This is a genomic window from Pseudooceanicola pacificus, assembly GCF_009789075.1.
Lineage (GTDB): Bacteria > Pseudomonadota > Alphaproteobacteria > Rhodobacterales > Rhodobacteraceae > Pseudooceanicola > Pseudooceanicola pacificus.
The window spans coordinates 391766-447584 of sequence record NZ_WNXQ01000003.1 but is presented as its reverse complement, the minus strand read 5'-3'; the positions used below and the strand labels follow the sequence as shown (position 1 = coordinate 447584).

Genomic DNA, 55819 nt, shown 5'->3' with positions numbered 1-55819 from the left:
GCGCTTGGCCAGGCCACCGATGGCAAGAGCAGCGACGAGATCCTCGCCGCCACGGCAAAGGCCGGCTACGACCTGGGCCAGCTGCGCCCGCGCCTGGATGCGCTTGGCGGCTGAGCCCGCACCGGTGACGGATTTGGACAAGGGCCGCAGCGCTGCGGCCCTTTCTTGTTGAGCACCGGGGCACGGGGCGTCATGGCCCGGGATGCCGCCCGTCCGGCTGGCGGAGAGGCCCGTCGCACCCGGACAGCTCGCACCGCGCCGGGAGCGCGGTTCCGGCACGTGGTCGCAGGCCCTGCCGCCGATGAGCCGCGCCCGGGCATCGCGGGCCGATTGCCCGGGAGCAGGCCCATCAGCCTTCGAGGTCGGGGAGGTCCGACAGGTCGGGCAGCGGCGGCAGGTCCTCCATCCCCTCTTCCTCCGACAGGTCGAACCCGCCCAGCCCGGGCAGATCGTCCAGATCGGGCAGGTCGTCCATCGGGTCGTCCTCAACCGCATCGGCCATGCGGGGCATCGGATCGGGCAGCGGGTAGGCGGGCGGGTCGGGCGGCAGGCCCGGTGGCACAGGCCCGGCCTCCTCTGCCCCAGCCCTGGCGGCGGGATCGACCGGGCCGCCGCGTGAGCCGCCCTCCGTCAGCCGCACCGCGCGGAAGCCGTTGATCTGGCCCAGCCGTCCCTCGGCCACCCGTCCCTTCTGCCCCGAGACAAGCGCCGTATCCGCCAGCGCGCTGCGCGGAATTTCCAGCAGGTCGCCCGGTTGCAGGCGCCCGGCCTCGGCCAGCGGCATGCGGATGCGCCAGAGCACGGCGTCAAGGCGCGCCTCGGCCTCCATCACCACGGCGCCCAGGCCGCGAATATCCCCTTCCTCGGCCGCCCCTTCGGCCCTGTCGGGGGCCGGGTCGCAGATCGGCAGGCAGAGCACCATCGCCCCCTGCCGCTGGCCGGCCAGGTCGACCTGCATCGCGTAGCGCCGGAAATCGGCGCCCTCCAGCGCCATGGTCAGCATGCGCAGGTTGTCGAGCATCACGCCGAACCGGTAGCCCCGGAAATGCGCCGCCCCCTCCTGCCCCTGCATGGTTTCTTCCAGACGCTCCAGCATCGCGTCCACCAGAGGGGCGGCGATGGCGGAATCGGTGCGGGTCGCGGGGCGAGGCTCGGCCGGGCGCGGGCCGACACGGCCCATGGTCTGCATCTCGACCACGCCGGACATCACCGGAAAGGCCATGCTCAGCGCGCCTGTCGCCCCGTCGGGGCCATCCAGCAGGATCAGCAGGTCGCCATCCGTCATCGCCTGGACAAGGTCGTCGCGGGCGACCTCCTCCTCCGCGACCGATGCGACGGCCAGCGGCAGGTCCAGCACATCGTCCGCGGCGCGGGCCAGGGCCAGCTTCAATGCCTTGGCAGGCGACATCGCGCGGGCCTGCCAGACCTCACGCGCGACGCTCGCCTTGCGTCGCAGAACTGCATTGGCGCGTCTTGTATCCATCCCCTCCGCCATCGCCTGTCGCGGGCCTTGGGGCACAGTAAGCGACCGATGGTTACCAATCGCTTAGCCGCGGCGATGCAAGTTACTGCGCCGCCATCAGCGCCCGGGCCGGCAGCGTGACGCGGAACGCCGCCCCGCCCTGCCCCGGCAGATAGGCCACGGTGCCGTAAAGCCGGGTCATGATCTCGCGGCAGATCGCCAGACCCAGCCCGGCCCCGCCCGCCTTGCCCTCGCCAATGCGCGAGAATTTCTCGAAGATCACTTCTTGCGCGTCAGAGGCGATGCCGCTGCCATTGTCGATGAAATCCACGGTGACCACCCGGTCGCGCTGGCGCACCGCAATGGTCAGGCTGGGCTGTGCGGCGTCGCAGTATTTCCGGGCATTGGCGATCAGGTTGATGAAAACCTGGCTCAACCGGTCGATATCGGTCTCCAGCAGGATCGCCTCGGCCGCGCGGTCGCGCCTGAGCGCGATGCCGCCACCCTGCAGAACCGCCGCAACGGCCCGGTCCAGCACTTCGTCCAGCCGGCCCTGACGGATGTTCAGGCTGACCTGTCCGTTTTCCAGCACCGAGAGGTCCAGCAGATCGTCCAGCAGGCGGGTCAGGCGGATCGCCTCGTCATGAATGATCGAGGAATAGCGCCCGCGCTCCTCGACAGTCAGCCCGTCGGTATCGCGCAGGATCTCGGAAAAGGCCCGGATCGAGGTCATCGGCGTGCGCAGCTCGTGGCTGATCTGGGACAGGAAGGCATCCTTTTGCACCGACAGCTGGGTCAGCTTCTCGTTCGCGGCGCGCAGCTGGCGGGCGGTGCGGATCAGCTCGTCCGACTTGGCCTCCAGCTGGCTGGAATATTCCATCATCTGCGCCGTCTCGTCGGCCACCGCCATCAGATCCTCGACCGAGACACTGGCCCCGCCGACGATCTGGCTGACCATCGCATGGGCCGTCGCCGCACCGACCGAGCCCGACATCTCGCGCTCCAGCAGCTGCAGGAATTCCGCCGTGGGCTCCGGCAGATAGCCCGGCAGCCCCTGCTGCTGCGCCGCGTTGCGGAACAGCGCCTGCGCCTGCCCGGCGCCGAGGATGCGCTGCGACATGATCATCAGGTCCTCGCTCTGCGCCACGCCGCCCTGCCAGCCGCGCGGGGTGTTGGAATGGGCAAAGACATTGACGAACTGCGCGCCCTGCAGCCGCTCCATCGGCGAGGGGAAGGTGAAGGTCGACACGGCAAAGAAGGTGCAGGCGTTGAACAGCATGGACCACAGCACCCCGTGGACCAGCGGGTCGATCCCCTCGATCCCGAACAGCGCCTGCGGGCGCAGCCCGGCCAGGCCGAATGGCCCCTCGGCCAGGACCCGGGCCGGCACGATCACATCGGCGCCGAAACTGGGCAGGAACAGGCACCACAGCCACAGCGCAAAGCCCACGGCCAGCCCGCAGAGCGCGCCCAGCCGGGTCGCCCCGCGCCAGAAGAGCCCGCCCAGCAGGGCCGGCAGGATCTGCGCCACCCCCGAGAACGAGATCAGCCCGATCGCCGCCAGCGCCGTGCCCCCGCCCGAAACGCGGTAATAGAGGTAGCCGAGCAGCAGCACCCCGACGATGGACAGCCGCCGCGCCAGCATCACCACGTGCCGCACGTCACCCGACACCATCGCCCCGGTGCCGTTGATCCGCAGCCAGATCGGCATGACCACATGGTTGGACACCATCGTCGACAGCGCGATGGAGGCGACGATGACCATCGAGGTGGCCGAGGAAAACCCGCCGAGGAAGGAGAGCATCGCCAGACCTGTCCGCCCCTCGGCCAGCGGCACGGTCAGCACGAAGAGGTCGGGATTGGACCCCTCCGGCAGCATCGCCAGCCCGGTGACCGCAATCGGCATCACGAACAGCGACATCAGCATCAGATAGCCCGGAAAGGCCCAGACCGCCGTGCGCAGGTGGCTTTCGTCGTCGTTCTCGACCACCAGGACCTGGAACATGCGGGGCAGGCAGAGGAAGGCCGCCGCCGACAGGAAGATCAGGCCGGACCAGCGGCCGCTGGCCATTTCCCAGTGCCCCAGGGACGAGGCGTCGATGCGGGCCATTGTCTCGGCCACGCCGCCGCCGACGCCCCAGACGACAAAGATGCCCACGGCCAGCAGGGCCACCAGCTTGACCACCGCCTCCAGCGCGATGGCGGTGACGACGCCGTGGTGACGTTCGTTGGCATCCAGGTTGCGGGTGCCGAAGAGAACGGTGAAGAACGCCAGCCCCGCAGCGACCCAGAGCGCGGTCAGATTGCTGTCGTCGGGCATCGCCACACTGGGATCGGTGGCGGCAAAGGCGGCAAAGGACAGGGTGACGGACTGCAGCTGCAGCGCGATATAGGGCGTGGTTCCGATCACCGCCAGCACGGTGACGAAGATGGCCAGCAGGTTCGACTTGCCATAGCGCGAGGACAGCAGGTCGGCGATCGAGGTGATGCGCTGGCTGCGCCCGATCCGCACCATCTTGCGCACGCCCCAGAGCCAGCCGACCATGACCAGCGAGGGGCCGATGTAGATCGTCAGATACTCCAGCCCCGAGCGCGCCGCATAGCCGACCGCGCCGTAAAAGGTCCAGGCGGTGCAGTAGATCGACAGCGACAGGGTGTAGATGAGGGGCGAGCCCAGCCAGTGGCTGTTGCCCCGCACCGCCAGCCGTTCGGCGGCAAAGGCCACGGCAAAGAGCACGGCCACATAAACCAGGCAGACGCCGATCAGCAGGTTGAGAGAGGCCATCACGGCCCCGGACGGCCCGGCGGCCCTCCCGACTCGCGCCGCGTCGGCTGGGGGCCGGCGGCCTCGTCCCGCTCGGCGCCGCGCGCCAGCAGGCCCGAGGCACAGACCAGCACCGCCCAGACGCCGAAGATCCAGTAGATCGCGCGCGAGGTCCGGGTGCCGTCCTCGGCCCCCTGGGTCCAGAGCAGCGGGATCAGCATCAGCAGAAGGCCAACCACCGGCAGGGCGCGCGCCAGATCCGCCAGTCGGCGCTGCCGGTAGCTGCGGCGTTCCAGAAAGACGGTGCCCTTGGTCTCGGCCACTGCGCTATTCCCTCACGAGGTCCCGCACCGCCTCCAGCACTTCGGCATTGGAAAACGGCTTGGTCATGAAGCGGCTGGCCCCGGCGGTGGCCGCCATCTCGCGGTCCTTGGCCTGCCCGCGCGCGGTCAGCATCAGCACCGGCAGATCGGCCGTACCGGCATCGGCGCGCAGCTCCTTGAGGATATCGTAGCCCGAGCGCCCGGGCAGCATGACATCCAGGATCACCAGGTCCGGGCGGCGGCTGCGCACCGCATCGGCGGCATCGACACCATTGGCATGGGTCGCGACCCGCCAGCCGTCGCGGGACAGGATGAAGCCGATGGCCTCGCTGATGTTCGGCTCATCCTCGATCACGAGAATATTCCTGCCCATCCGGTCCTCCCCTCCCAGCCGAGCCAATATCCCTTTTTTCTTATGGGTCCGCAGGCCGACCATGCAAGCGGCGAAAGCATCGCGGCGCAGATTATTATCCGCATCGCAGAAAATTTCCCGGCGATCCGCACGCCGGATCAGGCGTTTTCGGCCATGATAGAGGGCTCTCGCCGGGCGCGGCAGTCGTCGCGTGGGCAGATCCGGCAGGTCACGCCGACGCGCCGGCCCTCGCCCGCGGCCTCGCCCGGATCGGTCAGGATCAGCATATGCGCCTCGAACACGGGTTCGCGATCCGACGTGAGCGGGCCGACCGGCTGCGCCACGGCATGGGTGACAAACCGCCCCTCGCTGCGGCTGGCCAGGCGCAGGGTCTGACGCAGCGGGATCATCGGGCGCGACAGCGACTGGAACAGCGGCCAGAGCGGACAGGCGGTGCCGAACCGCGGCAGCGGAAAGCCCGGCAGCGGGCGGCGGAAGGTCAGCGTGCCGCTGGCATCGCAGATCACCAGCCCCACCGGCCCGCCAAGCGCCGCCGCCGCGGCGGGCGACAGGGTGGCGATCCGGCGCATCATCCGCCCGGGATCGACCCCGAACCGCGCAGCCAGCCGGGCCGGATCGCTGGCGGGGCCGGCCTGCTCCAGCGCGTCCAGCACCGGGTCATGCGGCAGGATCGCGGCATCCTCGCCATAGCGCGCAAGGATCGCCCGGGCCATCACCCGCGCGGTCTGCGAGGTCAGCGCCCCCGCCCCGGCGGCCAGCACCGACTCGGCCGTGCCCTCGCCCCCGCGTTCCAGTTCGGGGAAATGGAAATCGCGCGCGGCCAGGAAGCTTTCGACCTCGTCCTGGGGCGAATTCAGCGTGCTGTCGGCCTGCCGCCCGGCATCCAGATCGCCCACCAGCCGTTGCGCGCCCTCGGCCAGGCGCTTGGCATCCTCGTTGATGTTGCGGTGAAAGCGTTCGCGCCATTCCGGCTCCAGTTGCCTGGTCTCGACCAGGATCGAGGCGGTGGAATGGATCGCGGTCACGGTCGAAAGCACCTCGTGCAGCGAGGCCGCCAGGTGCGGGTCGTGCTCCAGCCGGTCGGTCAGGGCCTCGACAGTCTGTTCCAGCCCCGCGACACGGCGATAGCTGGCGGCCAGCAGCGCCGCCCAGCCCGGGAACCGTCCGGCAAAATCCTCGACCCGGCCGACCTCGGCGCCCGCATCGGGCAGGTCGGCGGCGGCCTCGCGCAGGGTGGCGATCAGGGCGGCCTCGGCCCCCTCGCTCAGCAATGCGGGTTCGACCTCCAGCGCGGCGGCGATGTCCAGCAGCAATTTGCCGCCGATTCTGCGGCGGTTGTGTTCGATCAGATTCAGATAGCTGGCGGAAATTCCCGCGCGCCGCGCCAGTTCCGCCTGACGCATCCCCAGGATGGTCCGCCTTTCGCGGATCCGGCTGCCGGTTAGCGGCGATCTGGCCATTGAGTTTTTCCTGACTTTCCAACGGGTTTCTGCGCCACGCAGAGAATAAGTTTACAACTTCTACCCCTTCGCAGTGGATTTGTTTACAAAAAAATCATTTCGAATAAGCGAGTTGTTGCGCATTTTTCATCAACTCTGCGATAACATCTTTGCACGAATGTGCGTCCCGTGCGGCGAGAGGAGATGCCGCCACGGTACACTCAACGGGAGGATTACATGTCCAACAGCAAATTCACACGCCGCGGCGTGATCAAGACAGGTGCGGGCGTCGGCGCGGGCCTCGCACTGCCGACGATCTTTGCCAGCCGCGCCAGCGCATTCACCAACGAACCGACCGGCTCCTCGGTCACGCTGGGCTTCAACGTGCCCCAGACCGGCCCCTATGCGGACGAAGGCGCGGATGAACTGCGCGCCTTTGAACTGGCGGTCGAGCATCTGAACGGCGGCGGCGACGGCGGGATGATGAACACCTTCTCGTCCAAGGCGCTGAAGGGCAACGGCATCATGGGCAAGAAGGTGGAATATGTCACCGGCGACACCCAGACCAAATCCGACGCCGCACGCGCATCCGCCAAGTCGATGATCGAAAAAGACGGCGCGGTGATGATCTCGGGCGGCTCCTCCTCGGGCGTGGCCGTGGCCGTCCAGGGCCTGTGCCAGGAAGCCGGCGTCATCTTCATGGCCGGCCTGACCCATTCCAACGACACCACCGGCAAGGACAAGAAGGCCAACGGGTTCCGCCACTTCTTCAACGCCTACATGTCGGCCGCCGCGCTGGCGCCGGTGCTGGAAAAGCTCTACGGCAAGGACCGCCGCGCCTATCACCTGACGGCGGATTACACCTGGGGCTGGACGCAGCAGGAATCGATCGCCGCCGCGACCGAAGCCGTGGGCTGGGAAACCGTCCGCAACGTTCTGACCCCGCTGGCGCAGACCGACTTCAGCTCGTATATCGCGCCGGTCCTGAACTCGGGCGCCGACGTGCTGGTGCTGAACCACTACGGCGGAAACATGGTCAACTCGCTGACCAACGCCGTGCAGTTCGGCCTGCGTGACAAGCAGGTGAACGGCAAGAACTTCGAAATCGTCGTGCCGCTCTACTCCGAGCTGATGGCGAAAGGTGCCGGCAAGAACATCGCGGGCATCGTCGGGTCGCAGAACTGGGACTGGAAGCTTGAGGACGACGGCACCAAGGCCTTCGTCAAGGCCTTCGGCGAAAAGTACGGCTTCCCGCCGAGCCAGGCCGCGCAGACCTGCTATGCCCAGACCCTGCTCTATGCCGATGCTGTGGAGCGTGCCGGTTCGTTCAACCCCTGCGACGTCGGCGCGGCCCTGGAAGGGTTCGAATTCGACGGGCTGGGCAACGGCCCGACCAGCTACCGTGCCGCAGATCACCAGTGCTTCAAGGACGTGCTGGTGGTGCGTGGCGCCGAAAACCCGCAGGACGAATTCCACCTGGTGGAAATCGTCGAAGTCACGCCGGTCGGCCAGGTCACCTATGCACCTGACCACCCGATGTTCGCCGGCGGCAACCTGGGCTCCTGCAACCCGGGCGCATAAGCGACAGAACCGGGATGCGCCGACCCGCGCATCCCACCCTTTCCGCCTCCGGGGCGGGACCGGCTTCGCCGCGGGGGTGCGTATCCACACGCACCCCAACGGCTTATCCATGCGAGAGGGACCATGGACGCGATCATCCTCCAATTCCTGAACGGCCTCGACAAGGGTTCGGCCTATGCGCTGATCGCCCTGGGCCTGACGCTCATCTTCGGCACGCTTGGCGTGGTGAATTTCGCCCACGGGGCGCTGTTCATGATCGGCTCGTTCTGCGCCGTGACCCTCAGCAAGCTGTTCACCCTCAGCTTCGAGACGCTGGACCCGACCCGCAAGGACTTCCTGGGCAACCCGCTGAAGATCAAGACGCCCTATGTCGAACAATGGTTCGGCCCGGACACCGGGGCCGTGCTGATCGACTGGGCCGTTCCGCTCGCCATCCTCTTTGCCATCCCGATCATGATCGCCGTGGGCTTCATCATGGAGCGGGGGCTGATCAAGCATTTCTACAAGCGCCCCCATGCCGACCAGATCCTCGTGACCTTCGGCCTGGCCATCGTGCTGCAGGAGCTGGTCAAGCATTACTACGGCGCCAACCCGATCCAGACCCCGGCACCCGAGGTGTTCCGCGGCTCCTTCGATTTCGGCACGCTGCTGGGGTTCGATCCCAACGTGATCATCTACCCCTACTGGCGCCTGGTCTATTTCGCCTTTGCCGCCGTGATCATCGGCGGGGTCTTCGCCTTCCTGCAGTTCACCACCTTCGGCATGGTCGTGCGCGCCGGCATGGCGGACCGTGAGACGGTGGGCCTGCTGGGCATCAACATCGACAAGCGTTTCACCATCATGTTCGGGCTGGCCGCCGCCGTGGCGGGGCTGGCGGGCGTGATGTACGCGCCGATCAACTCGCCCAACTACCACATGGGAATGGACTTCCTGGTGCTGTCCTTCGTGGTTGTCGTGGTGGGCGGCATGGGCTCGCTGCCCGGCGCCGTCGCCGCGGGCTTCCTGCTCGGCATCCTGGAAAGCTTTGCCTCGATGAACGAGATCAAGGGGCTGATCCCCGGCATCGACCAGATCATCATCTACGTCGTCGCCATCGTCATTCTGCTGACCCGTCCGCGGGGCCTGATGGGCCGCCGGGGCGTGATGGAGGAATAATCCATGCTCGGTCTCGACAAGAAAGATATGACCACGCTGCTGGTGGTCGCCGCCCTGGTGCTGCTGGCACCGTTCATCCTGAACCCCTTCCCCGCCAACAGCGCCATGGCGCAGTTCAACGCGGGCTATCCCGACCTGATGCAGCGGTTCGTGATCTTCGGGATCTTCGCCATCGGCTTCAACATCCTGTTCGGGCTGACCGGCTACCTCTCCTTCGGTCACGCGGCCTTTCTGGGGGTGGGATCCTACTCGGCCGTCTGGATGTTCAAGCTGCTGAGCATGAACGTGATCCCGGCGATCCTGCTTTCGGTCATCGTCGCGGGGCTGTTCGCGCTGGTCATCGGCTTCATCTCGCTGCGGCGCACGGGCATCTACTTCTCGATCCTGACGCTGGCCTTTGCGCAGATGTCGTTCAACCTGGCCTATTCCGTCCTCACCCCGATCACCAACGGCGAGACCGGGCTGCAGCTGACGCTGGAGGATCCCCGCATCCTGGGCCAGACCGCCACCGAAAGCGGCGGCATCCCGGTCACCAACCTCTTCGGGATCGAAATGCGCGGCTCGGAAACGCTCTACTTCGGCGACTGGTCGTTCCAGTTCTCGGCCGGGTACTACCTCTGCGCCATCATCATGCTGATCTCGTTCTACATCTCGGTGCGCATCTTCCGCTCGCCCTTCGGGCTGATGCTGCGCGCGATCAAGTCGAACAAGACGCGGATGAACTACACCGGGCTGAACACCAAGCCCTATGCCCTGGCGGCCTTTGTCATCTCGGGCATGTATGCCGGGCTGGCGGGCGGGCTGCTGGCCTCGATGGACCCGCTGGCCGGGGCCGAGCGGATGCAGTGGACCGCCTCGGGCGAGGTGGTTCTGATGACCATCCTCGGCGGCGCGGGCACCCTGATCGGGCCGGTGCTGGGCGCGGGCTTCATCAAGTACTTCGAGAACATCTTTTCCAAGATCAACGAGAGCGTGCTGCACAGCTGGTTCAGCTTCCTGCCCGAAAGCGTCGAGAACGGGGCCGTCTGGGTGGCCGAACATTTTGTCGGCGGCGGCTGGAGCCTGACCCTGGGTCTGCTCTTCATGCTGGTCGTCACCTTCCTGCCCGGCGGGCTGGTGGAGGGCGGACAGCGGATCATCAAGCTGTTCCGGCGCCGCAAGGCCGATGACGGCGCCGAACAGCGCGCCGCCAAGTCCCACCCCGCGGAATGAGGAGACAGGCCGATGGGCATCCTTGAAGTCAAGAACGTCAACAAGCGCTTCGGCGGCCTCAAGGCCCTGAGCGAGGTCAACCTCAGCGTCGCGGAAAATTCGGTCCATGCGATCATCGGGCCGAACGGCGCAGGCAAGTCGACCCTGCTGAACGTGCTGGTGGGCAAGCTGATCCCCGACACCGGATCGGTCATGTTCGACGGCCAGTCGGTGCTGGGCCGCACGCCCTACGAGATCAACCAGATGGGCATCTCGCGCGTGTTCCAGACGCCGGAAATCTTCGGCGACCTGACGGTGATGGAGAACATGATGATCCCCTGCTTCGCCAGGCGCGACGGGTCCTTCGAGCTGAACGCCCTGACCGGCGTCAGCAAGCAGGTCGACATCCGCGAAAAGGCCGAGCAGATGCTGATCGACATGAACATGATCGACAAGCGCCACATGCACTCGGCCTCGATGTCGCGCGGCGACAAGCGGCGGCTGGAAATCGGCATGTGCCTGGCGCAGGAGCCCCGGCTGCTGCTGCTGGACGAACCGACCGCCGGCATGGCGCGGGCCGACACCAACAACACGATCGACCTGCTGAAACAGATCAAGGCCGAACGCGACATCACCATCGCCATCATCGAACACGACATGCACGTCGTCTTCAGCCTGGCGGAACGGATCACCGTGCTGGCGCAGGGCACCCCCCTGGTCGAGGACGTGCCGGCCAAGATCAAGGGCCACCCCAAGGTGCGCGAGGCCTATCTGGGCGAAAGCGCAGCGGCGTAAGGAGCGAGCGACATGAACGTCAAACCCGATTTCTCGAAGGGCAAGAACTACGCCGAAACCGCCCCCGCCTTCCTCTCCGTCTGGAACATGGAGGCCTATTACGGCGAGAGCTACATCGTCCAGAACGTCAGCTTCAACGTGCACGAGGGCGAGATCCTCGCCCTGCTGGGGCGCAACGGGGCGGGCAAGACCTCGACCCTGCGTTCGATCGCGCGCATCGGGTCCCCCCTGGTGACGCATGGCGAGATCTGGCTGGATCACCAGCCGCTGCACAACATGGCCTCGCACCAGGCGGCGCAGGCCGGGCTGGCGCTGGTCCCCGAGGACCGGCGCATCATCGCCGGCCTGACGGTCGAGGAGAACATCCAGCTGGCCCAGATTGCCCCGCCGGTGGGCTGGTCGCTGGAGCGGCTCTACGAACTCTTCCCCCGCCTTGGGGAACGCCGCAAGCAGGAGGGCGTGACCCTTTCGGGCGGCGAGCAGCAGATGCTGGCCATCGCCCGCGCGCTGAGCCGGGACATCAAGGTGCTGCTGCTGGACGAACCCTACGAAGGGCTGGCCCCAGTGATCGTGGACGAGATCGAAAAGACCCTGCGCATCATCAAGGAACAGGGCATCACCACGATCCTGGTGGAACAGAACGCCGTGCGCGCGCTGGAACTGGCGGACCGGGCCGTGATCCTGGACACCGGATCGGTGGTTTTTGACGGCACCGCAGCCGAGGTGCTGGGCAATGACGACCTGCGGGCGGAATACCTGGCGATCTGACACGGACCATCTCCGCCAAAAGGACTGGTTGCGACCGCCTTGGCGGGGGTTCATGAATGGCCCCAACCGTCCACGGGATGAGGAGCACCAAGATGAGCGATATCAAGACATACCCCCCCTCCGCCGATTTTGCCGCCCATGCGCATGTGGATGCCGAGCGTTACGCGGCGATGTACAAGGCCTCTGTCAGCGACCCCGAGGGCTTCTGGGCCGAGCAGGCGCGCGAGCGGCTGGACTGGATCGAACCCTTCACCAAGGTGAAGGAGACGGATTTCACCCTGGGTAAGGTCTCGATCAAGTGGTTCGAGGACGGTGTGCTGAACGTTGCCCATAACTGCATCGACCGGCACCTGGATACGCGCGGCGATCAGACGGCGATCATCTTCGAACCCGACGATCCCGAAACCCCGGCACAGCACATCACCTACCGGCAGCTGCACGAAAAGGTCTGCCGCTTTGCCAATGTCCTGCTGGCCCAGGGCGTGATGCGCGGCGACCGGGTGGTGATCTACCTGCCGATGATCCCCGAAGCCGCCTATGCCATGCTGGCCTGTGCCCGTATCGGGGCGATCCATTCGGTTGTCTTTGCCGGTTTCAGCCCCGATGCGCTGGCCAACCGGATCAACGACTGCGAGGCCAAGGTCGTCATCACCGCCGACACCGCCCCGCGCGGCGGCCGCCGCACCGCGCTGAAATCGAACACCGACGCGGCGCTGCTGCATTGTTCCGACAAGGTGCGCTGCCTTGTCGTCAAGCACACCGGCGACCAGACCACCTGGATCGAAGACCGCGATGTCGATGTGAAGGCGATGATGGACGAGGTCGCGCCCGATTGCCCGGTCCGGCCCATGGGGGCCGAGGATCCGCTGTTCATCCTCTACACCTCGGGCTCCACCGGGAAACCCAAGGGCGTCGTACATACCTCGGCCGGCTACCTGCTCTACGGGGCGATGACGCAGAAATTCACCTTCGACTATCACGACGGCGATGTCTTCTGGTGCGGCGCCGATGTCGGCTGGGTCACCGGGCACACCTATATCCTCTACGGTCCGCTGGCGAACGGCGCGACGACGCTGATGTTCGAAGGCGTGCCCACCTGGCCCGACGCCAGCCGTTTCTGGCAGGTGATCGAAAAGCACAAGGTCAACCAGTTCTACACCGCGCCGACCGCGATCCGCGCGCTGATGGGCCAGGGCACCGGCTTTGTCGAAGGGCATGACCTGTCCTCGCTCAAGGTGCTGGGCACCGTGGGCGAGCCGATCAACCCCGAGGCCTGGAACTGGTACAACGACAATATCGGCAAAGGGAAACTGCCCATCGTCGACACCTGGTGGCAGACCGAGACCGGCGGCCACATGATCACCCCCCTGCCCGGCGCCGTGGCGACCAAGCCGGGGTCGGCCACCCTGCCCTTCTTTGGCGTGCAGCCCGTCGTGCTGGACCCGACCAGCGGCACCGTGATCGAGGACACCCAGTGCGAGGGCGTGCTGGCCATCGCCGAAAGCTGGCCCGGCCAGATGCGCACCGTCTGGGGCGATCACGACCGGTTCGAAAAGACCTATTTCGGTGACTACAAGGGCTATTACTTCGCCGGTGACGGCTGCCGCCGCGATGCGGACGGGTATTACTGGATCACCGGCCGCGTGGACGATGTGATCAACGTCTCGGGCCACCGCATGGGCACGGCCGAGGTCGAGTCGGCACTGGTGGCCCATGCCAAGGTGGCCGAGGCCGCGGTGGTCGGCTACCCGCATGAGGTCAAGGGCCAGGGCATCTATGCCTATGTCACGCTGATGAGTGGCGAGGAGCCTTCGGACGCGCTGCGCAAGGAGCTGGAGACCTGGGTGCGGACCGAGATCGGGCCGATCGCCAAGCCCGACCTGATCCAGTGGGCCCCGGGCCTGCCCAAGACGCGCTCGGGCAAGATCATGCGCCGGATCCTGCGCAAGATTGCCGAAAACGACTATGGCGCGCTTGGCGACACCTCGACCCTGGCGGATCCTTCGGTGGTGGACGATCTGATCGAGAACAGGATGAACAAGGCCTGACCCGGCCCCGCATATCCTGAACCCCGCCCCCCGGTGCCGCACAAGCGCCGGGGGTTTTCCGTTCCGGTCCCTGCCCGGCCCCCCGCCCGGCCCGCCTGCCCGGCCCCTGCGGCGGAAACCTGCCGCGACGGGACGCCCCGGGAACCGACTCGGCCCCCCGCCGGTTGCCACGGTGAACCATCGCAACCACGACAGGAGACCGAACATGACCACCATCAAGGCCACCCTGATGTCCGGCGCCGCAGCCATCGCGTTGCTGGCAGCCCCGCTGTCCGCCCAGACCGCCGACTCCGACGCCGCGACCAGCTCGCGGCTTGGCGACGGCGAGATCTCGGCCCAGGCAGAGGCATCGGGCGACACCGAAACCCTGCGCGACAAGGCGCGTGAGGCTGTCGACGCGGCGGGCCAGGCGCTCGAAAAGACCGGCGAGGCCATCGGCAACGCCGCCACGGCCACCGTGGATGCCGCATCCGACACCGCCGAGGCCGGGGCCGAAGCCGTGGCCGAGGGTACCGACAGCGCGGCAACCGCCATTGCCGACAGCGAGGACAGGATGGCCGGCGATGCCGCAGCCACGGCCGGTGGCACGATGACCGCGGGCAGCCTGGTCGGCGCCAATGTCGCCTCGTCCTCGGGCGAGCCGATTGGCGAGATCGACCGCGTCGTGCGCATCAACGACGAGGTCATGGCCGTGATCGGCGTCGGCGGCTTCCTCGGAATAGGCGAGCACGAAGTCGCGCTGCCGATCACCGAACTGGGCTGGCAAGGCGAGACCGTGACCGCCTTTGGCTATTCGGAAGAACAGCTCAAGAGCATGGCCGCGTATGATGCCGAGCTGGCCACCGCCGTCGAGGCGGACGAGCCGGTGACGCTGGGCCGTTCCTGACCCCGGGCCAGGACAGTGCACAATAGGGCCGCTCCGCCAACGCGCGGGGCGGCTCTTTTGCCGGGAATGGCCGAATCGGCCCTGATCGCGGGATCTGGCCGCTTTCCTCCCCCTCTCGCATCCCCTATAAGACAGCCAATTCACGAGAGGCCCCGAAACGAAGGGCCGGGGTTGCCGATTGAGGACTGCATGACCAACAAGACGCATGACGACGACGTCGCCTTTATCCGGGCGCTTGCTGAACTGCTGCGCGACAACGACCTGACCGAACTGCAGGTCAAGCGCGATTACGGAGAAGACGACAGTCTGAACGTGCGGGTCAGCCGCCAGACGCAGGTGGTCACCACCGTCCAGGCCGCCGCCCCGGCCGCCGCCGCCGCGCCCGCCCCTGCGGCGGCCCCCGCCGCCAAGGCCGCGGGCGAGGATCCGGCCAGCCATCCCGGCGCTGTCACCTCTCCGATGGTGGGCACGGTCTATCTGCAGCCGGAACCCGGCGCGGATGCCTTCGTCAAGGTGGGCGACACGGTGTCCGAAGGCGACACCCTGCTGATCGTCGAAGCCATGAAGACGATGAACCACATCCCCGCGCCGCGCAGCGGGACGGTCAAGCGGATCCTGATCGAGGACCGCGCCGCCGTCGAATTCGGCGCCCCGCTGATGATCATCGAATAAGGCCGCTCGCATGTTCGAGAAGATCCTCATCGCCAACCGCGGCGAAATCGCCCTTCGCGTCATCCGCGCGGCACGGGAAATGGGCATCCGCAGCGTTGCGGTCCATTCCACCGCCGACGCCGATGCGATGCATGTCCGCATGGCAGACGAAAGCGTCTGCATCGGCCCGCCGCCCAGCTCGGCCAGCTACCTGCACATCCCCTCGATCATCGCGGCCTGCGAGGTCACGGGCGCGCAGGCGATCCATCCGGGCTATGGCTTCCTGTCGGAAAACGCGGGCTTTGTGCAGATCGTCGAGGATCACGGCCTGACCTTCATCGGCCCGCGCGCGGAACATATCCGCATCATGGGCGACAAGATCACCGCCAAGGACACGATGAAGGCCCTGGGCGTGCCCTGCGTGCCCGGATCGGACGGCGGCGTGCCCACGCTGGAGGATGCCAAGCGCATCGGGGCCGAGATCGGCTATCCCGTCATCATCAAGGCCACCGCCGGCGGCGGCGGGCGCGGCATGAAGGTCGCCAAGACCGCGGCAGATATCGAACGCGCCTTTCACTCGGCCCGGGCCGAGGCCAAGGCGGCCTTTGGCAATGACGAAGTCTATATCGAAAAATACCTGACCACACCGCGCCATATCGAGATCCAGGTCTTTGGCGACGGCAAGGGCCATGCGGTGCATCTGGGCGAGCGGGACTGCTCGCTCCAGCGGCGCCACCAGAAGGTGTTCGAAGAGGCCCCCGGCCCCGTCATCACCCCCGAGCTGCGGGCCGAGATCGGCGCCATCTGCGCCAAGGCCGTGGCCGAGATCGGCTATTCCGGCGCGGGCACCATCGAATTCCTGTACGAGAACGGCGAATTCTACTTCATCGAGATGAACACCCGTCTTCAGGTGGAACACCCGGTGACCGAGGCGATATTCGGCGTCGACCTGGTGCGCGAGCAGATCCGCGTGGCCGAGGGCTATCCCCTGTCGTTCAGCCAGGACGACCTGACGATCAACGGCCATGCCATCGAGGTGCGCATCAACGCCGAGCGCCTGCCCGATTTCGCGCCGCGCCCGGGGCGGATCACCCATTACCACGCCCCCGGCGGGCTGGGTGTGCGGATGGATTCGGCACTCTATGACGGCTATTCGATCCCGCCCTATTACGACAGCCTGATCGGCAAGCTGATCGTGCATGGCCGCGACCGGCCCGAGGCGCTGGCCCGGCTGTCCCGCGCCCTGGGCGAGCTGATCGTCGACGGGGTCGAGAACACCGTGCCGCTGTTCCACGCGCTGCTGCAGGAGCCCGACATCCTGTCCGGCACCTACAACATCCACTGGCTGGAAGGCTGGCTGGAACGCACCTTCGAAAGCTGACGGGACGTGCCGCGCGCCTGAGCGCCGCGGCACAGGGCCCTCTCGCATTTCCGATGTCTCCGTGGCAGATTCCCGGCAAGGAGACTGCGACGCGGATGAAAGATCACGACGGCCTGACACCGGAACTGCTGCTGCATGCCTATGCCGTGGGCGTCTTTCCCATGTCCGAACACCGCGACGATCCCGATATCTTCTGGGTCGATCCCCGGCGGCGCGGCGTCTTTCCGCTGGACGGGTTCCGCATCTCGCGCTCGCTGGCGCGCACGATCCGCCGGATGGATTACCGCGTCACGGTGAACCGCGATTTCGCGGGCGTGGTGGATGCCTGCGCCGACCGGCCCGAGACCTGGATCAACACGACCATCGCCCGGCTCTATCAGGACCTGCATGACATGGGGCACGCCCATTCGCTGGAAGTGACCCGCGACGGCACCCTGATCGGCGGGGTCTACGGCGTGGCCATCGGCGGCGCGTTCTTTGGCGAAAGCATGTTCTCGCGCCAGCGGGACGCGTCCAAGATCGCGCTCGCCTGGCTGGTGGAGCGGTTGAACAGCGCGGGGTTCACCCTGTTCGACACCCAGTTCGTGACCCCTCACCTCGCCTCGCTGGGCGCGCAGGAAATCAGCCGGGCAGAGTACAGATCACGGCTGGCCGAGGCGTTGCAGGTCAGCGCGGATTTCACCGCGCCGACGATCCCGCGCGACCCTCAGAGCGTCTTGCAGCGCAGGACCCAGACGTCGTAGCGGAAATGATCCAGCGCGTTCAGCGCGGGCGACGAGGCGATCATCCAGCCCTCGAAGATCGGGGTTTCCGATTTCGCCGGTTCGCTGATCGTGAGAAAGGCAAAGGCGTCGCCATCCGGGTTGTCCCGGGGGTAGCGGCATTCCTTGAGCCGGATCACCAGCTTGCCGATCTGCACCGATCCGCCCGCCAGCATCTCGAAGGACGAAACCTGCCCGTTGATCTTGTCCAGCGCCTTGAGTTCGGCGCCCAGGCCCAAACTGGCATCTTCCTCAAGCACCGAGGTGACGGCGGCGGCGGGCCCGGCCAGCAGGGCCAGGGCAAGGGCGGCGGCACGGATCATTCCGACGAGCTCCCCCCGCTCCCGCCGACAAATTTCAGCAGCAGCGAAATCAGGCTGACGGCGCCCTGTGTGTCCTCGATCTCGGCGCCCGCGGTGTAGTTCATCGGTGACCCGCCGGGGCTGATCTCGATGAAATTGCCGCCAAGCAGCCCTTCGGAGCTGACGAGGACGGCGCTGTCGTCGGGGATCTCGATGCCGTTGGCGATCGAGAAGGAGGTCACCGCGCGGAAGGTCTTGGGGTTCAGCTCGATCCCGGTGACGGTGCCGATCTTGACCCCGGCCAGCCGGACATCGGTGCCGACCTGCACCCCCTCGGCCGAACGGAACGAGGCGTTGAGCGTGTAGCCCGCCGTGCTGGTCGAAAACCCTGCGGCCTGGCTGGCATAGACGCCGAACCCGATGGCAAGGGCCAGCACGGCCCCGCCGACGACGATCTCGGTGGTTTCACTGGCCATGCGGGATTATTCCGGGCTCCACGCCTCGTAATCGCGGCGCGGGGCCGGATCGGGGCGACGGATGGAGCCAATCGGCGCATAGGCCTGCGGGGTGCCGGTTAGGTTTTCCTGGTGCGGCTTTTCCCAGGCCTTGTGGGTCAGCGGCGCCTGGCTGGGCGTTTCGTCAAAGGTGTGGTGCAGCCAGCCGTGCCAGTCGGGGCTCACGCGGCTTGCCTCGGCCTCGCCGTTGAAGATCACCCAACGGCGCTTGCCGTCGGCCGTCTCGTAAAAGACGTTGCCCTGATCGTCCTCGCCCACCTTCTTGCCGAAGCGGCGGGTGTAGAGCGCGGTGTTGATGGTGGAGCCGTTCCACCAGGTGACCGCGCGCAGAAGGGTGTTGAGAATGCCCATGGACGCCTCCGAGAAATTCCACCCCTGATATGACCGATCGCTGCGGCAAGGTCCAGTGGATAGGCCCGCGGCGCGTGGCCTCAACCGATCTTTGCCGTCACCTCGATCTCGATGCGGAAAACCGGGTCGAGCAGCCCCGCCTCGATCATCGTGGCGGCGGGCGGATTGGGGCCGAAGATTTCGGCCAGCAAGGGCCAGCAGGGTTCGAAATCGGCGGCCCTGGGCAGGATGTAGTGGACGCGGACGACATCGGCCCATGTGGCCCCGGCCTCGTCCAGCGCGGCGGCGATCTTGGCCAGGGTGTTGCGGCACTGGGCGACCACGTCATCGGGCACCTCGCCGGTCTGCGGGTCCGCGCCGGTCGATCCCGCCACATGCACCCAGCCGTCGCCGGTCACAACCGCGCGGCAATAGCCGATCCTGGCCTCGTAGGGCCCCCCGGACGAAATCCTGCGATGCGCCATTGCCGCCTCCGCCTGTTGCACTGATGGCGCCACTATCGGGCCGGTGCCCCTGCCCGTCCAGCGCCGCCGTGCGACAGGGGCGCGCAGAATGCGAAACCGCCCGTGCAGCGATGCACGGGCGGTTTGTGGCGCGGGTCGCAGCGTCGAGCCGGTCAGCCGGCCGAGGCGCCCTCTTTCTTGCTGTCGGCATAGATCATCAGCGGCGCGGCTTCCGAGGTCACGGCCTCTTCGTTCACGACCACCTCTTCGACGTTCGACATGCTGGGCAGGTCGAACATGGTGTCGAGCAGGATGTCCTCCAGGATCGAGCGCAGGCCGCGGGCGCCGGTCTTGCGGGCGATGGCCCGCTTGGCGATCGCCTTGAGCGCGTCGTCGGTAAAGGTCAGCTGCGCGCCTTCCAGTTCGAACAGGCGCTGGTACTGCTTGACCAGGGCGTTCTTGGGTTCGGTCAGGATGGTGACCAGGGCGTCTTCGTCCAGGTCTTCCAGCGTTGCCAGAACCGGCAGACGGCCGACAAATTCCGGGATCAGGCCGAATTTCAGCAGATCCTCGGGTTCGAGATCCTTGAAGATTTCGCCCACACCGCGTTCGTCATTGTCGCGCACATCGGCGCCAAAGCCCATGGCCGAGCCCTTGCCGCGCTGCGCGATGATCCGGTCGAGGCCGGCAAAGGCCCCGCCGCAGATGAACAGGATGTTCGTGGTGTCGACCTGCAGGAATTCCTGCTGCGGATGCTTGCGCCCGCCCTGCGGCGGGACAGAGGCGACAGTGCCTTCCATCAGCTTCAGCAGGGCTTGCTGCACGCCCTCGCCCGACACGTCGCGGGTGATCGAGGGGTTTTCCGACTTGCGGGTGATCTTGTCGACCTCGTCGATATAGACGATGCCGCGCTGCGCCCGCTCGACATTGTATTCCGAGGCCTGGAGCAGCTTGAGGATGATGTTTTCCACATCCTCGCCCACATAGCCCGCTTCGGTCAGCGTGGTGGCATCGGCCATGGTGAACGGCACGTCGAGGATGCGCGCCAGCGTCTGGGCCAGCAGCGTCTTGCCGCAGCCCGTCGGCCCGATCAGCAGGATGTTGGATTTGGCGAGTTCGATTTCGCCCGATTTCTGCGAGTGGTTCAGGCGCTTGTAATGGTTGTGCACCGCGACCGAGAGCACCCGCTTGGCGATCTTCTGCCCGATGACGTAATCGTCGAGCACGTTGCAGATGTCCTGCGGCGTCGGCACCCCGTCCGAGCTTTTCAGCCCGGTGGACTTCGTTTCCTCGCGGATGATGTCCATGCAGAGTTCGACGCATTCGTCGCAGATGAACACCGTGGGACCCGCGATCAGCTTGCGTACTTCGTGCTGGCTCTTGCCGCAGAAACTGCAGTAGAGCGTATTTTTGCTGTCGCTACCCGAATTGTTCGCCATCTTGTACCTTTCGCCCTGGATGGGCTTTCCCGGTCTTCGGTAGGCCCACCCAGACCCGTATTTCCAAGCAGACTAGGGCAGCCCCCCACAGTCCACAATGTCAAAATTGCTTCACAAAGTCACTTGTGAAGCAATCCGATCACGAGTCGCCTTCGACCTTGGAACGGCTTTCGACGATTTCGTCGATCAGTCCCCATTCCTTGGCGTCTTCCGGCGACATGAAGTTGTCGCGCTCCAGCGCGCGCTCGACCGTTTCCAGATCCTGACCGGTGTGTTTCACGTAAATCTCATTCAGCCGGCGCTTGAGCTTCAGCGTCTCTTCGGCGTGGATCATGATGTCCGTCGCCTGGCCCTGGTAGCCGCCCGAGGGCTGGTGCACCATGATCCGGCTGTTCGGCAGCGAGGAGCGCATGCCCTTTTCGCCCGCCGTCAGCAGGAGCGAGCCCATCGAGGCCGCCTGCCCGATCACCAGCGTCGCGACCTTGGGCTTGATGTATTGCATCGTGTCGTAGATCGACAGACCCGAGGTCACCACGCCGCCGGGCGAGTTGATATACATCGAGATTTCCTTGGACGGGTTCTCTGCCTCCAGGTGGAGCAGCTGCGCCACGATGAGGCTGGACATGCCGTCATGCACCGGCCCGGACACGAAGATGATCCGCTCCTTCAGCAGGCGCGAAAAGATGTCATATGCGCGCTCGCCCCGGCTGGTCTGTTCGACCACCATCGGAACAAGCGTGTTCATGTAGAATTCTGCTGGATCTTTCATGTCCGACCTGCCTGCTTGTGCACTTCTGATCCCTAGCGATCAGTTCCTAAGAGAGTCTTAGTCACGCCCGAGAGGGGCTGCAAGAGCGGGTCGGACATAATGGCCCCGCGCAGGGCCTTCTGTCTCTGCCGATGACACAAAGGCGAGAGGGGCCCATTCGCAATGGCCTGTGCCCCGCGGCGGCCGGGGTCAGCCGCCGAAGGTCTTGAGGTATTCGATCACCGCGTCCAGGTCGCCCTGCTTCCTGAGGCCGGTGAAGGACATCTTGGTCCCGGGCAGATAGCCCTTGGGATCGGCCAGGAACCCGTGCAGCGCCTCGACATCCCAGACCGCGCCGCCATCGGCGAGCTTCTGCATCGCCGGCGAATAGCGGAACCCGTCGATGGCCCCGGCAGTGCGTCCGACAATGCCGTTCAACTCGGGCCCGGTGCGGTTCTGCGCGCCCTCGCCCACCTGGTGGCAGGCCTTGCACTTGCGGAACACCTTCTCGCCCTCGCCCGCCAGCGCCATGTCGATCGCCGCTGCATCGCCGGCGGGGGCCTCGGCGCCGGTGTCCTGCGGCGCGGCCGCTGGTGCCTCGGCAGGTGACTCGGCCGCCTCGGCGCTGGCCTCCTCCACCGCCGCGTCGGTGCCGTCATCCGGCGTCACGTCCAGCACGGCGGCGCGCATGGTGATCGCGACATTGTCCTTGCAGTTGTCCATGCAGGGTTCGCCGGTCCATTGCGGATATTCCGTCTGCGGTCGGTCGTCGAGGATGAAGCCATCGGCATTGGGCATCGCGATGTCGAGCAGGTTCTCGTTCGACAGGGTGAAATCCTCGTCCACGATATCGTTGGAATAGAGGATATAGGCCACCACGGCATAGACCTCGTCGGGGCTGAGCGTCTGCGCGTCGCCAAAGGGCATCGAACGGTGGACATAATCCCAGGTCGTGGTGAGGTAGGGCCAGTAGCTGCCCACGGTCTTGAGCGGGTCCTTGTCGGCGAGCGTGTCCATGCCCCCGGCCAGCTTGGGCCAGTTGCCACGCCCCTCGGCGAAATCGCCGTGGCACGAGGCGCACCGTTCCGAAAATATCTCGTCCCCGGTCCAGACATCGCCGGACCCTTCGGGCAGACCCTGGCCATCGGGGCGCACGTCGAGGTCCCAGGCCGCGATTTCCTCGGGCAGCGCAGGCCGGCCCAAGCCCAGCTTGCGCACCGGCATCTCTTCGGCATGGGCGGCGGCGACAAGGCCAGAGGGTTCGGCCTCTGCGGCCGGTTGTTGCGTGGCGACGGCGGCAGCCTGACCTTCTGTGGATTGCTCCACTTTATCAAATGCTTGCACAGCGGTTTTCACGCTGGCGGCGGGTGGATGCACGATATGGCCGTCGGCCATGAAGACCGCGGCGCCCAGCACGACAGCCGTGCCCGCGCCCGCAGCGGCGAAAAGTTTAAGAGACTTCGACATTCTCGGCCTCCCCGTTGTCCTTGACCCACCAGGTCTGGATGCAGTTGTTGTGATAGACCGAATTCTCGCCCCGCACTGCACGCAGCATGGCCTTGGTCGGCTGGACATAGCCGGTCTCGTCCATCGCGCGGGATTGCAGCAGCATCTCTTCGCCGTTCCACTCGGTATCCAGGTAGAAGCGCGCCAGGGCCTTGGTTTCACCGGGTTTCGCCAGGCGCGCCGTCTCCCAGGTCTTGCCGCCGTCCTTGGACACGTCGACCCGCTTGATCGCCCCGTGGCCCGACCAGGCCAGCCCGGTGATCACCAGCGGACCATGCCCATGCGTGATCGGCGCCTGCGGCGAGGGCGAGGTGATCACGGATTTCGCATCCATCACCCAGGTGAACCGGCGGCTGGTGCCGTCGGCGAGGGTGTCGGTATATTTCGACGTCTCTTCGCGGCTTTCCCAGGGCTGGTCCCCGACCTCGATCCGGCGCAGCCACTTGACCCACATGTTGCCTTCCCAGCCGGGCACGACAAGGCGCACCGGATAGCCATGTTCCTTGCGCAGCGCCTCGCCATTGGCCTTGAAGGCCACCAGGACATCGTCCATCGCCTTGTCCATCGGGATCGAGCGCCCGTTGGACGACGCATCGGCGCCTTCGACATAAATCCATTTTCCTTCGGGACTTACGCCAGCTTCTTCAAGCAGGGTGCGCAGGGGAACGCCGGTATATTCCATGTTGTGGATCATGCCGTGGGTGAACTGGGCGCCGTTCAGCTGGGCACCGGCCCATTCCATGCCCGTATTCGCCGCGCATTCGCAGAAATAGACGTGGTTCTGGCGCGGGAACCGTTCCAGATCGGCGTAGGTAAACACCAGAGGAGTGTCCACCAGGCCATTGATCATCAAACGATAATCCTCTTTCCGCAACTCGATCGCGCCGGAATGGTGACGCTCGAAGGCGCAGCCCTGCGGGGTGATCGTGCCGTCCAGCGCATGGATCGGGGTGAAGTTGATCGAGGATATCGGATCGGCCGTCAGCCAGGGCACGTTGCGGCGGATCACGTCGGCCTCGTACTCGATGGGCAGGCCATAGGGCGTGGCGTCGACACCATCGCCAAAGCCGTTGGCCCAGGGCTGGACCTCGGTGATCAGGGGATCGCCCCCTTCGGCCCGGCCCGGCCCGGCCGCAAGCATCGCCGCCCCGCCCGCCGCGCCCTGCAGGAAGGCGCGCCGCGTCGGGCTCTCTGCCTTGTGGTCGCTCATTGGATTTCGCCTCCTTTCAGATCACCGCATTCACAGGTGTGAATGGATATGGCAAAAAAAGCCGCCCCGGGTCAGGTCCCGGTGACGGTCACGCTGGTGTTGTCGTCCAGCCGGACGGTGCCCAGCTTGCGGATGTGGCTTTCGACCACATCCCAGATCTGCGGCCCTTCGGTGCCCTCGTTCACGCTGGCCCAGCCGGCCACGACGTAATTGCGGGCGGGGTCGATCGGCTCTCCGGTCTTCAGCAGCACCATGTCGGTGATCCGCTCGCCCTGTTTCTTGCTGACGTCGATGCGGTAGCCCAGCCCGCCAACGCGGACCATGTCGCCGCCCTGCTGGTAATAGGGGTCGGGGTTGAAGATGTTGTCGGCCACGTCTTCCATCACCACCTTCAGGAATTCACCCGTCATTTCCGTGCGATACGCCTCGCCATAGCTCATCGAGGTGACGTTCCAGATATCCTCGCGCGTGATGTCCTGCCCGGGGATCAGCGACGGGCCCCAGCGGACGCCGGGCGACAGCGCGATCTCGGCCTCGCGTTCGGACAGCAGGGCGTCGCAGATCAGGTCATCCCAGGACCCGTTGAAATTGCCGCGGCGGTAAAGCAGGCTTTCGGTCTGGCCGATCACCTCGCTCAACTCGCCCTCGTAGGGCGCGCGCTGTGCGTCGATCAGGGCCGTGACCTCGGCCTTGGGCGCGATCACATCCGAGAAGACGGGGATCAGCTTGTGGCGGAAGCCCATCATCCGCCCGTCGCGCACATCAAGGTCCACGCGGCTGACGAACTTGCCGTTGGAGCCGGAGGCCACGATCACCGTCTCGCCCACCAGCACCGGTTCGGGCAGCGCGTCATGGGTGTGACCCGACAGGATCACGTCGATGCCCTTGACGATGCCCGCCATGCGCTTGTCGACGTCGAACCCGTTGTGGCTGAGGCAGACAACCAGCTCGGCCCCCTGGGCGCGGACCTCGTCGACCACCTCCTGCATGTGCTCGTCGCGGATGCCGAAAGTATATTCGGGGAACATCCAGCCGGGGTTGGCAATCGGCATATAGGGGAAGGCCTGGCCGATCACGGCGATCTTGACCCCGCCGGATTCGTACCATTCGTAGGGCTTGAAGAGTTCGGCCGGCTCGTCCCATTCGGCGTCGAATATGTTCTGCCCGAGCGCGGCAAAGGGCAGGCCCTCGACGATCTCGGCCACCCGGTCGGAGCCGAGGGTGAATTCCCAGTGGAAGGTCATCGCGTCGGGCTTGAGCGCGTTCATCACGTTGACCATGTCCTGCCCGGCGGTCTTGTAGCAGGTCATCGAGCCGTGCCAGGTGTCGCCCCCGTCCAGCAGCAGCGCATCGGGGCGGTCGGCGCGGATGGCGTCGATCACCGTGGCCATGCGATCCAGCCCGCCCATCTTGCCATAGCCCTTGGCCAGCGCGGAAAAATCGTTGTAGGTCAGCGCGTAATGGGACGGACTTCCATCAGCGATACCATAGAACTTGCGGAAATCGGCGCCGGTCAGATGCGGCACCTGGCCCTTGTTGGCGCCGACGCCGATGTTGACCTCGGGTTCGCGGAAATAGATCGGTTTCAGCTGTGCGTGGATGTCGGTGATGTGGATCAGCGAGACATTGCCATAGGTGTCGAACCGCAGCAGGTCGTCCTGCGTCAGCGCCTGCTGCGCGGCAAGGCGGGACCAGTGGCCAAAGCCCGAGGCGCCGTAGAGAGACGCGGCGGCCATCGAGACCTGGAGGAAATCGCGGCGGGAGATCATCTGGCATGCTCCTGGGCAAGCGGGGTCTGCGCCCCCTCCCGCACGGGGCGGAAGGGGATCGGCTTTTCAGCCTGTTCTCAATTGGTTGCGAAGCGAAGTTCAGGCCCCGCGATCAGTTCCGGACCGAAGGCGCCTCGACCGAGAGACCGTTGCCGCGGCTGGCGACGTAAAGCTCAAGCGCCACGAATTCCGGCGAACCGGGGTCAAAGGTTTCCGCCCGGGTGTCGCGCACACAGCCCTTGAAGCGGTCATGCGCCGCGTTGAGCTTGGTGTTCTTCAGCCGGTAGACCGGGAAGCCGTTGATCTGGCCCTGGGACAGGTGGTCGGCGCGGATGTGGTTGCCGTAATTGTCCTCGTGGCAATTCGCGCAGGAGAGTTCGAGCTGACCGTACCGGGTATAGTACATCTCCTTGCCCTGCTCCCATGTCGCGGCGACGGGACCGTCGATGGCGACATTCACCGGCATGCCGCGCGACTGGACCGAGATCAGGGCCTCCATCGCGGTCATGTCGCCGCTGGTATAGCCCCATTTCTTGGCGCCCATCTGGGTCTCGCGGCAGTCGTTGATCTGCATCGCCAGGGTGCGCACCTCGCCGGCATCGGCGTTCCACTTGGGATAGACCGCGCGGACACCGGCCATGCTGTCGGCGGGATCGTCATGGCACGAGGCGCAGCTCTTGCCCTCGGAGCCATCGACCATCGCCCACTGGTCCAACGCCTGGTCGACGAAGATCATGCCGGGATTGTCGAAATCGTCGCGCTGCAGGTCCTGCGTCTCGTCCGACCGGAAAAGCCAGCCCGACAGGATCTCGGGCAGGTGGCCGTCCAGATAGGCGGGGGCCGGGGCCCGGACAGTCATTTCGATCTCTTCGTTGACCACGAGGTCGGCGTTCTCATCGGCCAGCGCGGCCCCCGCCCCGAAGGACAGGACGAGGGTCAGTGCGAGCCGGCTTGCTGTTGTTTTGTTCACCTTGGTTACTCCTCCCTGGATGTGCGGCCGTCAGGCGACCGACACGGCCTTGCTGTCCTCGTAGACGGAGCCGTCATCGTCATACCAGGTGAACTTGAATTCGCCCGCTTCCGGGATGGTGGCGTCGAACTCGAAGTACGGATTGGTCGAGATCGCGGGCTCCATCGTCACGTCGATCACCATCTGGCCGTTATACTCGGCGGTGAAGCGATTGATGATCGAGCGCGGGATCTTGTTGCCGTCCTTGTCCTTGCGCTGGCCGCTTTCCATCTGGTGGCTGATGAGCGTCTTGATGGTGACGACCTCGCCGGCGGAAGCGGATTTGGGTGCCTTCACCCGGGGTTTGACATTGTCTGCCATGGTCCTGTTCCTCTCTCTCGCCGATCAGCCGCCGCAGCCGCCGATGGTGACCTTCACGGTCTTGCTGTCGCGCTGGAAACTGCCGTCGCTCATCCTGGCGATGGCGATCAGCTCTTGCGTCCCGGCGAGCCGGATACGGGTGGAGGCGGACTGGCTGCCGGCCAGTTCACCGAAGTTGAAGGTGGCCACCGGCGGCGTCGGGTTGCCGGTCGCCAGCACCATGATCGCGGTCGCGCCCTCGGCATCGACCGAGATCGGAACCGTGTTGCCGTTCTCGGCGATTTCCGGGGCGGTCAGGGTCAGCCCGCCCGCGCCCATCTCGGCCCCGCCGGTGAATTCGGCGATCAGATCATCGGTGGCCGCCGCGTTCACGCGGAACGGCAGGACGGTCATAGCCGCGGCGCCAAGGCCCAGGGCCAGTGTATCGCGTCGTGTGAAATCCATTCTCGTCTCCTTGTCAGGGGCCGCGCCCGCTCAATCCTTCAGGGTGAGCAGGAAGGCCACCACGTCCTCGATCTGCTGTGCTGTAAGCAGCGGCGGCAAAGGCTCGGTTCCCGCCTTGCCGGTGAAGGCGTTGCCGGGGCGGATATAGCCGCTGGTCTTGTAGAACGACGGCATCATGGTGCCATCGTAGGTCTTCTTGGCATCGGCCACGATGCCGCGCAGTTCGGCCTCGTTCCAGCGATCGCCCGCGCCGTCCAGCGAGGGGCCGATTTCGCCCTGGAAGGGCACGTCGGCCAGGGCCGAGACCTCGTGACAGGCCACGCAGTTGCCCAGGCCACGGCTCGACATCACCTTCTTGCCCTCGACGGCATCGCCGGGCATCCCCGAGAGCGACGTTTCGATCGCGCCATAGTCGTCGTACTTGACGCTCATCGGCTCGACCGGGTCGGCCAGCGCCGCACCGGCGGCCAGCGCCGTGATGCCAAGCGTGATAGCTGTGATCCTCATCTTTCCTCCCTGTCCCCGGGCGCGGACCCCGGTTTCCCTCAATTGGTATCCAGTCGCACACCGCAACGCAACATCAAATTCATTAACGTGAATTTATCTGCACTGCAGCAATTTCCGCCGGCTCCGGGCTGCGGAACGGCAGGACGCCCTGCCTTGGCGTTACGATACCCGCAGGACGGATGCAAATCATCCGGTCCCGCCTTTGTCCGGCCCCGCCGCTGCGCTCCCCGATCCCGCGGCCAGCGCGTTACTGAGAGCGGCGCTCTTCCAGCTTGCGGGCGTGGTATTTCTGGAACGGCTCTTCCAGATCATAGCCCTTTTCCAGCACCCAGGTCAGCAGATCCTGCGTCGTCCCCTTCTCGAACGCGCCGGGCATGATCGCCACGGCGGCGCGGCTGGCGGGCACCTCGTCGGGGACCTCCTCGGGGAAGAACATCATCGTCGGGGTGAAAAGCAGGCCCCACTTGCGCACCGCCTGCTTCTCGGACAGCGTCTCGCCGTCGAAATCGGTCACCTCGACATCGCCGAACATGTTGATCTGAACAACGAAATACTTCTCGCGCAGCAGCGAGTCGATGGCCGGGGCGGGAAACACCTCCTCGTGCATCTTGGTGCAGTAGATGCAGCCGCGCTGCTCGACGATCACCATCAGGCGGCGGCCGTCGGCGGTGGCCTCGGCCAGGTCCTCGCGCAGGTCCTTGAAGGTGTTGCGCATCCAGGGCGCCTTGTGCAGCCCGTCGTCACCCATCGTGACGGCACCGGCACCGGTCCCCGCCAGCATCAGGGCGGCGGCAAGATAACGGAGGGGTTTCATGGCAGCATCCTTTCCGGCCTCAGCCAAGGTTTGTGAACGCGGGGAACCAGCGGATCAGCGCATCGGCGATCAGGTTCACGCTGTTGGTTGCAATCAGTACGGCAAAGAGGATGAGCATGGCACCCATCACTTTTTCCACATGTTTCATCAGCCCCCGGTTGCGCGCCATCCAGCCCAGGAACGGCCGGGCGAACAGGGCCGCCACCACGAAGGGCGCGGTCATCCCCAGGCCATAGGCCAGCAGCAGCAGCCCGCCGCGGGCGATGTCGCCCATGCCGCTGGCCACCATCAGGATCGAGGCCAGCGCCGGGCCCACGCAGGGCGTCCAGCCAAAGCCGAAGGCCAGCCCCATGACATAGGCCCCGGCGGCGGTGGTCGGCCGGCCCGGTGCCTCGATCCGCGCCTCGCGGTAAAGGATCGGGATCCGCACAACGCCCAGGAAATGCAGGCCAAAGAGCAGCAGGACCGCCGCCGCGACCCAGCTCAGCGGCTGTTTCCACTGGGCGAAGGTCTGGCCAAGCGCCGTGGCCCCCATGCCGAGCAGGACAAAGATCGTGGTCACCCCAAGCGCGAAGAAGACCGAGGACAGCACCAGCCGCCGCTGCGCCCCCGGGGCGATGGCCGCCCCCTCGTCGCGCAGTTCCGACATCGACAGCCCGGCCATGTAGCACAGGTAGAAGGGCACCATCGGCAGAATGCAGGGGGTGAAGAACGACAGCACCCCCGCGACGACGGCCCCGAGATAGGTTATCTCAAGCACCGCTCCCCTCCCTTGAAGAATTCACACATTCAAATTATGTTGAGCGTTGAACAAAGGTCAACCGGGTCTCGCATGCGAATGACACTTCTGGCGCTGGCTGCAATGACGGGCCTCTGGGCCCTGCCCACCCGCGCGCTGGAACTGCTGATGGTGGAACAGGACGGCTGCGTCTACTGCGCCGCCTGGGACAGGGCGATCGCCCCGATCTACCCCAAGACCGAGGCCGGCGCCGCCGCGCCCCTGCACCGTGTCGACCTGCGCGCCGATCCGCCCGAGGGCGTGACCTATGCCCGCCCGGTCCTGTTCACCCCCACCTTCCTGCTGATCGACGCTGGCCGCGAGGTCGGGCGGATCGAGGGCTACCCGGGAGAGGACTTCTTCTGGGGCCTGCTGGAAAAGATGCTGGCCGAACGCGGCGCCCTTTCAGGCGGCAGCTAGGCCACAGGAACATGCAACCGGCCGCGTTGGAATTGCGTCGCGGCGGAAAGTCGGGAAATATGACTGAACTTCGAAAACTGGACCCGGGCGACGCAATCGACGGACATATGAGCATACCGGTACTCGACAAGAATCTGAGCGACGAGGATATGGACCGTTTCGTGGACAACGCGACGCGGGCCTCGAATTTCCTCAAGGCGGTCAGCCACGAGGGCCGGCTGATGATCCTGTGCCACCTGGTCTCGGGCGAGAAATCGGTGACCGAGCTGGAAGAGCTACTCTCCGCCCGCCAGGCCGCCGTTTCGCAGCAGCTGTCGCGCCTGCGGCTTGAGGGGCTGGTCGTGCCCCGGCGCGAGGGCAAGGCGATCTACTACCGGCTGGCCGACGACAAGCCGCGCCGGATGCTGGAACTGGTTTACGAGCTGTTCTGCGAAAAGTAACGCAAGCGCCGCCTCGGCGGCCTGCGCGGCATGTCGGAGAGGAGGAGCCCCGCCATGATCGACGCCATCGGAGAGGGCTGGTCCCTGCTGCTTGTCGGCCTGGCCGGCGGCATCCTGCTGGGCCTGGCCGCGCGCCTCGGCCGCTTCTGCACCATGGGCGCGATCGAAGACATGCTCTACGGCGGCTCCAGCCTGCGGATGCGCATGTGGGTGCTGGCCATCGGGCTGTCGGTGCTGGGCGTGCACGGGATGCAGCTGGCCGGGCTGTTCGACCCCGCGGCCAGCTTCTACCTCTCCACCCGCTGGGTGCCGCTGGCCTCGATCCTTGGCGGGCTCGCCTTCGGCTACGGGATGGCGCTGGCGGGCAATTGCGGCTACGGCGCCATCGCACGGCTGGGCGGGGGGGACCTGCGCGCCTTCGTCATCGTGCTGGTGATGGGCATCTCGGCCTTCCTCTGCCTCTCGGGGCCCTTCGCCCACCTGCGCGTCCTGATCTTCCCGCAAGAGGCGCTGCTGCCCGGCGACATGCCCCCCGGCATCGCCGCCTGGGCGGGCGGGCTGACCGGCCTGCCCCCCGCCCTGCCCGGTCTCGCCATCGGCCTCGCGATCACCCTTGCGGCGCTGGCCTCGCGCGAGATGCTGGCCCGGCCCGGGGCGATTGTCTGGGGCGGTGTGGTCGCGCTGGCCGTCCTTAGCGCCTGGGCCGGCACCCAATACATCGCCGATCACGGCTTTGCGGCGGCACAGGTCACCAGCCACAGCTTCGCCGCCCCGGTGGGCGAGACGCTGCTCTACGCGATGCTCGGCAGTTCCGGCGCGCCGGGCTTCGGCGTCGGCTCGGTCGCCGGCGTGATCCTCGGCGCCTTTGCCGGGTCGCTGATCAAGGGCCATTTCCGCTGGGAGGCCTGCGAGGATCCGCGCGAGCTGCGCCGCCAGATCGCCGGGGCCGCCCTGATGGGCGCGGGCGCGGTGGTGGCGGCGGGCTGCACCATCGGTCAGGGCGTCTCGGCCTTTTCGGTGCTGGCCTTCTCGGCGCCGGTCACCTTCGCCGCCATCCTCGCCGGGGCCGCGCTTGGCCTGCGCCAGCTGATCGCCGGCTTCTCGACCGTCGAATAGCCCCCGGCGCGCCGCGGCCTCTCGCCCTTTCCGCCCGGCCCGTCACCGCCTTGTCATGCCCCGCGCGCTATGCCATCGCAAATGCCGGAGGTGCCCGATGCAGCAATTCGCCCGTTACGCCATCTATTACGCGCCCGAGCCCGGGCCGCTGGCCAGCTTCGGCGCCGCCTGGCTGGGCTGGGACACCGCCGCCGGAACCGAGGCGCCCCACCCCCGGATCCCCGGCCTGCCCCGCCCGGTCGCAGAGCTCACCGCCACGCCCCGCAAATACGGCCTGCACGGCACGATCAAGCCGCCCTTCCGCCTGGCGACAGGCAGCGATGCCGCGATGCTGGAGGCCGAGGCCCGCGCCCTCTGCGCCCGCCTCGCCCCGATCCGGATGCAGGGGCTGGAACTCGCTGCCCTCGGCGGCTTCCTCGCGCTCAAGGCCACCGGCGATCCCGCCCCGCTGGAGGCGCTTGCGGCAGCCTGTGTCGAGGGGCTCGACCGCTTCCGCGCCCCCGCCCCGCCCGAGGAACTCGCCCGCCGCCGCACATCCGGCCTGAGCGCACGGCAAGAGGCCAACCTGCTGCAATGGGGCTACCCTTATGTGATGGAGGAGTTCCGCTTTCACATCACCCTGACCGGTCGCCTGCCCGCCCCCGAGGCCGAAGCGACCCGGGCCGCCCTGGCCCCGATCCTCGCCCCCCTGCTGCCGGAACCCTTCGTGATCACCAGCCTCTGCCTCGCCGGCGAAGACGCCACCGGCCGCTTCCACCTGCTCGACCGCTACCCGCTGCAGGGCTGACCCGCCCGCTTCCTCTGGCCAAAAATATCCTCGGGGGGTGAATTGCGCCGCAGGCGCAAGAGGGGGGCAGACAGCCCCCCTTCCCCGGCCGTGGCGCCCCGCGCCCGGCCAAATCTCCCCCCGGCCGGGGCGCCCGAGGCGCCCGGCCAAATCTACGGCGACCTCAGCCCGCCGCCGCCTCGCGCGCCTTCATCTCGGCAATCGCGCGCTGCACCTCGTCCGGATCCGGCCGCGGCCCATAGGGATGGGACGCAGACAGCCCGCCGCAGACCGGCAGCGCCTGGCCGTTCACGTAAGAGGCGAGCGGCGAGGACAGGAACAGCACCATCGCCGCGATCTCGTCCGGCTCGCCGCCCCGCCTCATCGCATTGCGGGCGCCGATCCAGCTCTCCCCGCCGGTGGCCTTGGCATAATCGTAGAGCACGCGCGTCATCTCGGTCTCGATCAGGCCCGGGCAGATGGCGTTCACCCGCACCCCCGATCCGGCCAGATCGTAGCTCGCCGTCTGCGCCAGGTTGATCACCCCGGCCTTCGAGGCGGAATATTGCGCCGGTCCTGCATTGGCGCGCATCCCGGCGACCGAGGCGGTCATCACGATCGACCCGCCCCCGCGTTTGCGCATGGCGGCCGAGCCGTGTTTCACCGCCAGGAAGGGCCCGATCAGGTTCACCCGCAGCACCTCGGCCCAGATCTCGGGGGTCGCGTCGAACAGGCTGCGCACCCCGCCGGTGATCCCGGCATTGGCAAAATAGATGTCGAGCCCGCCAAAGGATTGCTCGGCCAGCGCAACCGCGCGGATCACGTCGGCCTCGTCACCGGCATCCATCTCCATCGCCTGCGCCTGGCCGCCATCGGCGACGATGCCTTCGGCCACCGCCGCCACCGCCTCGGCCTTGTCGCAGCACAGCACCTGCGCCCCCGCCTGCGCCAGCATCCGCGCGCTGGCCCGCCCGATACCGGATGCGGCGCCGGTGACGATGGCGCCTTTCCCCGTCAGGTCGATTGCAATTCCCGTCATGGTCTTCCTCCCATTGAAATTCCTGCGCCGCCCCGCGCCCCGCCAGGATGCGACGGACCGGCCTTGTTGATGACAGCGCCCGCCTGGCTTGCTAAGCAGTCACGATGACAGACAGCAGCGCGACCAGCGAACCGGATACGGCCACCATCGCGGAACCCTCGGACCGGTTCCGCGAAAAGCGCGACCGCATCCTGGACGCCGCCGCCCGCATCATCAACGAACGCGGGCTGAAGGCGCTGACCTTTGTCGCGGTGGCCGACGAGGTCGGGCTGAACACCACCTCGGTCACCTATTACTTCAAGCGCAAGGAGCTGCTGGCCGCCGCCGCGCTGGACCGGTCGATGGACCAGCTGGCCGGCATGCTGCAGCGCGCCGCGCAAGAGGCCACGCCCCGCGACCGGGTGCGCGTGCTGGTCCGTCTCTATATCGAGCACATGGCCAACACCCGGCTGGGCCGCGAACGCCCGATGACCCTGCTGTCGGACCTGCGCGCCACCGAAAACGTGATCCGCGGCCGCCTGATGGACACCTTTGTCGAGCGGATCTCGGGCCCCACCGCGCGGCTCTTCGACCCCGGGCCGGGGCCGGAAGGGCCGATGCTGAACCGGGCGCGGGCACATGTCCTGCTCGACACGCTGTTCTGGATGCGGGCCTGGCTGCCGAAATATTCCGTCGGCGATTACGAGCGGATCGGCCTGCGCACGATGGACCTGCTCACCCGGGGCTTCATCCCCGAGGGCACGCCCTGGACCGCCAGCCCGCCGCCGCCTGCCCCCGACACCGCCGCCACGGCCGAGATCAGCCGCGAGACCTATCTGCGCGTGGCCACCCGCCTGATCAACGACCGCGGCTATCGCGGCGCCTCGGTCGAACGGATCGCGGCCGAGCTGAACGTCTCCAAGGGCAGCTTCTACCACCATATCGACGGCAAGGACGATCTGGTGCTGGAATGCTTCCAGCGCAGCTATGGCCGGTTCAGCCAGTCGCAGCGCCGCTGTATCGAGCTGCCGGGCAGCCATCTCGACCGGTTGACCGCCTGCATGGCCGAGCTGCTGGATGTGCAGTTCGGTAAGACCTACCCGCTGCTGCGCATCACCGCGCTGCAGGCCCTGCCGACAGAGCTGCGCCTGCAGGTGCTGGCCCGGTCCGACCGCATGGCCATCCGCTTTGCCGGCATCATCAGCGACGGCATCGCCGAAGGTTCGATCCGCGCGGTGGATCCGCTGATCGCCAGCCAGTGCGTCACCGGCATCATCAACTCGGCCTATGACATGCGGCACTGGGCCGATCAGCTGCCGACCCGGCAACGGGCCATCGAACTCTATGCGCATCCGCTGGCCTTCGGTCTGTTCACGCCGCTCTGATCCTGAAAAAAACGGACCCGACGGCGGAGGACACCGCCGGGCCCCTCGCCGTCACTCGGCGGCGATATCGCGGCCGGTGCCGCCAGTCCCGGCCAGCTGTTCCGGCGGAAAGACGATCCCCTCCCCGGTCGAGAAGGTCAGCGTGCCGTCGTCGACCCGGCCGCGTTTCAGCGTCTTGCGGTCCCAGAAATACTCCTGCTTGTGGATCCAGGGAAAGCTGGTCCCGTGCTTGGGCAGGCGATGCGCCACCCGGACGAAATAACCCGAGGTGAACAGGCTTGCCGTGTTGATCGTGGCAAAATCCCCCGATCCCGCGACCGGCACCACCTGGGTATACCCGTTCCGGTCCATGTGGTTCAGCAGCCGGCAGGCATATTCCGCCACCAGGTCCACCTTCAGCGTCCACGAGGCATTGGTGTAGCCGCGGAAATAGATCATGTTCGGCACGTTGGAATACATGAAGCCCTTGAAGATCAGCGGCTTGCCGGGGTCGACCTTCTGGCTGTCGACGGTCATTTCCATGCCGCCGAAATAATCCAGCACCAGCCCGGTGGCGGTGACGATCACATCGGCCTCGATATGGCTGCCGTCCTGCATCAGGATCCCGGTTTCGGTGAAGCGGTCGATATGGCCGGTGACCATCGTGGCGCGCCCCTCTTTCAGGACGTCGAACATGTCGCCGTCGGGGATCGCGCAGATCCGCTGCTGGCCGGGCCAGTAGCTGGGGGTGAAATGGGTCTTCCAGTCGACCGTGTCGCCAAGCGCCTTGGCGACCTCGCCGATCATCTCGGCCTTCAGGCCCTCGATGTCACCGGCAAAGCGGCGGCGGCGCATCCGGCCCTCCCAGATGATTTTCCACCGGGTGAGGGAATAGCCCAACTGCCCCGGAAAGATCGTCTTGAGGATATTGCCCACCTTGTCCTTCATCGGGCGCGCGCGGACATAGGTCGGCGAGCGCTGGATCTGGTAGACGTGTTTCGCCGTCTCGGCCAGCGTCGGGGTCAGCGTCACCGCCGTGGCCCCCGAGCCGATGATGGCAATCGTCTTGCCGGCATGATCGAACCCTTCGGGCCAGAACTGCGGGTGGATGATCGTGCCCCTGAAATCGTCATAGCCGGCGAAGTCGGGCAGATAGCCCTCGTCATGCTTGTAATACCCGGCAGCCGAGAACAGGAAATTGCAGGTGATGACCTTTTCGCCCTCGGGCGTGGCGCAGGTCAGCGTCCACAGGCAATCGCGCGAGACGTATTCGGCGCGGATCACCCTGTGCTCGAACCGGATCAGCGGGGTCAGGCCGTTCTCGTCGGCGCATTCCTGGACGTAGTCGCGGATCGACTCGCCGTCCGAGATCGCCTTGGCGTTCTTCCACGGCTTGAAGGCATAGCCCATCGTATGCATGTCGCTGTCCGAGCGGATACCCGGATACCGAAACAGGTCCCAGGTGCCGCCGATGCGCGGCTTGCTTTCCAGGATGGCAAAGCGCTTGCCCGGGCAGTTCACCTTGAGATAGCGGGCCACCCCGATACCGGAAAGCCCCGCCCCGATGACGACAACGTCCAAGTCAGCCTGCATCATGCTCCATACCCGCCTTTCGAAAACCTCTCTCCTTCTACACGTTGCGCGGGCACCTGGGAACCGTGAAATAATATTTCGCAGGTATCGGGCCGAATCCGCCGAGACATGTTTCCAACCGCAAAACATGGGCATAAGTTGATGTTATCAGGCGATTCACGCCCAAACTTGCGGAGGAGGACGCATCATGCCCGAGGCACAGGTCAACGGAATCACGATCTATTACGAGGTCGAAGGCCCCGATGACGGCAAACCGATTCTTCTGATCACCGGCGTCGGCACGCAGATGACCCGATTCCCCAAACCCTTTGTCGACAAGCTGGTTGCGCGCGGATACCGGGTGATCCGGATGGACAACCGCGACATCGGGCTGAGCCAGAAGTTCACCGACCACGGCCTGCCCGACTTCAAGGAGGCGATGGCCGCCAAGGCCGAGGGCCGGCAGGCCGACCTGGCCTATCAGCTGTCGGATTTCGCCGCCGATGGTGCTGCGCTGCTGGATCACCTGGGGATCGACAAGGCGCATGTGGCGGGCTTTTCGATGGGCGGCATGATCGTGCAGCTGATGGCGATCGAACATCCCGACAAGGTGCTGTCGATGGCCTCGATCATGTCGAACACCGCCAATCCCGACCTGCCCAAGGCCACGCCCGAGGCGATGGCCGCCCTGACCACCCCGCGCCCCGATGCCAACGCGGATCTCGATGCCTTCGTCGCCCACGGTGTCGCCAGCGCCAAGGTCATCGGCAGCCCCGCATGGCCCATTCCCGACGATGTCCTGGCCGCCAATATCCTCAGCGACTACGAGCGGTCGTACCACCCGACCGGCTTCCCCCGGCAATATGCCGCGATCCTGGCGACCTACGACCGCCGCCCCTTCCTGCAAAAGCTGAAACTGCCCTGCGTGGCGATCCACGGCGTGCAGGATCCGCTGGTGCCGGTCGAGGGCGGGCGCGACACCGCCGCCAATATCCCCGGCTGCGAACTGGTCGAGATCGACGGCATGGGCCACAACCTGCCGCCGCAGATCTTCGACCGGATCATCGACGCGATGGAGCTTGCGACGCTGAAGGCCTGAGCCCGGCGGGGGGCGCACGCCGTGCCGCCCCCCTGGCGCGCCCCCGGCGGTGCGCCAGGGGGCCCTGACCCCGACAGCGCATGAGGTGTCACGATGCTGAACGGATCCTGCCTGTGCGGGGCGATCACCTGGCGCATGGACAAGACGCCCGGATCGGCCACCGCCTGCAACTGCACGGCCTGCCGGCGCTATGGCGCGCTCTGGGGCTATGGCTGGGACGGGGCCGATGTGCACCTGTCCGGGAAGGTCAGCGCCTATCGCCGGGGCAAGGCGCTGGAGTTCCTGTTCTGCCCGACCTGCGGCTGCCCCTGCGCCCGGCGCGGGCTGCGGCAGGACGACGAGGGGCGCGTGCAGCTGGCCGTCAACCTGCGCCTGGCCGAGCCCGAAGCCGTCGCCGCCCTGCCCGTCGATCACTTCGACGGACTTGCGACATTCGACGACCTGCCGCGCGACGGGCGCTGCGTGCGCGACCTGTGGTTCTGAGCGACACTCAACCCGGTTTCGGGCCGGTCAGCCGTCTTGCTCAGCTCTCTTTCGGGGTGGTCTGACGGATCAGCCCTTCCTGCGCCACATTGGCGACCAGCCGCCCCTCGCGGGTGAAGATCCGGCCACGGCAGAACCCGCGCGCGCCGCCCGTCCAGGTGCTGTCCATATCGTAGAGCAGCCATTCGTCCATGCGAAAATCGCCGTGCAGCCAGATCGCGTGATCCAGGCTTGCGATCATCATGTCGCGGGTGGCAAAGCTAATGCCATGCCGGGTGAGCGAGGCCCCCAGCAGCCCCAGATCCGACGCATAGGCCAGCGCCACGCGGTGCAGCAGCGTGTCATCGGGCATTGCGGTCCGGGTGCGGATCCAGACGGCCTGGCGTTCCATCGGGCCGGTGTCGAAATAGGGCGGGCGCTCCTCGCAGGGGCGGACCTCGATCGGGCGCTTCATCTTCAGGAAGTTGCGGTAGGCGCGGGGCACCTTGTCCTCGAAGGCCTCGGCCAGCTCCTGTTCGTTCCTCAGCCCGTCGGGGCCGGGCACGTCGGGCATGTCGCTCTGGTGATGCAGGCCCGCTTCCTCGACATGGAACGAGGCGGCCATGTTCAGGATCGGCTGGCCGTGCTGGATCGCGACGACGCGGCGGGTGGCGAAACTGCCGCCGTCGCGGTCACGCTCGATCCGGTAAAGCACCGGCTTGGTCGCATCGCCGGGTCGCATGAAATAGGCATGCAGCGAATGCGGCGGCCGGTCTGCATCCACCGTGCGCACCGCCGCGGCCAGTGCCTGCGCGATCACCTGCCCGCCAAAGCTGCGGCCCCGCCCCTCGGGCGTGGCGATGCCGAGGAAGAAATTGTCCTCGACACGTTCGACATCCAGGATCGGGGTCAGCTGGTCGTCGCCTGCGGGCGCGCGATTGTGGTCGTCGCCTGCGGGCGCGCGATTGGCGGTGCTCATGGGGCTCTCCTTCGTCGTCGTGCCGGCACGCAGACCGGGACCGGATGTTTTCGTCCGTGAATGCGACCCGGAATGCAAGGTATTTCTGCCCCGCGGCATCCTGATGTGACTTTCGGGAATATTCATTGACCCGACGGTATGTTTTTGCATCCTTGCGACATTGCACGGGAATTGGCCCGCCGCCGGGCATTGCCGGTAGAATGCCGGCGCGGGACCATCCCGGCCCGCTGGAACGACATTAGGAAGACAACGGCATGAGCGATATCCTGAACCTCGGGGACCGCCCCGCGCTGATCACCGGCGCCGGGCAAGGCGTGGGGCGGCAGATCGCGCTGCACCTGGCCGCGCATGGTTGCCCGGGCGTGGTGGTGAACGACTACCACATGGACCGGGCCGAGGCCGTGGCCGAGGAGGTCCGCGCCCTGGGCGGCACCGCCCTGCCGATCCAGTGCGACGTGACGGATTTCGACGCGGTGAAAGAGATGAATGCCCGGGCGGCCGAGGCCTTTGGCCCCGTGGGCATCCTGGTGAACAATGCGGGCAATGCCGGGGCCGAACCGACCGAGGATGCGCGCAAACCCTTCTGGGAGACCACGCCGAAGGACTGGGACAGCTACATCGGGGTGAACTTCTATGGCGTGATGAACGCCACCGCCGCGGTGATCCCCGGGATGATCGCCCGCGACGCGCCGGGGCGGATCATCACCATCATTTCCGAGGCCGCGCATTTTGGCGATTCCGGGCTGGAAGCCTATGCCGGGGCCAAGGCGGGGGCGGCGGGGTTCATGCGGGCCACGGCGCGCACGCTGGGGCGGCACGGGATCACGGCGAACTGCATCGCCATCGCCTTTACCGCCACGCCGCAGGTCTCTGCCCGGGTCATGGCCGACGCGGCGCGGTTCAAGAAGATGATGCAGCGCTACATCATCCGCCGCCCGGGCCAGCCGACGGATATCGCCAATATGGCGCTGTTCCTGGCCTCGGACGCTTCGGAATGGATCACCGGGCAGACCTATTCCGTCTCCGGCGGCTTTCACCTGGGAGTTTGAAGATGTTCGACGATCTGCCAAGCCGCCTGCCCGCACATATCGCCGGGCGCCTGCGCCTGCCGCTGGTGGCCGCGCCGATGCTGCGCGTCTCGGGCGTGGAACTGGTGACCGCCTGCTGCAATGCGGGGATCGTGGGCTCCTTTCCCACGGTGAACGCCCGCTCGGTCGAGCAGCTGGACGACTGGATCACCGCGATCGAGGGCGGGCGGGCCGACGGCGCCGCGCCCTGGGCTGCGAACCTGATCATGCGCAACCCGCGGCTGATGGAGGATGTGGAGGTTCTGGTGCGGCACCGGGTGGAGCTGGTGATCACCGCGGTCGGCTCCCCCGCGCCGGTGCTGCCGGCGCTCAAGGAGATCGGGGCGACGGTCTTTGCCGATATCTCGACCCTGCATCACGCGCGCCGCGCGGTGGAGGCCGGGGCGGACGGGCTGGTGCTGCTGTCCGCGGGCGCGGGCGGCCAGACCGGCTGGGCCAATCCCTTCAGCTTTGTGCGCGCGGTGCGGGAGTTCTTTGACGGGCCGGTGATCCTGTCCGGCGGCTTGAGCGACGGGGTCGCGCTGAGGGCGGCGCGGGTGCTTGGCGCCGATCTGGGCTATATGGGGACCCGGTTCATCGCCACGGCCGAGAGCATGGCCGAGCCGGGCTACAAGCAGATGCTGGCGGAGTGTTCGCTGGACGATATCCAGCAGACCAAGACCTTCACCGGGCTGATCGCGAACTTCATGCGGCCCTCGATCCTGAAGGCCGGGCTGAGCATGGACGACCTGGACGAGACGATGACCCAGGCCCGGGCGCAGACGCATTACGGCTCGGGCGGGCTGGAGCGGCCGAAGCGGTGGAAGGACATCTGGGCGGCGGGGCATTCGGTTTCGGGCATCGTCGGGGCGCCGTCGGTGGCCGAGATCGTGGCGGGGATGGAGGCGGAATACCACGGGGGCTGAGGCCGCCCGGGTCTGCGCGCGCAGGCAAAGAGGGCGATACCGGACGGGCCGGGACGCAGGGGCGGGGTTGCGCCGCCTTTGGCGTCGCGCGAGGGTTTGCGCGCGCATTCCACCCCTGCGGGGTGACCTGCGCGCGCAAAGCCTCCGGCGGGCATATTTGGAGCAAGAGGAAGATGGGGACCTGTGCACCGGCCCGGGACGGGAGTCGCGGGGCCGATGTCAGTTACCGGATTGCGCGGCGGCGCTCTGTTGGAACGGGTGCCGCCGCCCCCCCCCCGTCAGTTGATCAGGGGGTGGTGGCAGGCGACGATATGGCCCTTGGCGATCTCGCGTTCCTGCGGAACCTCCCTGGCGCAGAGCTCTGTCGCATAGGGGCAGCGGGTGCGGAACCGGCAGCCGGAGGGCGGGTTGACCGGGCTGGGCAGTTCGCCCGGGATCAGCTCCATCACCGCGCGGTCCGCATCCGGGTCCGGTTCCGGCACGGCCGAGAGCAGCGTGCGGGTGTAGGGATGCACCGGGTGGCGGTAGATGGTTTCGGCATCCGCCAGTTCGCAGAGCTTGCCGAGATACATCACCGCCACGCGGTCGCTGACATGTTTCACCACCGCCAGGTCATGGCTGATGAAGAGCATGGTCAGGCCGAGTTCGGTCTTGAGCTTTTCCAGCAGGTTCAGCACCTGGGCCTGGACCGAGACGTCGAGCGCCGAGACCGCCTCGTCGCAGACCAGCAGATCGGGTTCGAGGATCAGCGCCCGGGCGATCGAGATCCGCTGGCACTGCCCGCCCGAGAATTCATGCGGGCGGCGCTCCAGCGCCTGTTCGGAGTTGATGCCGACGAGGTCGAGCATCTCGGCCACGCGCCTGGTCTGCTCTTCCCTGGTGCCGATGCCGGCGATTTCCAGCGGCGCGGCGACGATGTCGCGGATCGTCTGGCGCGGGTTGAGCGAGGCGATCGGGTCCTGGAAGATCATCTGGAACCGCCGCCGCGCCGCCTGCAGGGCCTTGCCGCGCAGGCCGGTCAGCTCCTGCCCGTCCAGCGTGACCTTGCCCCCGGTCGGGCGCGGCAGCTGCATCACCGCGCGCGCCGCCGAGGACTTGCCGCAGCCGGACTCGCCCACGAGGCCCAGGGTCTCGCCCCGTTTCACATGGGCGGTGAAGTTGGTCACCGCATAGACCCTCTTGCCGCCGCCCAGCGGGTATTCCACCGTCAGGTTGTCGATGGAGAGGAAGGTGTCGATCTCGCCGGAATGGGCGTTCATGCGGCTACTCCCGTGTTGAGCGGCTTGATGCAGGCATATTGATGCGCGCCCTGCCCTTCCAGCGCCGGCACCTGCTGCTGGCATTCGGCCGAGGCAAAGCGGCAGCGCGGGGCGAAGGGGCAGCCGGGCGGCGGGTTGATCAGATCCGGCGGCCGCCCCTCGATGGCGTCGAGCTTGCGATGCGGCGGATCGGTCACCCGCGGGATCGAGGCCAGCAGCGCCGCCGTATAGGGCATGCGCGTGTTGCCGAAGAGTTCGCGCACCGGGGCCTTTTCCACGATCCGGCCCGCATACATCACCGCCACATCGTCGCAGCGGCCGGCCACCACGCCCATGTCATGGGTGATCAGGATCATCGCCATGTTCCGCTCGCGCACCATGCGGCCCAGCAGGTCGAGGATCTCGGCCTGCACGGTCACGTCGAGTGCGGTTGTCGGCTCGTCCGCGATCAGCAGGTCGGGCTCGCAGGCGATGGCGATGGCGATGGCCACGCGCTGGCGCATGCCACCCGAGAGCTGGTGCGGATACTGGTCCACCCGGACGTCGGGCTGCGGCAGGCCGACGGCCCTGAGCAGCTCGATGGATTTCGCCCGGGCGGCGCGTTTGGACATGCCCATGTGGAACACCAGCACCTCGGCGATCTGCTTGCCGATGGTCAGCACCGGGTTGAGCGAGGTCATCGGGTCCTGGAACACGATGGCGACCTCGGGCCCGCGCAGGCGGCGCAGCTCGTGCTCGGTCATGCCGGTCAGGTCCTTGCCGTTCAGCAGGACACGGCTGCCGGGGCCGGTGATCGCGGTGCCCGGCAGCAGGCGCATGATCGAGCGCGACAGCACCGATTTGCCCGAGCCGGATTCGCCCACCACACCCAGCGTCTTGCCGCGTTCGAGGGTGAAGCTGACACCCTCCACCGCCTGCAGCAGGCCCCGCCCCGTGGCAAAGGCCGTACGCTGGTTCTGCACGTCGAGAATGATCTCTCCCATCTGGACCTCCCTCAGATCGCGCCTTCGCGGACATCCGCGAGACGGCGGCGGATCGCATCACCCACCAGGTTGAAACTCAGCACCGTCAGGAACATCACCAGCGTCGGGTACATGGCGATATGCGGGCTGGTCGACAGCACCTCGCGGCCCTCGGCGATGATGCCGCCCCAGGAGGGCGTCGGCGCCTTGACCGAAAGGCCGAGGAAGGACAGCGAACCCTCGATCACGATGGCGATCGGGATGTCGATCAGGATGAAGGCGATCAGCGGCCAGATGATGTTCGGAAAGACCTCCTTGGTGAGGATCCGGAAATCCGACGCGCCAAGCGCCTTGGCCGCCAGCACGAATTCGCGCCCGGCGTAGTTCAGCGTGGCCGCCCGGGTGATCCGCGCCGCGGTCGGGATGAAAAGCAGCCCGAGCGAGAAGCAGACCATGAAGAGCGAGCCGCCGAAGACGACCGAGAAGAGCAGCAGGATCACCAGACCCGGGATCGCCAGCCAGGTGTCGATGGCGATGCCGATGATCTCGTCCGCCCAGCCCCGGTAATAGCCGGCGATCATGCCCAGAATCAGGCCCAGCCCCACGCCGATGAAGGGCGCGGCGAACCCGACGGTCAGCGAGACGCGCCCGCCATAGATGATCCGGCTCAGCATGTCGCGGCCCAGGCTGTCGGTGCCCAGCCAGTGCACCTCGTTCGGGCCTTCCTTGATGTACATCCAGTCGATTTCGTCCGCGGGCGGCAGGCCGAAGAGCGGGGCGAAGACGGCGCAGAACAGCACGAACAGCAGCCAGACCATCGGGATCCAGAAATACAGGCCGAACTTGTTGCGCTTCTTGAAATGAGCGATGGCCTCGGCGTGCTTGGCCGCCTTGTCGTCGGGGGTGGCGGCGTAGCTCTTGGTGCCGCTCTCCTGCGAAATATCAGCCATGTGCGCCTCCGGTTCTCACCCGCGGATCGAGCCAGGCATAGGCGATGTCCACGATGAAGTTTGCCGTCACGAAGGCCAGCGCGAAGAAGGTCACACAGCCCTGGATGACGATGAAGTCGCGGGTATAGACCGCGTGGATCAGCAGCCGCCCCACCCCGGGGATGCCGAAGATCTGTTCGATGATGATCGTCCCGCCCAGCAGGCGCGCGACCTGCAACCCCAGAAGGGTGATCATGGAAAAGGACGACGGGCGCAGCGCATGCACCAGCAGGATGCGATAGTTCGGCATCCCCTTGGCCCGGGCCAGCGCGATGTAGTTCTCTTGCAGGACCGAGATCATCTCGACCCGGAGCGTGCGCATCAGCACCGTCCATTCGACCAGCGCCAGCGAAAGCGCGGGCAGGATCATCGGGCGCAGGTTCTCCCACAGCCCCGAGGATATGGGTTCATAGCCGGTGGCCGGCAGCCAGCCGAGGTAGAGCGCGAAGAAATAGATCAGCAGGATCGCCGTCATGAAGGACGGCATCGACACGCTGGCAAAGGCGACGGAGCCGATCAGCCTGTCCCCCCGCCCGTTGGGCCGGAAGGCCGACACGATGCCCGCCGGAATGGCCATCGTCAGCGCAAGGATCTGCGCCAGGATCATCAGTTCGAACGAGACGGGGAAGCGGTCGGTGATCGATTCCCATACGTCCTCGTCGCTGAGGTAGCTGCGGCCCCAGTCCCCGGTGAAGATGCCGCCGACCCATTCGCCGTACCGCACCAGAATCGGCCGGTTCAGGCCCAGATCCTCCCGGATTTGCTGTACTTCCTCCTCCGAGGAATCCATGCCCGCGATCTCGTAAGCGACATCCCCCGGCAGAACGTTGACCAGCAGGAAGGTGACAAATGTCACCGCCGCCAGCACGATCAGAAGCCGTTGGAACCTCTGTAACAGGTATCGCATCTTTCCTCCCCGGGGCATGCGTTGGCTGTGGGTATCCGGCGGCGGACCGTCCGCCGCCGGAGGTGTTGCCTGCGGTGGCCTATTCGATCCAGGCGCGGGTGACGTCGGTCACGCCGCTGAAAGGCTCGGGCACGTTCTTGATGTTCGGGCGGGTGAAGGCGTAGTAACGCCCGCCGCCGCGATAGAGGATCCGCGCCCGTTCGTTCATCCGGGCGGCCATCTTGCACTGCAGGTCGTGGCGTTCGCGCAGCGAGGTGGCGACGCGCATCTCTTCACCCAACTGGGTCAGCTCGGGATCGTCGAAGCCGGTCAGGTTGTACGAGCTGCCGGGCTGGGTGTAGCTGAACAGCTGCGGGCCAAGGTCCGCCCCGTCCGAAATGCGCCAGCCGGTGATGTCGAAATCGCTGCCGTAGGTGCGTTTCACCAGGGTCGTCTGGTCGACGGGCACCAGTTCCAGCTCGATCCCCGCGGCGCGGGCGGTCTGCTGGTAGATCTCGCCAAGTTCCCGGCCCCGCGCGGTGGCGGTGTGGATCATCGTCAGGGTGACGTTGTCCTTGCCGGTCTCTTCCTTGTACTTGGCCAGATAGTCCTTGGCCTTGTCGATGTCGAAGGCGCGGTAATGCATGTCGAAGGCGCTGCAATCCACGTTGCCCAGCGGATGCTCGACATTGGGACGGGTGTCCTGCCAGCTGATCTTGGTCACCGCCGCCTGGTTCCAGGCATGGGCCAGGGCAAAGCGCAGGTTGTCATTGGCGAGGACCATGCCCTCCTTGCCGTTCAGCATGACCGTCGCGGCGCCGCCGCCTTCGGCGATCAGGGTCACGATGTTCGGATCCGTCTGCGCCTCAAGGATGGTCGGGCCACGGTCGGTCCAGATCACGTCGACCTGACCGGACTGCAGCGATGCGAACCGCGTCTGCGTGTCCGGCAGCTGGCGAAAGACGATCTTGTCGACGTTGATCTCGTCCTTGGCCCAATAGTCCTGGTTCTTCTCCATCACCAGCCGGTCGCCCGAACGCCATTCCACCAGGCGATAGGGGCCGGTGCCGATCGGCTCGCGCTGCTGCTTGCCGGCCTCCACCTGCTTGTGCGACGGGATCATGCCGGAATAGCCGGTCGAGGCGAGGTAGGGCAGAAGCGCCGCCCAGGGATGCTTGAGGTGGAATTCCACCGTGGTGTCGTCGATCGCATCCACATGCTCGATCACCGAGATATAGCTGCGCGAGCGCGACTTGTTCGCCGGGTCCAGCACCCGGTTGTAGTGATGCGCCACATCGGTCGCGGTGAAGGGGCTGCCGTCGTGGAACTTGACGTCGTCACGCAATTTCACTGTCCAGACCGTCTGGTCCTCGTTCGGCGACCATTCGGTCGCCAGCAGCGGGCCGGGTTCGTTGGTCTCGTGGTTCCAGGTCATCAGCGGTTCCATCACCGTCTTCATGACGGTCTGGTCCGTGATCCCTGCAGCCCCCGATTCGACCGCGTCGAACCCTTCCATGTCGGTTTCGATGGCCACTGTCAGCGTGCCGCCCTTCTTGGCCTCCTGGGCCAGCGCGGCCGGGCCGGTCGCAAGCCCAAGCGCCAGGACCAGACCGGCGGACAGCCGACCGAATCCCTTGAAGCGGAATGTCTCCGTTCTCATGATGGTTCCTCCCTGTTTCCTCGTGTCCCCGCCCTCCCAAGCGGGGTCTTTGAGTGTCAAAAACTTGGCATATTCCCGAGCATCCATCAAACCGCCTCTCCGATATCGCACCTACGTGAATGTGCCCAAAACTTCGGACAAAGGTCTGATAAACATGGGAAATCCACCCACCGAAAGCAGAGGGGAAACACCCTGTGGCGGCCATCCGCCGGGTCCGTTCAGCCCGGGCGGCGGCGGCTGGCCCCCGGGGGTGTGCCCCCGGGGGCCGCTTGGGTCAGACCTGCCGGATCAGCCGTCGATCCAGGCGCGGGTCACGTCGACCGCACCGCGATAGGGCGGCGGCACACCTTTCACCCGCTTGGTGGTGAAGGCGTAGTAACGCCCGCCGCCACGGTACAGGATGGAGCCGTCGTCGTTCATCATGCCAACCATCTCGCACTGCATGTCCAGGCGCTCTTCCATGGTGGGGGCGACACGCATCTTCTTGGCCAGCGCGTCCAGCTCGGGGTTGTTGAACCCGGTCAGGTTGTACGAAGACCCCTCGGTCACATAGGCGTAGAGCTGCGGGCCCATGTCGGCACCGTCGGCGATCCGCCAGCCGGTGATGTCGAAATCGCCCTTGAAGGTCCGCGCCACCAGCGTCGACTGGTCGACCGGCTCCAGCGTCAGGTTGATGCCTGCGGCCTTGGCGGTCTGCTGATAGATCTCGCCCAGCTCACGCCCGCGCGGGGTGGTGGTGTGGATCATCACGATTGGCGGCACTTCGGACTTGCCCGTCTCCTTCAGGTATTCGGCCACGAATTCCTTGGCCTTGGCGATGTCGAAATGACGATAGTTCGCCTCGCCGCAATCCTTGGCCTGACCCAGCGGATGGGTGACCGCGGGGCGGGTGTTCTGCCAGGAAATCTTGACCAGCGCGTCCTGGTTCCAGGCATGCGCCAGCGCCTTGCGCAGCAGCGGGTTGGACAGCGGTTCCTTGCGCCCGTTCAGCAGGTTGACCGCCGCGCCGGCCCCTTCGGTTGTCAGGGTGACGAGGTTGTCGTTCTTCTCGGCCTCGACGATGGTCGGGCCACGGTCGGTCCAGATCACGTCGACCTCGCCCGATTGCAGCGAGGCATAGCGGGTCTGGGTGTCGGGCAGGATGCGAAAGACGATCTTGTCCAGGTTGATCTCGTCGGCGTTCCAGTAATCCGGGTTCCTCTCGACCACGATCCGGTCGCCCGAGGCCCATTCGACAAAGCGGAAGGGCCCGGTCCCGATCGGATGACGGTTCTGGGTGTCGGCCTCGACCGCCTCTTTCGCCGGGATCGGCCCCGACATCGAGGTGGTGGCGAGGTAGGGCAGCAGCGCCATCCAGACGTGTTTCAGGTGGAACTCCACCGTGTACTTGTCGACGGCCACCACCTTGTCGATCGAGGCGATGAACGAGCGCGAGGCCGATTTCATCTCGGGGTCGAGAATGCGGTTGTAATGCGCGGCCACGTCCTCGGCATCGAATTCGCTGCCGTCATGATACTTGACGCCTTCGCGCAGCTTGAAGGTCCAGACGGTCCCGTCCTCGTTCGACGACCATTCCGTCGCCAGCAGCGGCTCGGGCTGGTTGGTCTCCTTGTTGAAGCCAAGCAGCGGCTCCTGCATCGAGCGCAGCACGATCTCACCGGTCTGCCCAAGCACACCACCCTTGACCGTGTCGAAACCGCGGACGTCGGTTTCAACCGCAACGGTCAGCGTGCCGCCCTTCTTGACTTCCTGCGCCTGCGCGAAGGGCGCCAGCATGACGGCAGCGGTGATCGCAACCCCTGCCAGCAACCCGGCGCGCCGGGTGACATTCGAAAATGGCAGACCTGGTGTCCGCATGGTTATTCCTCCCTGAAAGTTCTCGCGGCCCGCTCTCCCTGCGGGTGATGCGAGTGTGGCGCGAAATCCCTCAGTTGTGAATACCCAATATTCGAAGGTTTGACTCGTCAGTCGGGTTTCGCGGCCCCCGCGATCGCGCGGCGGCAATCGTCTGCCGTTCGGGAAATTCTACCGGATTTGCCCGCCATTTGGGCGAAAATCACGCTGGTTTGCGTCAGATCTTGCCAAAAACCCCTTCGCCGGGTGACGCAATTCCACTTTGCGGAACATTTGGTTCGCGCCGCAACGCAGCAAACATGCGCAGAGCATCAAATCCGACGGCGACCATACCGTATATTTGAAAGTGGGAAATCTGCCCGCTGCGGAATTATTTTCCGGCGACACGGGGTCGCCGGAAAAGGAGATTCGCCTAGTCTTCCAGCCAGGCGCGGGTCACGTCGGCCACACCCTTGTAGGGCGGCGGCACGTTCTTCACGGAGTCCCTGGTGAAGACATGGTAGCGCCCGCCACCACGATAGAGGATCGAGCCGTCGCGGTTCATCGCCTCGACGATGTCGCATTGCAGCTTCAGCCGCTCCTCGCGGGTGGGCGCCACGCGCATCTTCTCGGACAGCGCGTCCAGCGCGGGATCGTTGAAGCCGGTCAGGTTGTACGAACTGCCGGTGTGGACATAGCCGTAAAGCTGCGGCCCCATGTCCGGACCGTCGGCAATGCGCCAGCCCGAGACGTCCCAGTCCCCGGCGAACACGGGCTTCACGACCGAGTCATAAGGCACCAGTTCCATCTCGATCCCGGCGGCTGCGGCGGTCTGCTGGTAGATCTCGCCCAGTTCGCGGCCCCGCGGCGTGGCGGTGTTGACCATCACGACCTTGACCGTGTCGACCCCCTTGTCGGCCTTGTACTCGTCCACCAGGCGCTTGGCCTCCTTCAGATCGAAATGGCGGTAGCCGGCGTCGCCGCAGTCGTAATCCGGGCCCAGCGGGTGGGTGACGTTGGGCCGGGTGTTCTGCCAGCTGATCTTGTTCACCGCCTCCTGGTTCCAGGCATGGGCCAGGGCGGCGCGCAGGCGCGGGTCGCTCAGCGGTTCACGCTTGGCGTTCAGCATCACCGTCGCGGCCCCTGCCCCGTCGGTGACCAGCGTCACGATGCCGGGGACCTTCTTGGCCTCGTTGATCGTATTGCCCCGGTCGGTCCAGAGCATGTCGACCTCGCCCGATTTCAGCGAGGCAAAGCGCGTCTGGTTGTCGGGCAGGACCCGGAACACGATCGTGTCGAGGTTGATCTCGTCCGCGGCCCAGTAATCGGGGTTGCGCTCGACCACGATGCGGTCGCCGGACATCCAGTCGACAAAGCGGAACGGCCCGGTGCCCACGGGGTGGCGCTGCTGCGCGTCGGCCTCGACATTCTCCTTTGCCGGGATCGGCCCGGACATCGAGGTGGTCGCGATCATCGGCAGCAGGCCCTGCCAGACATGCTTGAGGTGGAATTCCACCGTCAGGGGATCCACCGCCACGACTTTCTCGACCGGCTCGATGAAGGCGCGCGAGCGGGACTTCATCTCGGGATCGAGGATGCGGTTGTAATGCGCGGCCACGTCCCCGGCGTCGAAATCGCTGCCATCGTGGAATTTCACGCCCTCGCGCAGCTTGAAGGTCCAGACAAGCTGGTCGTCGCTGGCGCTCCACTCGGTGGCCAGCAGCGGCTCGGCCTGGCCGGTCTCGGGGTTCCAGTTCAGCAGCGGCTCCTGCATCGTGCGCATGACGGTCTCGCCCGCCTGCCCCAGAACGCCGCCCTTGACGCTGTCAAAGCCGCGGATGTCGTTCGAGATGGCAAAAGTCAGCGTGCCGCCCTTGTGCATTTCATTGGCAAAGGCCGTGCTGGTGGCCAGCACAGCCGCGCCCAGCATCAGCGCGGCGAACCGGGCAGACCCGGTCATGGTTCGTCTCATTGCATTTTCCTCCCTGAATTCGGCGAGGTGCGAAGCACCTCACCGGTCCGGGGAGTGTTGCGGAAATCGGAATACCCGAGAATACCAAATTTCCTGACGACCATCGCAGCCTGACGCACATCCGACGTTTGTCGCATACCTGAAAATGCGTAGATTTCTGTAAATTGCGTCAACAACCTATGGCGTAGTTGCACGGACCCTTTTAGTATTACCTGAGAGATAAGAAACAATACCAACCACAACTCCGGATTGCGCACCGGGGGACAGAGGCTCCGAGGACAGGCCGTGACCAAGACACCCAATGGTTTTTCGCGATTTCCGTCGATCAGCACGTCGTATTTCGGCGTGCTCGTACTGGCGCTCCTGCTGGCGATGATGGCGGTGGTCCCCGCCGTGAAATCCAGCGCCAACGCCTTCGAGTTCCGCCTGAGGCAGGAACTCGTGACCCGCAGCGCCGAGGCGGCCAAGCTCAGCTTCGAACGCGCGCTGTCGCGGGAATGGGAAAGCCTGAACGCCGTGGCGGGCCGCATGGCCCAGGCCGACCTGGACGAGGCGCGCAGCTTCCTCGACGCCGTGGGCCGCGCCAGCAACCGCATCCGCTGGGCCGGGTTCGCCGACAGCACCGGGCGGATCATCGCGGGCACCGAGCGGGAACGCGAGGGCGAGAACGTCGCCTCGCGGCGCTGGTTCCGGGACGGCATGCTGGCCCCGGTGGCGGCTGCCGTGGCCGATCAGGACGCCCTGCGCGTGCGCGCCCCGAACGAGGAAGGCGGCGTGATCAACCTGTCCGTCCCGGTCCGCACCGGCACCGGCCTGACCAAGGGGGTCATGGTCTACAGCCTGAAGGTCGGCTGGATGCGGGATTACCTGACCGAAACGGCCGAGCGCATGGGCGCGGATTTCCACGTGCTGAACGCGGATGGCAGCGTCGTCGTGTCCAGCAACCCCGAGATGTCCGACCTGCCCCCCGTGGTCCGGCGGCTGATGGATGGCGCCCGGGCGGGTGGCCAGCAGCTGCAGGTCGCGGGCGAAGGCAATGCCACCCAGGCGCTCTATGCCGTGCAGTCGGGCTTTGTGGGCGACACCCTGCCCGGCACCGACTGGACCCTGGTGACCGAGATGGACCGCGGCGATTACGGCGGCGCCATGCCGAACCTGGAACGCTCGATCTGGGTGATCCTCGGGGTTGCGGCGCTGACGGTGGTGGCCGCGCTGCTGCTGCATTTCAACTTCATCTTCCGCCCGTTCCTGCGGCTGATCGACAGCGCGGCCGCCCTGTCGCGCGGGGAAACGGAATATCCCGCGCCGGATCGCACCAGCCGGGAAAGCGCCGCCCTGGCCGATGCCCTGTCGCGCATACAGACCGAAATCCAGACGCCGTGGAACCTGCGCAAGCGCAACCGCGACACCGGCGGCGGACCAAGGACCGGCATGTCGGGGTAATATCGCGCCAGACGTGCTAGGCTGGTCCCGGACTCAACCGGAGGACCGGCCCCATGCTCTACGGCGATCTGCGCATCCAGCCCGAGGACGACACCGCCACCCGCCGCTGGAAGACCCGCACCACCCATGACCTGCAGCGCCTGCGCGCCGCGCTGAACGCCGCGCCCGCGCCCGGTGACACCTCGCGCGCGCCGGGGCGCGACCAGGGCCGCCTGCGCATCGCCACATGGAACCTGCGCGAATTCGACAGCGGCAGCTATGGCTACCGCCTGCCCGAGGCGTTCTTTTACCTGGCCGAGGTGATCTCGGCCTTCGACCTCGTCGCCCTGCAGGAGGTGCGCGGCGATCTCAGGGCGCTGCGGCGGCTGATGCGTCTGCTGGGCCCGGACTGGGACTCGATCATGACCGATGCCGACGAGGGCCCGGCCGCCCATAACGAGCGCATGGTCTTTGTCTTCGACACCACCCGCGTCCGGTTCCAGGGCACGGCCGGAGAGCTGAACCTGAGCGGGGACAACTGCCTGATGCTCCCCGACAGCGTCGACCTGGCCCTGCCCGGCGGCATCCGGATCGAACTGCCCGACGGCACCACGCTGGATCAGCCCGACCGCATCCCCTCGGACAAGGTCGGAGATGGCGATTACCGGATCGACCCCGCCGCGCTGGTCGACCTGCCCGAGGGCACGCGGCTGGTGCTGCCCGCGGGAACGCAGCTCGCCTTCAAGGACAGGCCGGCTGAGTTCGGCTTTGACGTGGTGAACAACCGCATCGCGAACAAGCGGCTGGATCTGCAGGACGGCAGCTCCCGCGCCTTTTCCGACCCCGTCCGCCTGCGCTGGCCATCCGGGCAGGTCGAACTTGCCTCGCAGCAATTCGCGCGCACGCCCTTCATCGTCTATTTCCAGGCCGCCTGGGTCAAGATCGCGCTCTGCACCGTGCATATCTTCTTTGGCTCCAACAGCGAGGGCTCTCCCCAGCTGGCCCGCCGGCGGGCCGAGATCGCGGCGCTGACCGCCGCCCTGTCCCGCAAGGCGCGTGAAAAGAACGACAGCGACGCCAACAGCTTCTTTGCCGCCCTGGGCGATTTCAACATCAAGAGCCCCGAGCACGAGACCATGTCGGCCCTGCGCGCCAACGGTTTCGAGGTGCCCGAGAGGATCCGCGAAATCCCCGCCGGATCGAATGTGGCGCGGGACAAGTATTACGATCAGATCGCCTTCTGGCAGGGCGATGGCGGCTATGGCGCGGACAGCTATGCCCGGCTTGAGGTGGCCGATGCCGGAATCTTCGACGTCTTCCGCCATGTCTACCGCCAGGGCGACGAGGATCCCGGCGGCGCAGACGAGGCCTATTTCCGCGCCCGCATGGCCGAGGTCGGGCGCAGCTATGCCGATTACCGGGCCTGGCGCACGCATCAGATGTCGGATCACCTGCCGATGTGGGTCGAGATCGAAAGCGATTTCGCCGATGCCTATCTCGACAGCCTCGTCGCCGGGGCCTGACAGACCGGTGACGCGAATATCCGGAATCCCATACTCCCCAGCCCGCCGGGACCACTGTATACTGCAAGGCACAATCCCCAGCGGAGGAGGCCCGCATGTCCCTGGCCAGCACATTCGAACAGCAGATGCTGTCGCTCATCAACCAGGAGCGCCAGTCGCGCGGACTGGTCCCGCTGAGCCTGGAGCTCAGGCTCAACGACTCCTCCGAGGATCACAGCGCATGGATGCAGGCCTCGGGCATCTTCTCGCACACCGGCGCGGGCGGGTCCTCTGCCACCCAGCGGATGCAGGCGGCGGGCTTCACCTTTGCGGGGAACTGGTCCTCGGCCGAGAATATCGCCTGGCAGTCCGAACGCGGTGCGCCGGGCATCTCGGACGACGTGACCGACCTGCATGTGGCGCTGATGAACAGCCCGGGGCACCGGGCCAATATCCTCACCCCCGAATTCCGCTACATCGGCATCGGCATTGTCGAGGCGCCCTTTGGCGGTGCGCCCGACGCGGTGCTGGTGACCCAGAATTTCGCCGCGACCTCGGCCCCGGTCTATATCGACGACGGGCGCGGGATCGACGGGCTGCGCTACATCGCCTCCTACCCCGACCTGATCGCGGGGTTCGGCCCGAACGCGGCCGCCGGGGTGGCGCATTATCTGGCCCAGGGCATTGTCGAGGGGCGGATGATCAGCTTCGACACGCTGCAATACATCGCCGCCAATCCGGACCTGATCGCCGCCTTCGGACCCGCGGGCACCGGGGCCGTGACGCATTACATCACCCAGGGCTATGGCGAGGGGCGGCAGACCTCGTTCGACGCGCTCGCCTATATCGCCACCTATGCCGATCTTTCGGCGTCCTTCGGCACGGATGCCGGGGCCGGGTTGCAGCATTTCCTCAACGCCGGGGCGGCCGAGGGGCGGGGCATCGGCTTTGACGGGCTGAATTACATCGCATCCCACGACGATCTGATCTTTGCCATAGGCGGCAACGAGAACGGGGGCACCCGGCATTTCATCGACGCCGGGCGCGCCGAGGGGCGGCAGACCACTTTCGACCCGCTGCAATACATCGCCTCGCATGACGACCTCGTGATGGCGCTCGGGGCCGATGCCGAGGCCGGGGCGCTGCATTTCATCGTCGCGGGCCTGGGCGAGGGACGCAGCCGCGACAGCTTTGACGCTTTGCAATACCTTGCGAATTACGCGGATCTGCAGGCCGGTTTCGGCAGCGACCAGGCGGCGGCGACCCTGCACTATATACAGTTCGGACTGGCCGAGGGCCGGACGGACGACAACATCCCCCCGATTGCCGACCCGTTCGACATGGTCATCTGACCCCGGGGGGCAGCAGGTAAGGGCCCTCGCCGCACAGCGCGGCCGCGTCGGCGCGGTGCCGCTTGCAGATAGATGAAACGCACGTTCTGCGCTTGGCAGGAGGCCGGGCGGTCACCGGACCCACGGCCGCGTCATCCCATAGCTCGAAGGAGTGCCACCTTTCGCCTTGCGAAAGGTGTCTGGTGCGGGTGAAGGGACTTGAACCCCCACGCCTTGCGGCGCCAGAACCTAAATCTGGTGCGTCTACCAATTCCGCCACACCCGCATCCTGCACCGGCTGGCCAGCGCAGGTGCGGCGCTATCTAGCAAAGCGCGCGGGCGCATGCGAGCGGAAAAACCGGTGCCGCGCCGGTCGCGGGGTGCAGGCCATGCCCGCGGGCGCGTGCAAAGATGTCGGATCGGGTTCCCGCATCTTCACCGTTTCTTACAGAATTCCGCCCTATTCTGGCACCCAACCGAGGCCGATGGGCCACAATACCCCGGGAAATAAGGCACTTACGAACCGGTCTTCGCGCGAATGCCCCGGTAAAATCTGGATCAGGCCCCAATTCTGCCTTAGTCTGAGGGAAAAAAAGAGGCAGTTCAGACATGGGATGCAGTCAATGAAACCGAATACGGCCACCCGCGCAGCGGCAGATGTCAAAGGCGCCAAGATCCAGGGGATCGCGGCAGGGACCAAGGTCCTGACCCTTGACGGCGAGCTGCCCGTCGAATTCCTGAACGCAGGCGATCGCGTGATCACCCGCGACAGCGGAATGGCCGTCCTCCGGGACATCCGCGTGCGCACCGTCAAGGTCGCCGCCGTTGCCATCGCGGCCAGCTCGCTGGGCCACGATCGTCCCGAGGCCGACATGGTTCTTCCCGCAGGCCAGCAGGTGCTGGTCCGCGACTGGCGCGCACAGGCGCTTTTCGGTCAACAGCAGGCGATGGTGCCGGTATCGCGTCTGGCAGACGGCCAGTTCGTGCGGCACATCGGCGAAGTCGAGATGAGGGTCTTCGAGCTTCGCTTCGACCGCGAC

54 protein-coding genes, 1 tRNA gene and 1 pseudogene (2 of these 56 cut by a window edge) are annotated in these 55819 nt (G+C 66.3%); 25 read left to right on the top strand and 31 right to left on the bottom strand.

Going from position 1 to position 55819, the window contains the following annotated elements; all coding sequences use genetic code 11:
* A protein-coding gene (locus GLS40_RS07840; protein ID WP_160382183.1) for a TIGR01244 family sulfur transferase crosses the window boundary here: on the top strand, positions 1-114 show its 3' portion. 312 nt of this gene lie to the left of the window's left edge; the window shows 114 of its 426 coding nt (coding positions 313-426); the start codon falls outside the window, past its left edge; its stop codon occupies positions 112-114.
* A gap of 235 nt (positions 115-349) precedes the next feature.
* Here the strand turns inward: GLS40_RS07840 and GLS40_RS07835 are convergent, their stop codons facing one another.
* From GLS40_RS07835 to GLS40_RS07815, 5 genes are all read right to left on the bottom strand, one after another.
* Positions 350-1483 carry a FliM/FliN family flagellar motor switch protein gene (locus GLS40_RS07835; RefSeq protein ID WP_160382182.1) on the bottom strand — a complete coding sequence of 378 codons (1134 nt, stop codon included), beginning with the start codon at positions 1481-1483 and terminating at the stop codon, positions 350-352.
* An 82-nt stretch (positions 1484-1565) separates the two neighbouring features.
* Positions 1566-4247: an ATP-binding protein gene (locus GLS40_RS07830; protein WP_160382181.1), complete on the bottom strand. Its 2682-nt coding sequence runs from the start codon at positions 4245-4247 to the stop codon at positions 1566-1568.
* A complete protein-coding gene (locus GLS40_RS07825) occupies positions 4247-4549 on the bottom strand; it encodes a hypothetical protein (RefSeq protein ID WP_202075986.1) in 303 nt (100 codons plus the stop codon). Before GLS40_RS07825 ends, GLS40_RS07830 begins: the two co-directional genes overlap by 1 nt.
* Positions 4550-4553: 4 nt before the next feature.
* Positions 4554-4922 carry a response regulator transcription factor gene (locus tag GLS40_RS07820; RefSeq protein ID WP_160382180.1) on the bottom strand — a complete coding sequence of 123 codons (369 nt, stop codon included), beginning with the start codon at positions 4920-4922 and terminating at the stop codon, positions 4554-4556.
* A gap of 137 nt (positions 4923-5059) precedes the next feature.
* A complete protein-coding gene (locus tag GLS40_RS07815; protein WP_160382179.1) occupies positions 5060-6382 on the bottom strand; it encodes a helix-turn-helix transcriptional regulator in 1323 nt (440 codons plus the stop codon).
* A 216-nt stretch (positions 6383-6598) separates the two neighbouring features.
* On the opposite strand from GLS40_RS07815, the gene GLS40_RS07810 reads away from it, so the two are divergent.
* The 11 genes and pseudogenes from GLS40_RS07810 (at position 6599) to aat (ending at position 17560) form a co-directional block, all read left to right on the top strand.
* Positions 6599-7942: a substrate-binding protein gene (locus GLS40_RS07810; protein ID WP_160382178.1), complete on the top strand. Its 1344-nt coding sequence runs from the start codon at positions 6599-6601 to the stop codon at positions 7940-7942.
* Between the two features lie 123 nt (positions 7943-8065).
* Entirely contained in the window at positions 8066-9097 is a 1032-nt protein-coding gene (locus GLS40_RS07805) for a branched-chain amino acid ABC transporter permease (protein WP_160382177.1), read from the top strand.
* Positions 9098-9100: 3 nt separating this feature from the next.
* Positions 9101-10309, top strand: a complete 1209-nt coding sequence (locus GLS40_RS07800; protein WP_160382176.1) for a branched-chain amino acid ABC transporter permease — start codon at positions 9101-9103, stop codon at positions 10307-10309.
* Between the two features lie 12 nt (positions 10310-10321).
* A pseudogene (locus GLS40_RS07795) lies at positions 10322-10840 on the top strand (ABC transporter ATP-binding protein); the annotation flags it as partial.
* Positions 10841-10855: 15 nt separating this feature from the next.
* Positions 10856-11083: an ABC transporter ATP-binding protein C-terminal domain-containing protein gene (locus GLS40_RS18255; RefSeq protein ID WP_408003727.1), complete on the top strand. Its 228-nt coding sequence runs from the start codon at positions 10856-10858 to the stop codon at positions 11081-11083.
* 12 nt (positions 11084-11095) lie between these two features.
* Positions 11096-11851 carry an ABC transporter ATP-binding protein gene (locus GLS40_RS07790; protein ID WP_160382174.1) on the top strand — a complete coding sequence of 252 codons (756 nt, stop codon included), beginning with the start codon at positions 11096-11098 and terminating at the stop codon, positions 11849-11851.
* 92 nt (positions 11852-11943) lie between these two features.
* A complete protein-coding gene (gene acs, locus GLS40_RS07785; RefSeq protein ID WP_160382173.1) occupies positions 11944-13899 on the top strand; it encodes an acetate--CoA ligase in 1956 nt (651 codons plus the stop codon).
* A 205-nt stretch (positions 13900-14104) separates the two neighbouring features.
* The gene (locus GLS40_RS07780; protein WP_160382172.1) at positions 14105-14785 is read left to right on the top strand and encodes a PRC-barrel domain-containing protein; all 681 of its coding nucleotides are present in this window, start codon (positions 14105-14107) and stop codon (positions 14783-14785) included.
* A 189-nt stretch (positions 14786-14974) separates the two neighbouring features.
* On the top strand, positions 14975-15457 hold the full coding sequence (gene accB / locus GLS40_RS07775; RefSeq protein WP_160382171.1) for an acetyl-CoA carboxylase biotin carboxyl carrier protein: 483 nt from the start codon (positions 14975-14977) through the stop codon (positions 15455-15457).
* Positions 15458-15467: 10 nt separating this feature from the next.
* Positions 15468-16817 (top strand): acetyl-CoA carboxylase biotin carboxylase subunit, encoded by a 1350-nt coding sequence (accC, locus tag GLS40_RS07770; protein WP_160382170.1) that lies wholly within the window; start codon positions 15468-15470, stop codon positions 16815-16817.
* A 95-nt stretch (positions 16818-16912) separates the two neighbouring features.
* Positions 16913-17560, top strand: a complete 648-nt coding sequence (gene aat / locus GLS40_RS07765) for a leucyl/phenylalanyl-tRNA--protein transferase (RefSeq protein ID WP_160382169.1) — start codon at positions 16913-16915, stop codon at positions 17558-17560.
* Here the strand turns inward: aat and GLS40_RS07760 are convergent.
* The 15 genes from GLS40_RS07760 to GLS40_RS07690 all read right to left on the bottom strand — a co-directional run bounded on the left by GLS40_RS07760 (position 17524) and on the right by GLS40_RS07690 (position 29716).
* On the bottom strand, positions 17524-17901 hold the full coding sequence (locus GLS40_RS07760; protein ID WP_160382168.1) for a DUF2155 domain-containing protein: 378 nt from the start codon (positions 17899-17901) through the stop codon (positions 17524-17526). The two genes, aat and GLS40_RS07760, sit on opposite strands and share 37 nt — an antisense overlap.
* The gene (mlaD, locus tag GLS40_RS07755) at positions 17898-18356 is read right to left on the bottom strand and encodes an outer membrane lipid asymmetry maintenance protein MlaD (protein ID WP_160382167.1); all 459 of its coding nucleotides are present in this window, start codon (positions 18354-18356) and stop codon (positions 17898-17900) included. The genes GLS40_RS07760 and mlaD overlap by 4 nt, the downstream gene beginning before the upstream one ends.
* Before the next feature lie 6 nt (positions 18357-18362).
* Positions 18363-18746, bottom strand: a complete 384-nt coding sequence (locus GLS40_RS07750) for an NADH:ubiquinone oxidoreductase subunit NDUFA12 (RefSeq protein ID WP_160382166.1) — start codon at positions 18744-18746, stop codon at positions 18363-18365.
* Positions 18747-18826: 80 nt separating this feature from the next.
* Positions 18827-19210 (bottom strand): RidA family protein, encoded by a 384-nt coding sequence (locus GLS40_RS07745; protein WP_160382165.1) that lies wholly within the window; start codon positions 19208-19210, stop codon positions 18827-18829.
* A 152-nt stretch (positions 19211-19362) separates the two neighbouring features.
* A complete protein-coding gene (gene clpX, locus GLS40_RS07740) occupies positions 19363-20628 on the bottom strand; it encodes an ATP-dependent Clp protease ATP-binding subunit ClpX (RefSeq protein ID WP_160382164.1) in 1266 nt (421 codons plus the stop codon).
* A gap of 139 nt (positions 20629-20767) precedes the next feature.
* Entirely contained in the window at positions 20768-21397 is a 630-nt protein-coding gene (locus tag GLS40_RS07735) for an ATP-dependent Clp protease proteolytic subunit (RefSeq protein ID WP_160382163.1), read from the bottom strand.
* Positions 21398-21586: 189 nt separating this feature from the next.
* Positions 21587-22843 (bottom strand): c-type cytochrome, encoded by a 1257-nt coding sequence (locus GLS40_RS07730; RefSeq protein WP_160382162.1) that lies wholly within the window; start codon positions 22841-22843, stop codon positions 21587-21589.
* Positions 22827-24092 carry a sulfite dehydrogenase gene (gene soxC / locus GLS40_RS07725; protein ID WP_160382161.1) on the bottom strand — a complete coding sequence of 422 codons (1266 nt, stop codon included), beginning with the start codon at positions 24090-24092 and terminating at the stop codon, positions 22827-22829. Before soxC ends, GLS40_RS07730 begins: the two co-directional genes overlap by 17 nt.
* Positions 24093-24163: 71 nt before the next feature.
* Positions 24164-25861 (bottom strand): thiosulfohydrolase SoxB, encoded by a 1698-nt coding sequence (gene soxB / locus GLS40_RS07720; protein WP_160382160.1) that lies wholly within the window; start codon positions 25859-25861, stop codon positions 24164-24166.
* 112 nt (positions 25862-25973) lie between these two features.
* Positions 25974-26801 (bottom strand): sulfur oxidation c-type cytochrome SoxA, encoded by an 828-nt coding sequence (gene soxA, locus GLS40_RS07715; RefSeq protein ID WP_235905836.1) that lies wholly within the window; start codon positions 26799-26801, stop codon positions 25974-25976.
* Between the two features lie 60 nt (positions 26802-26861).
* A complete protein-coding gene (gene soxZ, locus GLS40_RS07710) occupies positions 26862-27191 on the bottom strand; it encodes a thiosulfate oxidation carrier complex protein SoxZ (protein WP_160382159.1) in 330 nt (109 codons plus the stop codon).
* Positions 27192-27215: 24 nt separating this feature from the next.
* Positions 27216-27635: a thiosulfate oxidation carrier protein SoxY gene (soxY, locus tag GLS40_RS07705; protein WP_160382158.1), complete on the bottom strand. Its 420-nt coding sequence runs from the start codon at positions 27633-27635 to the stop codon at positions 27216-27218.
* A 30-nt stretch (positions 27636-27665) separates the two neighbouring features.
* Positions 27666-28142, bottom strand: coding sequence for a sulfur oxidation c-type cytochrome SoxX (gene soxX, locus GLS40_RS07700; RefSeq protein WP_160382157.1), 477 nt, complete (start codon positions 28140-28142; stop codon positions 27666-27668).
* A gap of 247 nt (positions 28143-28389) precedes the next feature.
* The gene (locus tag GLS40_RS07695) at positions 28390-28956 is read right to left on the bottom strand and encodes a thioredoxin family protein (protein ID WP_160382156.1); all 567 of its coding nucleotides are present in this window, start codon (positions 28954-28956) and stop codon (positions 28390-28392) included.
* Positions 28957-28975: 19 nt separating this feature from the next.
* Positions 28976-29716 (bottom strand): cytochrome c biogenesis CcdA family protein, encoded by a 741-nt coding sequence (locus GLS40_RS07690; RefSeq protein WP_160382155.1) that lies wholly within the window; start codon positions 29714-29716, stop codon positions 28976-28978.
* A gap of 72 nt (positions 29717-29788) precedes the next feature.
* Between GLS40_RS07690 and GLS40_RS07685 the strand changes: the two genes are divergently transcribed.
* The 4 genes from GLS40_RS07685 to GLS40_RS07670 all read left to right on the top strand — a co-directional run bounded on the left by GLS40_RS07685 (position 29789) and on the right by GLS40_RS07670 (position 32497).
* On the top strand, positions 29789-30154 hold the full coding sequence (locus GLS40_RS07685; RefSeq protein WP_160382154.1) for a thioredoxin domain-containing protein: 366 nt from the start codon (positions 29789-29791) through the stop codon (positions 30152-30154).
* Between the two features lie 107 nt (positions 30155-30261).
* The gene (locus tag GLS40_RS07680; protein ID WP_160382263.1) at positions 30262-30594 is read left to right on the top strand and encodes an ArsR/SmtB family transcription factor; all 333 of its coding nucleotides are present in this window, start codon (positions 30262-30264) and stop codon (positions 30592-30594) included.
* Between the two features lie 54 nt (positions 30595-30648).
* Positions 30649-31710: a YeeE/YedE family protein gene (locus GLS40_RS07675; RefSeq protein WP_160382153.1), complete on the top strand. Its 1062-nt coding sequence runs from the start codon at positions 30649-30651 to the stop codon at positions 31708-31710.
* Positions 31711-31807: 97 nt separating this feature from the next.
* A complete protein-coding gene (locus GLS40_RS07670; protein WP_160382152.1) occupies positions 31808-32497 on the top strand; it encodes a DUF1045 domain-containing protein in 690 nt (229 codons plus the stop codon).
* A gap of 163 nt (positions 32498-32660) precedes the next feature.
* On the opposite strand, the gene GLS40_RS07665 is transcribed toward GLS40_RS07670, so the two are convergent.
* A complete protein-coding gene (locus GLS40_RS07665; RefSeq protein WP_160382151.1) occupies positions 32661-33515 on the bottom strand; it encodes an SDR family NAD(P)-dependent oxidoreductase in 855 nt (284 codons plus the stop codon).
* A gap of 104 nt (positions 33516-33619) precedes the next feature.
* Here GLS40_RS07665 and GLS40_RS07660 point away from each other — a divergent pair, with 104 nt between their 5' ends.
* Positions 33620-34879, top strand: coding sequence for a TetR/AcrR family transcriptional regulator (locus GLS40_RS07660; RefSeq protein ID WP_160382150.1), 1260 nt, complete (start codon positions 33620-33622; stop codon positions 34877-34879).
* Between the two features lie 51 nt (positions 34880-34930).
* On the opposite strand, the gene GLS40_RS07655 is transcribed toward GLS40_RS07660, so the two are convergent.
* Entirely contained in the window at positions 34931-36454 is a 1524-nt protein-coding gene (locus tag GLS40_RS07655) for a flavin-containing monooxygenase (protein ID WP_160382149.1), read from the bottom strand.
* A 184-nt stretch (positions 36455-36638) separates the two neighbouring features.
* Between GLS40_RS07655 and GLS40_RS07650 the strand changes: the two genes are divergently transcribed.
* Together GLS40_RS07650 and GLS40_RS07645 are read left to right on the top strand one after the other, a co-directional pair.
* Entirely contained in the window at positions 36639-37529 is an 891-nt protein-coding gene (locus tag GLS40_RS07650; protein WP_160382148.1) for an alpha/beta fold hydrolase, read from the top strand.
* Between the two features lie 93 nt (positions 37530-37622).
* A complete protein-coding gene (locus GLS40_RS07645) occupies positions 37623-38012 on the top strand; it encodes a GFA family protein (RefSeq protein ID WP_160382147.1) in 390 nt (129 codons plus the stop codon).
* A 40-nt stretch (positions 38013-38052) separates the two neighbouring features.
* Here GLS40_RS07645 and GLS40_RS07640 read toward each other — a convergent pair whose 3' ends face one another.
* On the bottom strand, positions 38053-38970 hold the full coding sequence (locus tag GLS40_RS07640) for an acyl-CoA thioesterase (protein ID WP_160382146.1): 918 nt from the start codon (positions 38968-38970) through the stop codon (positions 38053-38055).
* A gap of 254 nt (positions 38971-39224) precedes the next feature.
* Between GLS40_RS07640 and GLS40_RS07635 the strand changes: the two genes are divergently transcribed.
* Positions 39225-40019 (top strand): SDR family NAD(P)-dependent oxidoreductase, encoded by a 795-nt coding sequence (locus GLS40_RS07635; RefSeq protein WP_160382145.1) that lies wholly within the window; start codon positions 39225-39227, stop codon positions 40017-40019.
* 2 nt (positions 40020-40021) lie between these two features.
* Positions 40022-40963, top strand: coding sequence for an NAD(P)H-dependent flavin oxidoreductase (locus GLS40_RS07630; RefSeq protein ID WP_160382144.1), 942 nt, complete (start codon positions 40022-40024; stop codon positions 40961-40963).
* A gap of 278 nt (positions 40964-41241) precedes the next feature.
* Here GLS40_RS07630 and GLS40_RS07625 read toward each other — a convergent pair whose 3' ends face one another.
* The 7 genes from GLS40_RS07625 to GLS40_RS07595 form a co-directional block, all read right to left on the bottom strand.
* Positions 41242-42222, bottom strand: a complete 981-nt coding sequence (locus tag GLS40_RS07625) for an ABC transporter ATP-binding protein (RefSeq protein ID WP_160382143.1) — start codon at positions 42220-42222, stop codon at positions 41242-41244.
* Positions 42219-43205: an ABC transporter ATP-binding protein gene (locus GLS40_RS07620; RefSeq protein ID WP_160382142.1), complete on the bottom strand. Its 987-nt coding sequence runs from the start codon at positions 43203-43205 to the stop codon at positions 42219-42221. Before GLS40_RS07620 ends, GLS40_RS07625 begins: the two co-directional genes overlap by 4 nt.
* Positions 43206-43216: 11 nt before the next feature.
* Positions 43217-44134: an ABC transporter permease gene (locus tag GLS40_RS07615; protein WP_160382141.1), complete on the bottom strand. Its 918-nt coding sequence runs from the start codon at positions 44132-44134 to the stop codon at positions 43217-43219.
* The gene (locus GLS40_RS07610) at positions 44127-45080 is read right to left on the bottom strand and encodes an ABC transporter permease (protein ID WP_160382140.1); all 954 of its coding nucleotides are present in this window, start codon (positions 45078-45080) and stop codon (positions 44127-44129) included. The genes GLS40_RS07615 and GLS40_RS07610 overlap by 8 nt, the downstream gene beginning before the upstream one ends.
* A gap of 79 nt (positions 45081-45159) precedes the next feature.
* On the bottom strand, positions 45160-46719 hold the full coding sequence (locus tag GLS40_RS07605; protein WP_160382139.1) for an ABC transporter substrate-binding protein: 1560 nt from the start codon (positions 46717-46719) through the stop codon (positions 45160-45162).
* Between the two features lie 288 nt (positions 46720-47007).
* On the bottom strand, positions 47008-48576 hold the full coding sequence (locus GLS40_RS07600; protein WP_160382138.1) for an ABC transporter substrate-binding protein: 1569 nt from the start codon (positions 48574-48576) through the stop codon (positions 47008-47010).
* A 409-nt stretch (positions 48577-48985) separates the two neighbouring features.
* Positions 48986-50524 carry an ABC transporter substrate-binding protein gene (locus GLS40_RS07595; RefSeq protein WP_160382137.1) on the bottom strand — a complete coding sequence of 513 codons (1539 nt, stop codon included), beginning with the start codon at positions 50522-50524 and terminating at the stop codon, positions 48986-48988.
* Positions 50525-50809: 285 nt separating this feature from the next.
* Between GLS40_RS07595 and GLS40_RS07590 the strand changes: the two genes are divergently transcribed.
* From GLS40_RS07590 to GLS40_RS07580, 3 genes are all read left to right on the top strand, one after another.
* Positions 50810-51967 (top strand): cache domain-containing protein, encoded by a 1158-nt coding sequence (locus GLS40_RS07590; RefSeq protein WP_160382136.1) that lies wholly within the window; start codon positions 50810-50812, stop codon positions 51965-51967.
* Positions 51968-52020: 53 nt separating this feature from the next.
* Positions 52021-53469 (top strand): exonuclease/endonuclease/phosphatase family protein, encoded by a 1449-nt coding sequence (locus GLS40_RS07585; protein WP_160382135.1) that lies wholly within the window; start codon positions 52021-52023, stop codon positions 53467-53469.
* A gap of 95 nt (positions 53470-53564) precedes the next feature.
* The gene (locus GLS40_RS07580; RefSeq protein WP_160382134.1) at positions 53565-54800 is read left to right on the top strand and encodes a CAP domain-containing protein; all 1236 of its coding nucleotides are present in this window, start codon (positions 53565-53567) and stop codon (positions 54798-54800) included.
* A gap of 180 nt (positions 54801-54980) precedes the next feature.
* Here GLS40_RS07580 and GLS40_RS07575 read toward each other — a convergent pair.
* Positions 54981-55065 (bottom strand) — tRNA-Leu (locus GLS40_RS07575).
* A 337-nt stretch (positions 55066-55402) separates the two neighbouring features.
* On the opposite strand from GLS40_RS07575, the gene GLS40_RS07570 reads away from it, so the two are divergent.
* Positions 55403-55819, top strand: the 5' portion of a protein-coding gene (locus GLS40_RS07570) for a Hint domain-containing protein (RefSeq protein ID WP_235905811.1). 63 nt of this gene lie beyond the right edge of the window; only the first 417 of its 480 coding nucleotides appear in the window; it begins with the start codon at positions 55403-55405; the stop codon falls past the right edge of the window.

Bases quoted from the DNA above. Each gene is read 5' to 3' on its own strand.
- GLS40_RS07835 (WP_160382182.1), bottom strand. From the start codon at position 1,483: ATGGATACAAGACGCGCCAATGCAGTTCTGCGACGCAAGGCGAGCGTC.
- GLS40_RS07830 (WP_160382181.1), bottom strand. From the start codon at position 4,247: ATGGCCTCTCTCAACCTGCTGATCGGCGTCTGCCTGGTTTATGTGGCC.
- GLS40_RS07820 (WP_160382180.1), bottom strand. From the start codon at position 4,922: ATGGGCAGGAATATTCTCGTGATCGAGGATGAGCCGAACATCAGCGAG.
- GLS40_RS07815 (WP_160382179.1), bottom strand. From the start codon at position 6,382: ATGGCCAGATCGCCGCTAACCGGCAGCCGGATCCGCGAAAGGCGGACC.
- GLS40_RS07810 (WP_160382178.1), top strand. From the start codon at position 6,599: ATGTCCAACAGCAAATTCACACGCCGCGGCGTGATCAAGACAGGTGCG.
- GLS40_RS07805 (WP_160382177.1), top strand. From the start codon at position 8,066: ATGGACGCGATCATCCTCCAATTCCTGAACGGCCTCGACAAGGGTTCG.
- GLS40_RS07800 (WP_160382176.1), top strand. From the start codon at position 9,101: ATGCTCGGTCTCGACAAGAAAGATATGACCACGCTGCTGGTGGTCGCC.
- GLS40_RS18255 (WP_408003727.1), top strand. From the start codon at position 10,856: ATGGCGCGGGCCGACACCAACAACACGATCGACCTGCTGAAACAGATC.
- GLS40_RS07790 (WP_160382174.1), top strand. From the start codon at position 11,096: ATGAACGTCAAACCCGATTTCTCGAAGGGCAAGAACTACGCCGAAACC.
- acs (WP_160382173.1), top strand. From the start codon at position 11,944: ATGAGCGATATCAAGACATACCCCCCCTCCGCCGATTTTGCCGCCCAT.
- GLS40_RS07780 (WP_160382172.1), top strand. From the start codon at position 14,105: ATGACCACCATCAAGGCCACCCTGATGTCCGGCGCCGCAGCCATCGCG.
- accB (WP_160382171.1), top strand. From the start codon at position 14,975: ATGACCAACAAGACGCATGACGACGACGTCGCCTTTATCCGGGCGCTT.
- accC (WP_160382170.1), top strand. From the start codon at position 15,468: ATGTTCGAGAAGATCCTCATCGCCAACCGCGGCGAAATCGCCCTTCGC.
- aat (WP_160382169.1), top strand. From the start codon at position 16,913: ATGAAAGATCACGACGGCCTGACACCGGAACTGCTGCTGCATGCCTAT.
- GLS40_RS07760 (WP_160382168.1), bottom strand. From the start codon at position 17,901: ATGATCCGTGCCGCCGCCCTTGCCCTGGCCCTGCTGGCCGGGCCCGCC.
- mlaD (WP_160382167.1), bottom strand. From the start codon at position 18,356: ATGGCCAGTGAAACCACCGAGATCGTCGTCGGCGGGGCCGTGCTGGCC.
- GLS40_RS07750 (WP_160382166.1), bottom strand. From the start codon at position 18,746: ATGGGCATTCTCAACACCCTTCTGCGCGCGGTCACCTGGTGGAACGGC.
- GLS40_RS07745 (WP_160382165.1), bottom strand. From the start codon at position 19,210: ATGGCGCATCGCAGGATTTCGTCCGGGGGGCCCTACGAGGCCAGGATC.
- clpX (WP_160382164.1), bottom strand. From the start codon at position 20,628: ATGGCGAACAATTCGGGTAGCGACAGCAAAAATACGCTCTACTGCAGT.
- GLS40_RS07735 (WP_160382163.1), bottom strand. From the start codon at position 21,397: ATGAAAGATCCAGCAGAATTCTACATGAACACGCTTGTTCCGATGGTG.
- GLS40_RS07730 (WP_160382162.1), bottom strand. From the start codon at position 22,843: ATGTCGAAGTCTCTTAAACTTTTCGCCGCTGCGGGCGCGGGCACGGCT.
- soxC (WP_160382161.1), bottom strand. From the start codon at position 24,092: ATGAGCGACCACAAGGCAGAGAGCCCGACGCGGCGCGCCTTCCTGCAG.
- soxB (WP_160382160.1), bottom strand. From the start codon at position 25,861: ATGATCTCCCGCCGCGATTTCCTCCAGGTCTCGATGGCCGCCGCGTCT.
- soxZ (WP_160382159.1), bottom strand. From the start codon at position 27,191: ATGGCAGACAATGTCAAACCCCGGGTGAAGGCACCCAAATCCGCTTCC.
- soxY (WP_160382158.1), bottom strand. From the start codon at position 27,635: ATGGATTTCACACGACGCGATACACTGGCCCTGGGCCTTGGCGCCGCG.
- soxX (WP_160382157.1), bottom strand. From the start codon at position 28,142: ATGAGGATCACAGCTATCACGCTTGGCATCACGGCGCTGGCCGCCGGT.
- GLS40_RS07695 (WP_160382156.1), bottom strand. From the start codon at position 28,956: ATGAAACCCCTCCGTTATCTTGCCGCCGCCCTGATGCTGGCGGGGACC.
- GLS40_RS07685 (WP_160382154.1), top strand. From the start codon at position 29,789: ATGCGAATGACACTTCTGGCGCTGGCTGCAATGACGGGCCTCTGGGCC.
- GLS40_RS07680 (WP_160382263.1), top strand. From the start codon at position 30,262: ATGAGCATACCGGTACTCGACAAGAATCTGAGCGACGAGGATATGGAC.
- GLS40_RS07675 (WP_160382153.1), top strand. From the start codon at position 30,649: ATGATCGACGCCATCGGAGAGGGCTGGTCCCTGCTGCTTGTCGGCCTG.
- GLS40_RS07670 (WP_160382152.1), top strand. From the start codon at position 31,808: ATGCAGCAATTCGCCCGTTACGCCATCTATTACGCGCCCGAGCCCGGG.
- GLS40_RS07665 (WP_160382151.1), bottom strand. From the start codon at position 33,515: ATGACGGGAATTGCAATCGACCTGACGGGGAAAGGCGCCATCGTCACC.
- GLS40_RS07660 (WP_160382150.1), top strand. From the start codon at position 33,620: ATGACAGACAGCAGCGCGACCAGCGAACCGGATACGGCCACCATCGCG.
- GLS40_RS07655 (WP_160382149.1), bottom strand. From the start codon at position 36,454: ATGATGCAGGCTGACTTGGACGTTGTCGTCATCGGGGCGGGGCTTTCC.
- GLS40_RS07650 (WP_160382148.1), top strand. From the start codon at position 36,639: ATGCCCGAGGCACAGGTCAACGGAATCACGATCTATTACGAGGTCGAA.
- GLS40_RS07645 (WP_160382147.1), top strand. From the start codon at position 37,623: ATGCTGAACGGATCCTGCCTGTGCGGGGCGATCACCTGGCGCATGGAC.
- GLS40_RS07640 (WP_160382146.1), bottom strand. From the start codon at position 38,970: ATGAGCACCGCCAATCGCGCGCCCGCAGGCGACGACCACAATCGCGCG.
- GLS40_RS07635 (WP_160382145.1), top strand. From the start codon at position 39,225: ATGAGCGATATCCTGAACCTCGGGGACCGCCCCGCGCTGATCACCGGC.
- GLS40_RS07630 (WP_160382144.1), top strand. From the start codon at position 40,022: ATGTTCGACGATCTGCCAAGCCGCCTGCCCGCACATATCGCCGGGCGC.
- GLS40_RS07625 (WP_160382143.1), bottom strand. From the start codon at position 42,222: ATGAACGCCCATTCCGGCGAGATCGACACCTTCCTCTCCATCGACAAC.
- GLS40_RS07620 (WP_160382142.1), bottom strand. From the start codon at position 43,205: ATGGGAGAGATCATTCTCGACGTGCAGAACCAGCGTACGGCCTTTGCC.
- GLS40_RS07615 (WP_160382141.1), bottom strand. From the start codon at position 44,134: ATGGCTGATATTTCGCAGGAGAGCGGCACCAAGAGCTACGCCGCCACC.
- GLS40_RS07610 (WP_160382140.1), bottom strand. From the start codon at position 45,080: ATGCGATACCTGTTACAGAGGTTCCAACGGCTTCTGATCGTGCTGGCG.
- GLS40_RS07605 (WP_160382139.1), bottom strand. From the start codon at position 46,719: ATGAGAACGGAGACATTCCGCTTCAAGGGATTCGGTCGGCTGTCCGCC.
- GLS40_RS07600 (WP_160382138.1), bottom strand. From the start codon at position 48,576: ATGCGGACACCAGGTCTGCCATTTTCGAATGTCACCCGGCGCGCCGGG.
- GLS40_RS07595 (WP_160382137.1), bottom strand. From the start codon at position 50,524: ATGAGACGAACCATGACCGGGTCTGCCCGGTTCGCCGCGCTGATGCTG.
- GLS40_RS07585 (WP_160382135.1), top strand. From the start codon at position 52,021: ATGCTCTACGGCGATCTGCGCATCCAGCCCGAGGACGACACCGCCACC.
- GLS40_RS07580 (WP_160382134.1), top strand. From the start codon at position 53,565: ATGTCCCTGGCCAGCACATTCGAACAGCAGATGCTGTCGCTCATCAAC.